The organism is Mesorhizobium sp. P2_A8, from assembly GCF_056404935.1.
The window spans coordinates 57672-115342 of sequence record NZ_JBFUDB010000015.1 but is presented as its reverse complement, the minus strand read 5'-3'; the positions used below and the strand labels follow the sequence as shown (position 1 = coordinate 115342).

The window sequence follows — 57671 nt, the reverse complement described above, 5'->3', positions numbered from 1 at the left end:
GACGTCGACAATTTCGTGCGGCCGGCCACGCTGCGCGAACTTGTGGCGCTCGACTTGCCAGTCGTCGCTCCCCTGCTTCGCTCCATCTCGCCCGGCCAATACTATTCGAACTACCACGCCGAGATCGATGCGAACGGCTATTATATGCCGTGCGATCAATATGGCTGGGTGCTCAACCGCCATGTGCGCGGCATTATCGAGATGCCGCTCGTCCACTGCACCTATCTTGTCCGCGCCGACGTGCTCATCGAACTGACATACGAGGACGCCACATCGCGGTTCGAGTACGTCATCTTTGCCGACAGCGCCAGGAAGGCCGGCATCGTGCAGTATATGGATAACCGACAAGTCTATGGCTACATCACCTTCGGCGACGGCCAATATCATGTGAGTGACGGGATCGAGCGCGCTCGAGCGCTGTTGCGCGGTGCGGGCGATACCCCCGCATTCACTGCCGCCACGCCCTCTGGCTCCGGGCCGATGCCAGTTCGACCCGTCGAGCCGCCGCAAATTCACCTCATAAACTTGGACAGCAGCGTTGAGCGCTGGCGCAAATATCAAGATAGGAATCCTCATCTGGCTGCCAATACAATTCGTGTATCGGCCGTCGATGGAGCATCCCTCGATAGGTCTGCCTTAAAAGCCTTGGTAGACGATGGAGTGATCGCCGAGGATTGCGAGTATCTGCCAGACGCATTGGGATGTGCTCTATCCCACATCAATTTGTGGAAGCTAGCGGTAGCCGAGAAGCGCCCAATTACCATTTTCGAGGACGACGTCTACTCGTCGTTCAACTTTCTTGAGGAGTCGACCCGCATTCTGTCCATCGCTCCAGAGAACTGGGATATGGTAAAGTGGGGATTCAATTTTGATCCTCTGTTCCTGTGGTTGAATTTCGATTTTTCCAAAGCCAAGCTGGAGTTCTACGACCGACAACACAAACAAATCCCTGCTCAATTTCAATCCGACGACTATTCGAGATCTCTTATACGGCTGACCCATTCCTTTGGTGCGATGGCCTATTCAGTAACTCCAAGGGGCGCTCAAGCACTTCTTGAACAATGCCTGCCCCTACGAAAGAGGCTTATTACGTTTCCTGAGACTGGAGTAGTCCTAGAGGATGAGGGCATCGATTGCGCAATGTCCGCGGCGTATGACTCCATGAAAGCGTTCGTTTGTATGCCGCCACTGGTCATCCAGGATGACGAGCAAGATTCACATCGGCTGGCTGCAGACGGCTTGCGACCCGACTAAGACTCTGCCCCGCATCCGCGGGGAAACCTTTGTGCCGTTCTCATTAAATGCGTTTGAACGCTACGGAGGGTATCAAATCGATCAGCTTCAACCCTGGCAGTGTTTGCGATATCAGCCAGGGCAGCCGGGTTTCGATCGGTACAGATAGGACAGGCCATGCGAATAATCGCTTCAATGACCACCATTCCCTCGCGAATTGATCGAATTGGTCCTGCACTTGAAAGCGTGCTCGGCCAGACCATTCCGGTGGAGCATATAGAATTGAATGTTCCATATGTATGTGTGCGTACGAATGAACCATACACTCTGCCGACATGGCTCACGGAAATGGAACGGGTAAAGATTTTTCGAACGGACGACTACGGTCCGATCACAAAGATTGCCCCCACACTGCTACGACACCAGGACGACAATGAAACGTATCTATGGTCGGTAGACGACGACTTTGCGTATCCTGCAAATCAGCTGGAAATGTTATGCCGTGGACATCGTGCTTCGGAGCATCGCATACTTGCGAGGCACGGCGGCGACTTTAACACAGATGGCAGTATCACTTTCAAATTCGGGCAAACTCAAGTATCAATGTTCGAGGGATTTGGTACAGTTCTGTATCCTCCAGCGTGCATCGGAGACGACTTCTTAGAATACCTACAGGCGAGCTCGAAAGACGTGGACTGCCGGCAAAGCGACGATGTGGTTCTATCTCTCTATTTTTCGTCTCGCCAGCTTCCTATTTTCATATGGAATTCGCCTTCCGAAACTGAACCTTTTTACCCCACGGGTTCGCTTCCTCACTCCTCAGAGAGGGATGCGCTCCATTTGCAAGGCGGGGGAAATATGGAGCGGTATAAGCGCGTACTGAGCGTCTTGAGGTCACCTGGATTCACCAAGTCTCAGCCCAATACTACATTGGATATCATCACCAAGGAGCAGTTCGAAACACTGCCTTGGATATATACGGCTCACAACACGGTGCTGTACGTGGAAGTCGACACAGGTGAGCTGCGTCATGGCCCGATCGACAGTAATTCTACAAATGTCAGATTTCTGACCGATGGCAAGCAGGGGCAGATGATATTCGGTGGTGAAGATCACCGCCTTCCAATTGCTTTTCAGTCAGATTGCTCGCTGGTCTCCAAGGAGTCCAAGACGTCGGCGCCCACCAGCTTGGAAATCTTCCCGATGCACTGGGTTTGGGTTGGTTTTCATGTTGGCAACACGTTCCTTTGCGCCGAGCTTGATGGGCGCATAACTCTCTCCAGACCCCATTGCCTCGGCCACGAAAGTTTTTCGCTCTCGGAGCCTCCTCGCTCACAAGAGATTTTTCAGGCCTTGGGCCTGCTCAAGCCATACGATGTAGAACCATTCCTCAAGACGAGGGTCGGATGCAAAAGTGATGGAGGATATGTAATTCTCGATGACTTGGATCCAATAGAAATTGTCTACAGCTTCGGCATCGGAAACCAGGTTTCATTTGATCTTGAAATGGCGAACATGGGAAAGGATATCTTCATGTTCGACCATACCGTTGACGGACCTCCTCTTGAGCACCCGAACTTCCATTTCTACAAGCAAGGGTTGGCAGCAGATAACAACGAAGCGGCATCCTTGTACACGTTAGCATATCAGCTCAACAGGCTCGGTCATGAGGGGCGGCCTGATCTACTTCTGAAGATCGATATCGAAGGTGCTGAGTTCGAGGTGTTTTCGGCAATGCCGAACGCGATCCTTCGGCAATTCCGGCAAATTACCATGGAACTTCACTGGTTGGGCAGACTGAGTGATCCGACTTATCGAGCTGGTTTCGTGGCGGCACTATCGAAAATCAACAGTGAGTTCACATTATTTCATGTGCATTCAAACAATAATGAGCCTCTGAGAATTGTCGATGGGCACGTAGTCGCGCCCGTGATGGAGCTGTCGTATGTGAGATCTGACCTGATCGAGCGCGCGCCGTCGACGACCGTATATCCCACTGAATTCGACTTTCCGAACTGGACGCCCAGGCCTGACCACACACTTTGGTTCTATCCATTCCTACCAATGCTTGAGGAGTCTGCTGAAGCCCTTGAGAGGTCGATAGCGACATCGAACCGGATGTTTCCGGCCAGCGGTCACACTTAGCAAGACAGTTGGCCGCCGCGGCCCTTGTGCTAGTTTCACCGGCAGCGCCACAGATGGAAACCGATCTGATATCGTCGGCGAAGCAATAGGAACAGACGGTCAGGCGACGAGATTTTGTAACATGGCTTGCGGGTTCATCCGCTTGTTATTTTACGCCTGCTGGATTGACCTAGTCAGGTGGTTGGAAAACGAGTTCCACGCCGATGACACCGGCCCGTATCAACGCTCGCCGACGTTGAATTCGTTGTAATTTGTCGCATAGTGCCCTATTGCAGCAGTAAGCGTGCTTGACGACTTTTCCGTCTTCCAATCAATGCGGCTGGCATCGAGATTGAGCACGTCGCCGGCGTCGATGAGGTGCATTAGATGACGCAAAGCACGCCCGATGATTCCCGCGAAGCCTTCGCGCGCATTTACCAAAGCAACGAGTGGGGCTCCGCGGAATCGCGCTCCGGACTCGGTTCAGCGTACGCGACGACACATCGCGTGCGAACCGTATTGCCGATGCTTTTGCGCGCACTGGATGTGAAGTCCATGCTCGACGCGCCCTGCGGCGACTTCAACTGGATGCGCTTCGTCGACTTGGGCAAAACGCACTACATCGGTTGCGATATCGTTCCGGACGTGATCGAAACGAATCGCATGCGATACGCGGATCGCGAATTCCGGGTGCTCGATCTGGCTGCCGAACCACTGCCGAACGTCGACCTCATTTTTTCACGCGACTGTCTGCAGCATCTGACCGAGCCCGATATCTGGCGCGCGCTGCGCAACTTCAAGAAGTGCGGCGCGCGCTGGCTGTTCACCTCAAGCCATTCGACCTCGGCACAGGACATTGCGTCGGAAACAGGCGGATTCGGATTTCTCAACTTGCAGCAACCGCCATTCTCGTTACCGCTGCCACTCCTGGTCATGCCAGAGGAACACTACGCATCGAAGGCGATGTGCCTGTGGGACATGACGCAAATCGGCGCATGAGAAAACCCAATGCCATTACCAATTCAAATGCTCGTCGCCGCTGCGAAGGCAACATGGCAACTCACACACCACCTTGAGCGTTGTTCGATGGTTGTGGGGTTGCGCTACGCCCCAGGAGAAAGTTCCCGATGACGCTCCGGCCGTACCTCGATATGTATGTTTGGACCAAGGCGCATCAGCTGACGAACAGGCGACAGTTTGGCATGCTGGCTGCCGTCTCGTTGACCACTGGCTTGGCTAGTCTGTTGAGTCACTCGCGGAAAGGCTACGCTGCCATGTCTCCCAAATCTGCCAAGGCCCGCCCATCGCCAACCCTCTTCACCGCGCCCATCGAGCTTGCCGGCGACTGGGGCAGCATGCTCGAGGGCGCGGCTGATCAGGTCGTCGAGCGGATGCGGCATGCATGCCTTGACGGCGTCCGCCTGCTCTCCGACCGCCAGCCGACGCAGCTGCGTGTCGACCAGCACACTTCCGGCACGCCGGCCGTCTGGCTGCATCCGGACGGCAGCAGCATGGCCTGGATCATTGTCGATATCGGTGAGCGCGACTGGTCGAAGCTCTCCTACCAGTTCGGCCACGAACTCGGCCATGTGTTTGCCAACAGCTGGCAGCCGGATGCCAAGCCGGCGCCGCCCTGCCAGTGGCTCGAGGAAGCGATGGTTGAAGCATTCTCGCTGCGTGGCCTCGGACGCCTGGCGAAGGACTGGAAGGCGAACCCGCCGTTCGCCGGCGACAACGCTTTCGGCGATGCCATTGCCAAGTATCGCGAGAATATCATCCGAGGCTATACCGCGCTCGCCGACAGTCAGGGACTCACGCGCGACGCCGCGGCGTGGTTCGGCGACCATCGCGGCGAGATCGAGACGCCCGCGCTCAATCCATTCGCTCAGGCGATGTCGCTGACCATCCTCGCCGAATACGACCGCGCGCCGGACTGCGTCGAGGCGCTGGGAGCACTCAACCGCTGGCCCGGCCGCACCGGTCTGCCGATCGACGAGTATCTCGGGCTATGGGAAAAGAGCTGTGCCGAATTGCAAGCCTCACCGCAACTGCCGCAGCGCTTGCGCGACCTGTTACACGTTCCGCAACCAGCCAAGTGAAGAGCGCAGCACACGGATCAGGCTGACTAGCACGCCCGCATGGGCCCGGCTTCGACATTGAACCAGCCTGCAATGGTCTGAGGAACCTTCCAAAGCTTAGCTGGAAGCGCGATCTCTGGACCGTCGGTGCGCTCAACGTGGTGTTGATCTCATCAGCTTTGTTTCGCTGGGCGAGTTCCGATCGCCAACATTCAGCGAGGTGACCTCGGCACCTATTTCCACGACTATGCCAGACACCTCGTCGTCGAGGATCGTTGGTGCTGGGCTCAACGCCGCCGGGCCGCGGCGATCCAGTCGAGCCGCGCGGCGGGTATGAGGCCGTAGTTGTAGAAATTTATGCCATCGACACCGGACGACAGCGCCGGCTTCACCTTGGCCGCAAGGATGTCGGGACCGGCCATTTCCGGATAGAACAGCCGGTAGCCGGCACCGAGGAATTTCTCAGCCCCAAGCGCGTCGCGGCCGGCCGCCATCAGGCTGGCGACGCCGCCGGCCTGCATGTCGTAGGCACACAAGATCGCCCCGTCGCAGACCTTGCCAAGCGCTGCGAGATCACAGCCGCCAAGCCAACCGTCTTTCAGATCGATGATGACGACAGATGTCCTCGGGTCGGCCGCCTCGCGCAGTTCGGCGACCAGGCTGGTCACCGGCTCGAATCGCCACTTGAGATAGGCATGAAGCTCCGGCCATGGTGCAAAGGCGTCAAGGCCACTGGCCGGGAAATCGGGAAAGCGTCGCTCGGGCACGGCGCGCTCGCAAGTTTCTGCAATCCATTGTCTGACGAGCTTGCGCGCGGGCTCGCCATCAACTCCCGAGCTGGCCGTGCGAGCCAGGCAGGACGGGCAGAAGCACAGCGACAGCAGAAAATCGTCTTCGGGCGTCAGCCCGACGCCGTCCTTCTCGTGATGGTATTCATGGGCGAAGCCCATGAAGGACGGGCTTTCGAGTTCGATCCTGTCCGGCCTGTAGCTGTACGAGATATCGGCAACCAGCGCGCGGACATAGGCGCGCGCATCCGGATGCGATGGGCACAAATTATAGTAGTTGGCATCGCCGAAGGCGTTGCGGGTGACGGCCTCCGGATGAAGCATGCCGAGGCGGGTGTTGTGCAGGCAGACGGTCCAGCAGGAAACGCCGAGCCCGCCAGCCTCGCGCCTGCGGACGAGATCGCCAAGCACGTCGCCGCCTTCGGTGATCACATCAGCTAGCTTCGGCTGGATAGCGAGCCCGGCCCAACGCGATAGCGTCGGCTTGAAATAGATCGTCCCGTCCTCCGGGAAATAGGCCTTGCGGCGCGGGCTGCGCGGCTGCAGGAATCGGCCGGCGTGGTATGAGGTCGCGAGACTGATCATGTTGAGCCCGACGCGCTCGACAAGATCGCGCTCGACCGCCTCCAGGCCCAAATCCTGGATATCCCAGGGGTAGGTCCACATGGACAGTTGTTGCATGGAATATCCTCAGTCTTGATACCGACGCATGGCCGGAGATGGCATTATTGTCAGCCCTCGATCGGCTCGGCGACCTGCATGAGGCAGTCGCCCGCCTCGCACATCGTGTGCAGCCGGCGCGACAGCACGATGCCGCTTTCGGCGAAATGCAGCGCTTCTTCCGTAACATCAAGCCGTTCGAGGTCGTGATACCAGCCGGCCAATTGTCCAGCGTTGACGCTGTCGCCCAGCGTGACCGCAGGCTCGAACCAGCCGCGCCTTGTGGCATAGAGACCCTGGCTGTGCCGCGACAGCGAAAGCAACTGTGTCGGCGCCGGAGATTTTGACGCCGGCCCGAGAACCGGCGCGTCGACCACGCCAAGTGCTGTCATCAGACTGTCGAGCGCACGAGCCGTGATCGCCATCGTATCGACCGTGGCGGTGCCGCCGCCACCGAACTCGCCGCTGACGCCGATAGCGCCGGCACGCCGCGCCGCACCCATGGAAGTCGGCGAGGTCTGACCATTGTCGGCCACGAACCCGTAAGGCATGCCGAACGTCCGCATCAACTCCAACCCGCGACTGTGGCGGTCGGGATCGATGTTGCGCTCGACAAGTGCGGTCGGCAGATGTTCCATTGAGGTGCCGCCCGAATGGATGTCGAAGACGACGTCATGGCGAGGGAACAGGTCCCTCTCCAGAAAATCCGCCAGCCGGCTTGTCGGCGTACCCGAGGGGTCGCCCGGGAAAGCGCGGTTGAGATTGCCGCCATCGAGCGGCGAGCAGCGTTTGGCGGCCATCACCGCCGGTACATTGGCCATCGGCAGGATGGTGATGCGGCCTTTGATCTGCCTGGGGTCGAGCCGGCGCATCAGCTTGGCCAGCGACAGTTCGCCCTCATATTCGTCGCCGTGGTTCCCGGCCATCAGCAGCAGCGATGGGCCCTCGCCGTTGCGGATGAGGCAGATCGGCACCTTGACCTGGAAGTAGGGCGAGCGGTCGATCGAGACCGGAATGCTTAGATGGCTGAGCATCTTGCCGTCCCGGTCGAAATCGAGCGTATGACTAAGGCCTGTGTGCATGGCTTAGACCGCCGCGACCGCGGTGATTTCGATGCGCAGATCGGGATCTGCGAGGCGCGCTTCGACGCAGGCGCGCGCCGGCAGGCGCTGTGGATCCACCCAGGCATCGTAGACGCTGTTCATGGCCTCGAAATCGCCGATCTGCGGCAGGAAGATGTTGACCGCCACAAGCTTGGACTTGCTGCTGCCGACTTCGACCAGCAGCGCCTCGACCTTGGCCAGCACGTCGCTGGTCTGGCTCTCGATGCCGGCCTTGCGGTCATTGGCCACCTGGCCCGCTATATGGACGAGGCCGCCATAGACGACTGCCTGTGACATACGTGAGCCGGACTGGAAGTACTTGATCATATCGGATCCTTTCGAGGTTCTCTTCCTGGTGGCCGAAGCAACATCTGGTCAGCCAAAATAGGTGGGAAAGGCGTGGCGGACGTACCCCGCCACATCGACGCCAAAGATCACGCGGTAACGATCGAGGCAGGTGCAGGGGTGCGAAATGCCGAACTCGACGACGTCGCCGACAGCGATATCGTCGCTTTCTGCAACAGACAGGAAGGCATGCTGGTCGTTGAGTTTGACCACCTTGGCGCGCACGGCCGGCGCAGGCAGCGGCTTGCCAGCGCGGAAGGTCGTTAGCGGCGTTGGAAAGCCCTGATCGAACGACACGTCGCGCATGCCCATGCCGCAGATGACGAGGCCGGGCTCCGGCCGCGACAGCACTTCGGCCCACAGGCGCAACGCCGGATGGAACGAATGTCGTGCCGACGCTTCGACACCGCCTACGGCAAAACCCCGGCGGGCATCGAGCGCGCCAAGCGAACGGTCGTAGGTGCCATGATCATGGAAGAAGATGGCGCCGCTGCGCAGCACCAGCGTCGCGTTGCCGTCGCGCGAAATGTCGGGTGACAGCGCGGCGACAACCTTGTCGAAGAAGACCGAACCGCCGGCCGTGACGACCAGCGGCGCCTCGCCGCCAAGGCGCGCGCGCAGCCGCAGGAACATGTCCGACATCATCGCCAGCAGCTCTGATATCACCGCGTCGGTGCGGCCGGGCTCGGGTTGCGCCGCAGCACCTTCATAGGTCGCGACGCCGGCGATCAGCAGCCGCCCATCGGCCGCCGCGATCGCATCGGCGATGGCCTCGGCTTGCGCGGTGGTGCGGGCGCCCGCCCTGCCCGCGCCCAGTTCTACCAGTACGCGCAAGGGAGCGAGCGCCGCATTGGCACGCCAGGCTCCGGCCAGTGCATTGACGGCATCGACCGAGTCGGCAAACACGAAAAGCTCGGCATTCGGCCAGGCACCAGCGAGCGTTGCCAGGCGGCTTGCACCGCCGCTGCCGCCAACCTCGTTGGCGATGATCAAGCGGGAAAGACCGGCCTTGAGCATCACCGTGGCCTGCCGAATATCGGCGACCGTCGTGCCCCAGGCTCCGGCCTCGACCAGCGAGCGGGCGAGGTCGGGCGCCATCGGCGTCTTGGCATGCGGCGCGACGGCAACGCCCTGTTCGCGCGCGTAGCGCAGGAACAGGTCACGGTTGGCGGCGAAGGCCGCCTCGTCAAGGGTCAACACCGGCAACGACATGCGTCCACCGGCTGGATGCCAGCGCTCGGCTGCGACAAGGCTGCTGTCCAGCCCGATTGTGCCGGGAGGCACGCCGCGGATGCGGTCGTCGAGCCGAAAATTTTCGCGCACGCCAAGCGGCGGGACTGGTGAGTTTTCAGTCATCCGATGCTAACCCTTTCGCCGTCGCAGAACCAGGCCGGAATTGATACTGATGGCCGGTCACAGCATGAGAGGCACGCGTGCCAGAACCCTACTCCGGACCGATCATCGACGCCCACCATCATCTTTGGGATCTCGGCCTCGGCCGGCATCCCTGGCTCGCCGCCACGGCCGGCGAGCGCGGCGGACTGGGCGAGCTTGGTCCGCTGAGGCGTAACTATCTGCCCGAGGATTATGCGCGCGACGCCGTCAGGCACAATGTCGTTGCCACCGTGCATGTCGAAGCCGGCTGGGCGAGCAATGACAGCGTCGGCGAGACGCGATGGTTGGAGACACTCGACAAGTCGCAAGGCGTGGCGGCCCGCTATGTCGTCCACGTGCCACTGGCAAGTCCCGGGGCGGCTGCACTGATCGAGGCGCAAGCCGCCTTCGATCGCGCCGTTGGCGTGCGCGACATATTGAGCTGGGACCCTGATCCCGCCAGGCGTTTCGCCGCCCGCGACGGCATCATGGACGAGCCGGCATGGCGCGCCGGCCTTGCCTTGCTTCGCCATCACCGGCTCGCCTTCGACATGATGGTGTTCCCGCGCCAGTTCGGCGATGCCACCCGCCTTGCGGCGGCCTTTCCGAGCCAGCAATTCGTCCTCAACCATTGCGGCAGCCCGATCCACCGCGATGCGGACGGAATGCGGCTCTGGCGCGAGGGGCTGCGCGCCCTGGCGCAACACCAGAACGTCGCCATCAAGATTTCGGACCTGGTTGCCTATGATCATCACTGGACGCTCGACAGCCTGCGGCCGGTCGTCCTGCATTGCATCGACTGCTTCGGCAGCGACCGCGCCATGTTTGGCAGCGACTTCCCGGTCGCCGGCCTGCATGCGTCGTTCGATGACATATACGACAGTTTCAAAACCATTGCGGGGAACTTTTCCGCGGACGAGCAGACGGCGCTGTTCTTCGGCAACGCCAGAAGCATCTACCGGCTGGACGATGTATCATCGGCGCGCCTGCTCCCGGCCTGAGAGAAGCAGCAGACCCAGGATCAGCGAGCCGAACAGGATGCTGCGCCAGCCGGGCGACGCATTGACGACGGTGATCAGCGCAGTGATGGTGACCAGAAGGACGGCGCCTGGAATGGTACCGGCATAGGTGCCGAGCCCGCCGAGGATCGAGGTGCCGCCAAGCACCACGGCGGCAATCGAGGCGAGCAGGTACGGATCGCCGATCCCGACATAACCCTGTCCGTTCATGCCGAGGACCAGCACGCCCGCAAGCCCCGAACAGAAACCGCTGATGCCGTAGACGGCGAGCGTCGTGGACGTGACCGGGACCCCGGACAGGGCAGCGGCGAGCGGATTGGCGCCCATGGCGAAGATCCGGGCACCGAGCGACGTGGCATGCATCGTGGTCAGCACGATCACGGATACAGCCACCCACAAAAGCACGCCGGCCGGAATACCGGCCGGCCGCGCATTGCCGAGCCAGTGGACCAGCGGGTTCTCGGCAGTCACCGCGCTGCCGCCGGCGATAATGATCAGCAGGCCCTGCAAGAAGGTCGCCATGGCCAGAGTCATGATCATCGGGTGGACGCGCAGCAGGGCCACCCCCAGCCCGTTGACCAGACCGATTGCCGTCGTCAACAAGAGAACGGCGAGGATGGCGGTGAGGCCGGTTGCATCCGCCTGCCATGACAGCAGCGGCAGGCTGACGGCGCTGACCGTAACGATCGCCGCGACCGAAAGGTCGATGCCGCCGGCGATCACCACGAAGGTCTGGCCCGCGGCAACCAGGCCGATGACGGCGCCGAGCTCGATCAGGTAGCGCAGATGGCCGTAGGCGCCGAAGCCGCGTGACGCGAAGCTCGCCACGATCCAGACTGCGGCAACGATGGCAACGGTGAGGAATGGCCGGCTGCGCAGGACCGTCAAGGCACGTTTGCCGCCCGCGCTTTCTTTCCATGCTGTCATTGCTGCACCTTGCGGAATTGCGGGATGGCGACCGCCCCGATGATGATGAGGCCCTGGGCGACATACTGGGCGACCGGCGTGAAGCCGAGGAAGAACATGACGCTGATCATCAGGCTGAGCAGCAGGCTGCCGGCAAGCGCGCCGCGCATCGTGCCCTGGCCGCCGAGGAAGCCGATGCCGCCGAGCACCGCGGCGGCAATCGAGTTCAGCGTGAAGGCTGTGCCGATCACCGGGTCGCCCGAACCGGTCTGCGCGGCGACGAACAGGCCGGCACCGGTGGAAAGCAGACCGCTGATTGCGTAGGCAGCGATGCGCGCGCCATCGACGGGCACTCCGGAGCGATAGGCGCCGACCGGATTCTCGCCTGCGGCATAGAGGCTCAAGCCAAGCGGCGTGGCGAGGTAGATCTTCCACAGGGCAACGATGAGCACCAGGAGCACGAATGCCGCAGGCGTGTCGCCGGCAAGCAGGTCGGACAGCCACGCGGGAATGGCGCCGCCAGGCCTCGGCAGGATGAGCAGTGCCGCGCCGCCGATAATGAAGGACCCGGCGAGCGTCACCACGATCGCCGGCAGGCGAAGCCTCACCACGATGAAGCCGGTCGCAGCACCAATGCCGAGGCCGGTCAGCGCCACTACGGCGGTACCGCCGGCGACGCCCAGTGGCCCGGCCATCGTCGTCGCGGCGATGACCGCGCCCAGGCTGACGGTGGCGCCGATGGCCAGGCTGATGCCGCCGGTGAGCATCAGGATCGCCTGCGCCATGGCGACCAGCGCCAGCGGAAACCAGCTCTGGGTGAATTTGGCGAAGCCGGATGCCGTGAAGAGGCCTGGGAAAAGGACGCCATAGGCGACGAGAAACACCAGGACGACGGCGAACAGGCTGCGCACGCCGACATTGCGGCGCAATTGCACCGGCCAGTAGAGCACGCCTGCCTGCGTTGCGGAAAGAGGTGTGTTCATGCCGCGACCTTCTGCTGTTCCGCGCCCATCGCGGCCGAAACGATGGTTTCTTCGCTTAGTGCCCCACGCTCGAGCAAGGCGACGATGCGGCCTTCGCGAACCACGGCGACGCGGTCGCAGAGATGCACCAGTTCGGGCGTATCGGAACTGAGAAGCAAGACCGCCTTGCCGGCGGCGGCGAAGTTGCGAAGCATCATGTAGATTTCACGTTTGGTTTCGACATCGACGCCGCGTGTCGGATCGTTGAGGAGAAGCACGAGCGGGTCGTGCGGCATCCATTTCGCCAGCGCCACTTTCTGTTGGTTGCCTCCCGAGAGGGCCTGCGCCACCCGGGCGAGATCGCCCTTGATACCGAGCTGGGCGGCAAGGCCTCTTGCCGTCTCGCGCTCGGCGCGGCGGCTGCGGAGCTTTAGCGCCGGCAGCCTGGCGAAGGCGGGCAGCATCATGTTGGTGATGATGGGATGGATCAGGTGCAGGCCTTCACGCTTGCGGTCGGCCGGCACATAGGCGAGGCCAGCCGTGTTGGCTTTCGGCACGCCGCCCGGCAGGCCGGCGGCGCCATTGACGGTCGCCGATGCCGTCCGTGCCGGAATGGCGCCGTAGAGGCCGAGCAGCAGATCTTCCTGCCCTTGCCCGACCAGGCCGCCGATCCCGAGCACCTCGCCCGTCTTGATATCCAGATCGACGCCGCGCATCAGGCCGGCCGAAAAATTTCGAACAGAGATGGCGTTGGTGGGTGATGCCGAAGGCTGCCATTGGGGAAAAAGGTCACCGGGGTCGCGGCCGACCATCAGCCGAACCAGCCCGGCGGCATCGGTTCCTACCAGGCTGCGGTCGGCCGTGCAGGTGCCGTCCTTCAGCACGGTGACATGCTGGCACAGCGTCATGACTTCGTTCAGCCGGTGCGAGATGTAGAGAATGGCGATGCCCTCGCCCCGCAGCCGCTCCAGCAGATCGGTCAGGATTTTTGTTTCAGTTGCCGACAACGACGATGTCGGCTCGTCGAGAATGAGCACGCGCGGGTTGCGGTAGAGCGCCTTGGCGATCTCCACCATCTGCCGGCGGCCGAGCGAAAGATGTCCGACCGGGGTCGACAGCGGCTCGTGCAGCCCGACAAGATCGCACGCCGCCCGCGCCCGCGCGGCAAGCTCGTTGTAGTCGATCAGGCCGAACCGCTTGGGATAGGCGCCGAGGCCGATGTTTTCGGCGATGGAGAGACTGGCCGTCAGGCTGAGTTCCTGCTGGACGACGGCAATCCCGGCCTGCCGCGCATGGGCAGGGGTCATGCGCGAAACCGCGCGTCCATCGACCTCGATGGTGCCGCCGTCCGGGCGCAAGGCGCCAGACAAGAGGTTGATCAGCGTCGACTTTCCCGCGCCGTTCTCGCCGAGCAGCGCATGCACGCGGCCCGGCTGGAGAGCGATGGAAACGTCGCGCAGGACGGGGTTGCCGAAGAAGGACTTCGACACCCCCCGCGCCGCGAGGAGCGGAGCCATGGTTGTCAATGCTACAACCCTTCAGGCTTATTTCTGAGCCAGCAACTTCTTGAACAGCTCTTCATCGTAAGGCGAATAGATGTAACCGTCAGCCGGGAAATCCTTGGCCCGGGCGAGGTATTCGTCGATGTTGGAATTGTCGATTACCGGTAGCGGGATCTTGACGAAAGCCGGCACGTCCTTGCCTTCCAGCGCCTGGACGGCGGTGTAGGTGGCGAAGGCGCCGAGCCAGTTCGGCTGCATGGTAGCCCAGCTCTTCAGGCCCTTTTCCTTCCACAGTTCGAGGAACTGACGGGCGTTCTCGCCAGTGATCGGCACCTGGTTGCGGCCCTGCTTGTCGAGGGCGAGTACGGCACCGGCAGACAGGGCGCCGCCAAGCGACAGGATGCCGTCGATCTCGGGGTTGGCGAAGAGCAGGCTGGTGACGGCTTCCTGGGCCGGCGCGACGTTGTAGGGCGTGTTGGTCTCGGCAAGGACCGTCACGTCGGGATGGGACTTGAGCTCGGCGTCGGCGCCTTTGCGCCTGTCATCGCTGACCGAAACGCCGGCAGGGCCGTTGAGGATGAGGATCTTGCCCTTGCCGCCGATGGCGTCGATCAGGAACTTGGCCGCCTGGTCGCCCCACTGGGAGGAATCGGTGTTGACCTTGGCGGTGACCTTGTCGGTATCGACGAGGCTGTCGAAGTTGATGATGGCGATGCCCTTGGCGCAGGCGTCGGCCAGCACGCGTGCCGGCGCGGTCGACGAACCGGCAATCAGGATGATGGCGTCGACGTCGGAGTCGATCATCGACTGGATCTGCTGGATCTGGACATTGGCGTCGCCCTGAGCGTCGGTCACGACGAGCTTGTCGACCAGCCCTTGCTTCTTCAGGGTTTCGACTTCGGCTTCGATCGTACCTTGCGTCTGCTTCATCCAGGTCGGCACGGAATAGATATTGGCCCAGCCGATCGTGTACGGCGCCTTGCGGTCGCCCTTGATGCAGTTTGCGGCGGCGCTGGCCTGAGAACCGGCGCCCAGGCTCAGCATGAGACCGAGGCAAAGGGCGCTGGCGGATGTAAAGAACGACGATTTCATCATGACTGTTCCCTTCTGAGGTTGTGGCCTCGACGTGCGGCATCGGGACGAAGAAACCCACCGGTTGCCGAGCCTCGGAAACCGTCTGTTCTCGTCGGGACTTTCTGCGTCAGGCTCGTTAGTTTGTCTGGTATTTCAGACAATGTGTCTGTATATCGGACAAAATGGATGCTAGACCGCGCCTTGACATCTTTCAAGCGTCTTGAGACGAGGACCGAACTGATTTTTGGATGGATGCGGCTGACATGAGCGACGGCGATACTGATGTGATCGAAAAGGAAGCCGGCGCAGAACCGCGCAATGGCGAACGCCGCCGCGGCATCGATCGCGTCATCACGCTGCTTGAAGCCCTGTTGCGCCACCGTGCGCCGATGCGCGTCGGCGACATGGCCAAAATGATTGGCGCGCCGCGTTCAACCACCTACGAAATCGTCAACAGCCTACTTGAAGCCGAAATGCTCGAGAACGTCGGCACGGAAGGCTACGTCTATTTCGGGCGGGCGATGCATCTGTTCGGCTGGGCCTACTCGCATCACAACGCCCACTACCGGCGCATCATCGAAACCCTGGACAGGCTGGCCGCGGAGACCGGCGAAACCGTCCAGCTATGCGGTCTGCGCGGCAACAAATACGTCGTCCTCGATTGCCGCGACTCGCCCGGCCCGTTCCGGATTTCAAGCGATGTTGGCGTCGAGGTCCCGATCCCGTGGACGGCGTCCGGGCGGCTGCTGCTCGGCCATATGAGCGAGCAGGAACTGAAGAACTTCATTCCGCCCGGCGACTACAAGCTTCCCGACGGCCGCATCATTTCACCCGCCGAGTTCTTTGCCGATGTCGCCCTGGCGCATCGGCAGGGTTTCAGCGAGACCGCCGCCCTGGCCGACCGCTTCACCTGGTGCATGGCAGCGCCCATCCAAGATGGCCACGGCGCCATCAACAGGACCTTGTGCTTCGTGCTGCCTGTCGACACGCCGGAGCCGCGGCGCAACGAACTGCTTGCGCTTCTGCGCGAGCGCGCCCGAGGGTTGTCGCTCGCAGGAGGCTGAAGATCGATCGTCAGGCGTCTGATTCCGCCAAAGCCGGCAGACGCTAGGCGAGCAAGCGCGCCAGGTTGGACGCGCGGCGTCGGAAAGGGCCGCAATCCGATTAGGATAGACCATGAGGTTTGCAACCGCTCCCAAGTTTGTGCTATCTTATCGCACGATAGCGCCAAGGAGATGCGGACTTGTCGCGCCTATGGAGTTGGTTCTCACGTTCCAAAGTGCTGGAAGAGAACGGGGAACAGCTTTCCTCGAACTATCTTTCTTCTGCGAGCGAATTACGTCTCGCTGATTTTTTGGCGAGCACGACTGACTTAGTGTCTTTCTATGACAGCAACTTTCGCCTGACACACTACGCGGCAAAGTTGAAAAGTGTCCACGGCCGCGCGGTGAAAGCCGGCGCCAGGGTCTGGGACGTCTATCCTGGCTTTCTTGATTCCAAGCTTCGCCATGAGCTTGATCGTGTGCTCAGCGGCGGCGCTCAGAGAAGCGTCGACCTGCCCCCGTCGGGCGGCGAGGCGCCCAGGTCCGCATTCGTATTCCGCGCGGCGGATGGGATCGGAATCAGCGAATCCATAGCAGCGGATTACACTGGACGGTCCGCTGCGGAGGAGGCAGAGCGTGTGACACTTCTGCATCGGGCGACGCACGACGTGTTGACCGGCCTGCAGAACCGGCGGCGGTTTAGCGAGGATCTGCAACAGGTTTTGTCAAAAGTCGACGGATCAAAGGAAAAGGCCGCCCTCCTGCAGATCGACCTCGATGACTTCAAAGCTGTGAATGACACCCTCGGCCATGGGGCCGGCGATACCTTGCTCCAACTCGCGGCAAACCGGATCCGGGACGCGCTGCAAGACGGTGAATCCGCGTACCGGTATGCCGGAGACGAGTTCGCCGTCATCCAGTCGGGAAAGCAACAGCCTGCTGATGCCGCGCTCCTCGCCGGGTCGTTGATCGACGCACTCAAGGCGCCGTTCATCATCAACGGCATCCCCGTCTTCGTCGGCGCGAGCATTGGTGTCGCATTCGGACCGGAGCACGGGACGGAGAGCGAGCAGTTGATGAAGGCCGCGGACATCGCTCTCTACGCGGCCAAGAGAGATGGGCGCGGCTGCGCCCGAATTTTTAACCGTTCGATGGCGCTCCTGCTGGAACAGCGCGAGAATCTAAGGCGCAGCTTGCGAACGGCGCTGGAAAGGGGCGAACTCTATCTCGAATATCAGCCGCTCGTTCGCCCACACTCGTCAGTGGTGGGCTTCGAAGCACTTGTGCGGTGGCGTCACCCCGAAATCGGAATCATTCCTCCGAGCGTGTTCATCCCGATCGCTGAAGCTGACGGCCTTATGGACGAGATTGGACGGTGGGTACTTGAGGAAGCCTGCCGCCAGGCCACGACGTGGCCTTCCGCCCTAACAGTCGCCGTGAATCTGTCGCCGGTGCAGTTCCTGAGCGGCTCGCTCACGGACACGGTTGCCCAGATCGTCGATAGCGTGGGAATCCGAGCCGAGCGGCTCGAGCTCGAGATAACTGAGACCGTCCTTCTCGAGCAGACCACCGACAACCTCGATACGCTCAATACTCTGAACGTCTTGGGGATAAGGATCTCACTCGACGACTTCGGTACCCACTACTCGTCATTGGGTTATCTGAAGAACTTCCCCTTCGATAGTTTAAAGATAGACCAGTACTTCATTGATGAGCTGGAGACAGATTGGAAAAGTCAGACGATCGTGCAATCCATCATCGGCTTGGCACACGGTCTGGGAATAAGCGTCACCGCCGAGGGAGTCGAGACGCGGGGACAGGCACAGTGGCTGATCGAGCACGACTGCGATCGTCTCCAGGGCCATTTTCTTGGGCGGCCGATGGGGGGCGAGGCGACGCTTGATTTCATCAGGCGGACGCCGCTGGAACCGGTCCTGGCGTGGGAGGACGAGATCGGACGGTCCAGCCTCCAGAACCAAGGCCGCGACGTTGGCGCGAGACTGGGTTCGAGCGGCGACTAAGGCGGACGTGTTTTGTAAGACCCGGTCCGTGCAAAATGGAAGTAAGCGAGGAAAAGCCCATGAATGTTGCTTCGCAGAGTGTCGTTGCCGAAGCGGCCTTCGAGCCCATGATCCAGATCGATATGGAAATCAAAGCATTCCTCTCGGCTTGGTTCCATTGCGATCACATAGCGACTTACTTGGCGCGCGTGATCAGCCACAACCGAACTGACTCGGTGCTGCATTCAAATCTCTTCTCTTCGGCGCTCAATGAATTGCTGGAGGTTACCTTCCGTACGCGACATCCCGCCGGCGGCTTCGTGTGCAGGGTGTCTCGTCATGGCAAGACGGATAGGGTTGAATTGATATTCCCCTGCACGCCCGACGAGCGACAATTTTACAAGGACGCCTTATTGCGGGTCGGAGCCCCCGAGGCTCGGGAGCGATACCGCAACTCGCTTTCCGAGGACCTCGCGCCGAGCCCGGAAGTGGTGCTCTTTGAACTGGCTATCGATTATAACGCCACACTGCGGCTCGGCAAAGAAGCCAACGCTGGTGCTATTACGCTTGTGGTGGACCTCCCCATCGAGGGCCAGGCAAATTGACCCCGTACGGCTTGTTCCCGCGTTTCAAAGCGCAATACGACATGAACAATCAGGAGTTCTCCATCTCGGGGGTGGTTCGGCCTCAGGCGATCGACGAGCTTGCGCCCAGCATCGCCCTGCTGAAGGAGTCCATCGGCCGAGTACGCGGCGTTCTCTACATAAACATCAGGCGCCTCACGCAAATGAACAACACTGCGTTCCACGCCTTCGCGCGGGTGATCATCGACTCCTGTCGCGCTCGACCTGACCTCAAATTCGTGATCATCACGTCAAGTGTCGTCGGATGGACGACTCGCAAGTTCGGTCGCTTGTGCGGAATTGGACCGAACATTAGGGTCGAGGAATATGACAGCGAGTTCTATCCGGGTCAGAGCTTCCTAGAAGAAGGCGAATTCATTCCGATCCTCCGCACGCAGACGAGGATAACTTGGCGCCACGAACGCGCGATCTTGCCGCGGCACGGTATGCAGCCCGGCATCACGATGGCCGACATCTGTTGCGGAATCGGCGATTTCGCCGCACTCGTGCAAAAGGAGTTCCAGCCGTCGCGGATCGTCGCCCTGGACCACTCCAGATCAAGTCTCGCCTATGCGCGAAGCGTGGCCGCGGATTTCGATATCCGAGGGATTGAATACATCTATGGCGATGCGTCAGAAATGCTGCTTGAGGACGATCAGTTCGACCTCGTCACGTGCCGACACTCGCTCCAGATCTTCAATCGGCCGGAGCTCATTCTCAAGGAACTTTATCGGATATGCAAACCGGGTGGGCGCGTCTACATCACCAACGAGAAGAACTCGCACTGCCTCGGGGAGCCGCGCGGTGAAAGTATTCAGTGGACCTACAACGAGGTCGCAAAACTGTTCAAGTATTTCGATATGGACGTCGAGCTTGGACCCAAGAGCCGACGGTATCTGACGGAAGCGGGATTCGCAGACGTACGTGTAGAGTCTTTCACTGTTACCAACCTCGACGGCGATCCGCAGGACTTCGCGGATGTCATTGCGGCTTGGGAGAACGTCTACGCGGGACAGATGGCGGTCAAACGCGGCGACACTCCAGAGTTCATCAGGCGGTTCCGTCAGGGCTTCAGAGATCATGTTTTCGCGGCACTCCATCCGAAGGGCTATGCGGGTTGGCCGATCTGGGTCGCATCTGGACGAAAGCAACCATGAACACCGGTGATGAGCGGACACCACGCTTCGGCCTACGCTCCTTTCGGGCGAAATTCATGCTGGTCGTGGGTGGCGCAGTTCTGTTTGACCTCCTGGTAAGCGGCGGCCTGGCACTTTGGAACGTTCAAAGGTTGTCGCGGGATGCCACGTCAGAGGTCGGCGAAGGTCTGACAAACGCGAACCAGGAATACATCCGCTCTTATGCCGATTCGACAGCGTCACGGGTGGACCTTCTGCTGGACCGCGTGCATGCAGACGTCAAGGTGCTAGCCGGCGTCCTGCAGGCCCAGATCGACGATCCAACGAGACAGAAGCAAGTCGGAGAGACCTTGGCGCATGAGGCGCCTGGCTCCGTGACGACGATTTACGACGCCAAAGGCGGATGGGCGCAGAACCTTCGTGGGGGGCCGTCCGTTGTGAGCGTGTGGGGCTACCTGCTCGGCGCTGACCACCGTCCTCTTCCCGCCGTCGAGCGGGAAATTGACAACAGCGCTGTACTGGATCTCGTTGCGCCGAGCCTCCTGGCCAGCGGGTCGTCCAAGCTGCAGATGTACTATATCGGCCCAAAGGAGCGACCAATCTTCAGGACGGCACCCTATAGTGATCAGGCCCAGACCTTCGATCGGCTCTATCCCGGCCACAACAAGGCAGACTTCTGGGAGTTTTTCTTTCCCGGGATCTACGCGTCCTGGCGGCAATGGACCAGGGATCCGGCCTCGCGTCCGATTGCCGACGATATCACCCAGACCGCGCCCTACACCGATGCGATCACCGGCAAGCTCATCGTCAGCTTCTTCCACCCGCTGTGGACGCGGGATCGGACCGACATCGCCGGTATTGCGGGAGCCGACATTACCCTTGATCAACTCGCCGAGATCGTCGAGAGCGTGAAGATAGCGCAAACCGGCTTCGGCTTCCTGACGATGTCGAACGGCAACGTGGTGGCGATCAAACCGGCCGGCGAGACGATTATTGGCCTGATTTCATCGAACGACAAGGTTGCCCAAGGCGTCACCGGTCTCGAACGATCCCTGCGGAAAAGTACGCAACGGGCAATCGCCTCGTTGCCTCTCGGACAGGACAATGACGGCGTCATTCAGCATATCGCCATCGACCAACACGGCGAGAGCGTTCCTTACATTGTTGTTCTCAAGACACTGCATCCGACGAATCTGTGGAGTTCGGGACCAATAGAACGCGAAGCAATGTCGGTCGGAATCGTTGTTCCGGAACGAGAGATCTATGCGTCACTGTTCGCGGCCCAGGAGAGCATTTCTCGCGCAACCAACCGTATCCTGCTGTACCAGATAGGCGCGATCATCGTTTCGCTTCTAATCGTCTTGGCTGTCGTCTTCCGGATTTCAAAGCGGATCACCGCCGGCCTCAGTGCGCTTGCCGGCGCCGCAAGGCGCCTTCAGGCGAAAGACTATTCGGTCCGGGTGAACATTCCGACGCGCGATGAAGTTGGAGAGGCGGGCGCCGCGTTCAACGGGATGGCAGAACAAATCAGCTTTCACACCGAAAACCTTGAGCAACTCGTCGACGAACGCACCAGGGAGCTTGAAGACGCGAGCCAGGAGATCTCCGCACTCAATGACAAACTTCAAAGCGAGAACGTTCGCCTCGGCGCCGAACTCGCGGTTGCGCGCCAGATCCAGTTGATGGTTTTGCCGAGGGCTCGCGAGCTCGAAGCAATCCCTGGCCTTGAGATCGCAGCCTATATGCGGCCGGCCGACGAGGTCGGCGGCGACTACTACGATGTCCTGCAAGACGGGCCCCGTGTCAAAATCGGGATCGGTGACGTGACCGGCCACGGCCTTGAGAGCGGCGTCCTAATGTTGATGGTCCAATCCGTTGCGCGCGCGCTGCAAGAGACCGGTGAGGACAATCCACGCCAGTTCCTGGATCGGCTAAACCGTGCGATTTACAAGAACATAGAACGGACGAACACTGACAAGCATCTCTCGCTGGCCTTCCTCGACTATGAAGATGAACATGTGACTTTGTCAGGCCAGCATGAGGAGGTCCTCGTCATTCGCGCGGACGGGCAAGTCGAGCGCATCGATACGCTCGATCTGGGCTTACCGGTCGGTCTCGAACTCGACATCTTGCCGTTTATCGAGACGCACGACATTCCGTTCAGCAGCGGCGACGTGATCGTGCTCCACACCGACGGCGTCACCGAGGCGGAAGACCTGGAAGGAAGGCTGTTCGGTCTTGATCGCCTTTGCGAAAGCGTGCGCCAACATTACGGCGGTTGCGCCGAGAAGCTGAAAGCCGGAATTGTCGAAGATCTCATGGTCCATATTGGAACCCAGAAGATCCATGACGATATCACCCTTATCGTCATGAGGCATCGGTAGGAAATGGCTACGCTTTTCGGACCAGCCGACCTTGCAATCGGCATGAGAGAGAGTATCAGTCGGGTGCGTTTGTTCGATGGTCCACTCGACCTGAGTTGGCATCATTGTGCTACCACCTCGGACTTCATCGCCGACCTTTTCGCGTTGCGATTTCAGTCTTCTCGCAACGATTACAGGGAAGTACGACACTGCATCGGTTATTTGGTTAATGAACTCATTGAAAACGCTGTCAAGTTTCGTGTGCCGGGCGAGATCATGATCGAATCGTCGATTGATTCGGGGAATTTCAAGGTCAAGGTTTCGAACGTCGTCGACGGCGAGACAGCCGTGGAGTTTCAGAATCTCCTTTCGGAGATCACCGTAGGCGATCCGGGCGAGCTCTTGATCCGGTGGATCGAAGCGAATGCGGCAGACCCTGAGACGACCCGCTCCGGTCTTGGGTTGCTAACGTTGATGAGCGATTATGGTGCACGTCTGGCCTGGACCTTCAGCCCGACCGACGAAAGTGATCGTATTTGGCTGGAAACATATGCTTCAATTCCGGTCCCGCAAACTCATAGCTAAGTGAAATGAAGTCTCAACATGGAAATAGCAACAGAACACTATCGCGTGTGGACTGAGGAGAGCGATATTTATTTCGATGGCGTCATGCGATTGGCCAGCGTCGAAGCCTATGCACCCATTTTATCTTTGATGATCGACGTTCTTTCATCGACACCTGCTTCCGTCACGCTCAATTTAACAGACCTTGAGTTTCTCAACTCGTCCGGCATCAACCTCCTGGCGAAATTCACAATAGAAGCCCGCAAGCATTCCAATGTCCAACTAATTGTGCGCGGAACTTCCGAAATACCGTGGCAGTCGAAATCGCTGCCAAATCTCAAGAAATTGCATCCCGCCGTGGAGCTTTTTTTGACCTGACAGTTGGCTGCGAAGGCAACAAAGCAGGTCGCCGAAGTCAGGGCATGGCTCAGACAACGCCGGCATGATTGCAAGACCGGGATGAGACAAGCGCGTCAGTGCGCGGTTCCCGCGAGCTTTTGCCGACGAGACCTGACCGCCTCCAACAGTTCGCATTCGCTGGTGTGAGCATTTCGAAACATGGCCACAACCATCACCGCCAAAATTTCGGTGTCCGGGTCCAAAGGGTCGAGCTGTTCATCCGCGCAGACCTGATCGAACACGCGTTCGCAGATATCCAGATCGTGAGGACTGAGGCAGGTGCGATTGAAGCGCCGACGCAGCATCTGCGCGAACCTTTCAGGGCCCGCCGCCCGTGCTTTGCGGCGGGCTTTTTACTGAGGAACTACCGAGGCCATGGAATGCTAAGTGATAATATCGCGCTGGGTCTATTGTAGTCCGCTTACTCTGTTCCTGATGATTGCACTGCTAATAGTCCCAAAATTTGCGCACACTCGCGAGCTTTATACTGTCCAGCGATCATCAATTGGTAGTAATCTTGCCGTTTATGTTCCGGGATGCGAAAGCCGCGCCGAAACTCGGCCGCTTCCTTCGGGGTTCGAGTGCAGCCGAGTTTACTGGCGCTGACCTTTAAACTCGCCAGTGAGCAACCTATCTTGGCCGCAATATCCTTCAATGGTTCGTTGTTAACGTATCCATCAAGAATTATCTTGCGACGAGATTCGCTGTTGAGCTTTGCGTTCATTTCGGAGGTCTCCTCAACTACGCTTTCACAATGCGAGATTCTATAAGCACCAAGCTGAAGAGTGTCGTTATCTTCGCATCCAGAAACTTATCGCGGAATGCATTTCTTGCTGTAATTCAGCGTGATCGCCAGATCTGTCGACTCCAGTTCCATTGCCGTCAACAAGGGTTGCGGCTGCCTGTTCACCGAACGGCTTGATTCAATTGGGCAGTAGATAACAGTCTCGAAGCCTTGCCAGATGCCTGAGATACACCACATGATTGCGAGGGGCATGGGCATACCGGAATCGGATATGGCACCACGCGATGGACGCTAAAAGGCAACACAAGGCCCCTGCGAGGCAGTCGCCCGACGGTGATCGACGTCGTTGGCCGCGCGACGGTCAACCTCACAATGAGGCTGCTCCGCCGCTCGTGCCGGCGCTCGAACCTTTGTCCTTTTCAACGCTCGAACTGCCACCAGAGGATCAATTCGCCGCCTGGCAGGCGCATATGGCCCCGCTTGTCGAGGTCAAGTTGCCAGATGACAAATCGCCAGACGATGGCTTTCCCGCCGACCACACGGTTTGGAACCTCGGTGGCATGCTGATCGCTCAACAGCGCGCAGCGGCACATAGTTATGTGCGTTCTGCCGCGAAGCTTCGGTCCAGTTCGATCGACCATTGGAATATCGTCTTGCCACATACTGGCCAGTCATGGACGGAGGTCGATCGCCGTGTTGCAGAAAGCCAGCCGGGCAAGTTGGAGATCAGATCGCTTGGCTACCCGTTTCGCGGGAGGGCAACGGAATCTGAAAGTATCCTTCTCTATTTGCCGCGTGATTTGTTCGCTGATGCGACGGCAACCCTCGACGCAAAGAACAATTCAATTCTGTCCGGCAACTTTGCCAACCTGATGGTCGGCTACGTCAATAGCATAGAAGCAAGACTGGGCAGCCTGACCGGCGACGATCTGCCCCGCATCGTACACGCAACACGCAGCATGATCATCGCCTGCCTCGGGCCTCCGGCGGAACATGCTGCCGCAGCAGAGCAATTGGCGAGTGTCGCACTGATGGAGCGAGCACGTCGATACGTGCACCACAATCTGGATGCGGCTCGTCTGACACCGGATTCAATGTGCCGGGCGCTTGGCGTCTCGCGCTCTCGTCTCTATCAGCTGTTCGAACCAAGCGGTGGTGTTCTCCACTACATACAGAGTCGCCGACTCCTGGCAGCCCATATTGCGCTTAGCGATCCGGGGGACAGCCGGCGAATTGTTGAAATTGCTGAGGCTTTCGGGTTCAGTTCAGCGGCCAACTTTAGCCGAGCATTCAGCAAGGAATTTGGTTACAGCCCCCGCGAAGGCCGCAGCACGGTGGTGTTTCCGCGCCCCGCCCACTCCGTTTCGCCTGCTGAACACGCGAAGGCCCCTTCCTTTGAAGGTTGGCTCAAAGCGCTGGGAAGCTGAGTACGGGATCGGCGGGTCGTTGAGTCGGGCAGTGCCGCCACTCGCGCGTCGGGACTGCATGGGCCGGCGGCAACCTGAAATGGCTTAGGCCAGTTGGGGACACGAGAGCGCCGCGCCGACAGCGAGAAATGTACGCCAGGAGAAGTATCTGGATGCGAAGGTAACGACATTCCGGCCTCGTGCGTAGATGTTCACGATGGTCTGGCGGGGGCTCGGCACAGGCGGCAGGCGTCCAAATAGCGCGGCGTCGAGCTGCCTGTGCCGATCACGCCTCCCGCTACGCGGTCAAAGGTGTTCGTCTTGAGTAAGCGTGCCAAGGTCAGCGGCGGCCGGCTGGAGTTCATTCCGCCGCAGATCCCGACTATGGTGGAGCAACCGCCCGAAGATGCGGGATGGGTTCACGAGGTCAAGTTCGACGGCTACCGGACGCAGATCATCATCGATCAAGGCGGCGTGCGTCTTTACGGCAAGAACGGCCATGACTGGACGACAAAATACTGGCCCATCGCGCTGGCAGTCGAACTGCCATGCAGAGCTGCCATCCTCGACGGCGAGGTCATTGTAACCGACGATCGGGGCGCTGCCGATTTTCCTGCGTTGGAAGCCGCGATCTGGAACGAGCCGAGCCGGCTGGTGTTCGTCGCGTTCGACATCCTCCATCTCGACGGTCGCAATCTTGCCCCTTTGCCCCTGCTGCAGCGCAAGCAGGCGCTGTGGCAGCTGATTGAGCCTGGCGTCGGCAAGATCCAGTACAGCGAGCATTTCGAGGGCGATGCGCTAGCGATCTTCCGCGCCATCGAGAAGATGGGGCTTGAGGGCATTATCTCGAAGCGCGCCGACAGCCGCTACAGGAGCGGACCGTCAACAACATGGCTGAAGGCCAAATATTTCGAGGAAGCCGATTTCGATTTGCTGGGCGTCGTTTGCGAGCCTGGTACGGCTCCAATGGCCCTGATGGCCACGCTTGACGGCGAAAGACGGTATGTCGGCAGCGCTGTCATCGACTTGAACCCGTCAATTCGTGACCGGCTGTGGCAGCGGGTCGAAAAGATGGCCGGCCCGCCGCCGAAGGGCGTCAAGAAACCTGGGGCGCAATGGGTGGAGCCGGGGCTTGTTGGCCGTGTCCGCTATCTCAAGGGCGAAGGCCCCCTTCGCCATGCGACGCTGAACGATGTGCGGGAAGACTAATCGTGCGGCGGGCCGCAGTAGTGCCCGCCACGAGACTGGTAAACGCTGATACCCGCCTTGGCGTCAAATCGCGATCCTGCCGCTTCCCGTATGATTTCAGCAACCAATCACAATTGCGGAAACCGGCAAGCTCTCAGGTTCCCAGGTGGAGCTCGGAGCGCCGTCGCTTGTGCCGGAGGCAGAAACAGACCCCGTTATCTCTCACGTCAATTTCATGAAATATATTTCACTATATGAATTTTATTGACTATCGGCGAGGAGCCTGTAATCTCCGGATCGTCGGCTTTCGGGAGGAAGTCCGACGTCAATCAAACCACATAGCGACGCGCCGTGGGCGCCCGCGACGTCATTGAGGATGGCTTCGGCCAAGGGAGGAAACTTGCGCAAATTTCTGAGCACGCTCGCAATCGCGGCGGCTGCGTCGACCTGTTTGGGTTCGGCTCAGGCGCTTGCCGAAACCCCCAACCCGTTTAAATGCGAGCCGGGTGAAAAATATGTCATGAACGTCATGGTCTCGGGCGTCGAATACTGGTTCCCGGTCTATGAAATGTTCAAGCAGGCCGGCCAGCAGTTCGGTTGCGAGACCGCCTATACCGGTACGCCCGAATACGACGTCAACAAGCAGATCGCTACCTTCGACCAGGCGCTGGCCCAGAAGCCGGCCGGCATACTGGTGCATCCGATGAACTCCGATCCGTTTATCGAGCCTATCAATCGCGCCATCGAACAAGGCACCGCGGTGGTGACCTTCGCCGCCGACTCGCCCAATTCTAAGCGTGTCTCCTACATCACCTCCGACAACAATGCCGAGGGCACCTATGCCGCCGACGCCGTTGCCAAGGCGATGGATGGCAAGGGCGAATATGCCGTGCTGGAGAACCCCGGCCAGGACAACCACGACAAGCGCGTCAACGCTTTCGTCGCGCGCATGGAAGCCAAATGGCCTGACATGAAACTTGTCGGCCGCGCCGCCTCGAACCAGGATCCGACCAAGGCGTATCAGGCCGTTCTGAGCCTGGCCCAGGCGCATCCCGACCTCGGCGCCGTGTTCATGCCGGAAGCCAATTCGGCCATCGGTGCTGCCCAGGCTGCCAAGGAAGGCGGCGGCAAGATCCGAGTGATGCTCGCCGACGTCAACGCCAAGATCCTCGACATGATCAAGGCCGGCGAGATCTTCGGATCGGTCAATCCCAACCAGGGCATGCAAGGCTATATGGGCTTCATGCTGTTGTGGCTGGCCAAGCATCCCGACCTGATCGACCCGATGAACGATGCCAAGCGTTCGGGCTTCAACCCGATGAGCGTCCCCTTCGTCGACAATGGGTTCTCCATCGTCTCCAAGGACAATGCCGACGACTTCTACTGGGACAAGTATCTCAAGCGTCGCGGCACCAAGGGCATCGAGGAATAAATCTCGTCCTCTCTTCGCGACCTCCGAAGGTCGCACCAAACCGGAAGGAGGCTTCGGCCTCCTTCCTCCCCGCAAGCGCCCATCGCAGGAGCATGGCGTGATCCAGGCGCCCATTCTTGAAATCCGCGGCCTCTCCAAGGCGTTTGGCCCGGTCAAGGCGTTGAGCGACGTACAGTTCGAGCTGAGGCGCGGCGAAATCCATGCGCTGTGTGGCGAGAACGGCGCCGGCAAGTCGACGCTGATGAACATGATCGCGGGCGTGCTGCAGCCCGACGAGGGCGACATCCTGATCGACGGCCAGGCAGTCTCGATCCACTCGCCCGCGACCGCCCAACGTCTGGGCGTTGCGCTTGTCCATCAGGAGATCGCGCTTTGTCAGGACGCGACCGTCGCCGAAAACATCTACATGGCCGCGATAAACAGCCGGCGCGCGCCGTTGATGAATTTCCAGAAGCTCTACGCCGATGCCCAGAAGGTCATGAACCTGCTCGCGCCGATTCCGGTGCGCACCAGGGTCGCAGACCTCTCCATTTCCAATCAGCAGCTCGTCGAGATCGCCAAGGCGCTGACGCTCGACTGCAAGGTGCTCATGCTCGATGAGCCGACCGCGGCGCTGACCGAAGGCGAGGCGAAGCGCCTGTTCTCGATCGTGCGCGGGCTCAGGGAGCGCGGCATTTCGGTTGTCTATATCAGCCACCGCATGGCCGAAATCTTCTCGCTGTGCGATCGCGTTACGGTCTTCCGCGACGGCTGCTACGTGGCGACCGACCCGATCGCCGCCGTCTCGCCGGACGACATCGTGCGCAAGATGGTGGGCCGCGAAATCACCCAACTCTACCCCGACAAGCTGGCACCGAAAGAGCCGGGACACCTGATCCTGTCGGTCGAGGGACTTTCCGACGACCGCCGTTTCGCCGATGTCGATCTGCAGCTTCGCGCCGGTGAAATTCTCGGCATAGGCGGCCTGATCGGCGCCGGCCGCAGCGAGATCGCGCAAACGATCTGCGGCCTGAGGCCAATGACGTCAGGAACCGTCGCGCTTGACGGAAAGCAGTTGCGGCTGCGCGGCTACGGCGATGCGGTCAAGGCTGGGCTGCTCTACCTCTCGGAGGACCGCAAAGGCTCCGGTGTCTTCCTCGATTTGCCGATTGCAGCAAACATCTCCGCGCTCGACCTCGGCAGGGTGACCGGACCGCTCGGCCTGCTCGACCGCAAGGCCGAGGATCGTCAGGCGCGAGAACTGACCGGCAGGCTTGGCGTGCGCATGGCTGGCATCGAGGCTGCCGTCTCGACGCTGAGCGGCGGCAACCAGCAGAAGGTCGCCATCGCCAAGCAGCTGTCCATCGATCCCAAGGTCATCATCATGGATGAGCCAACGCGTGGCATCGATGTCGGCGCCAAGGTCGAGATCCACCGCTTGCTGCGCCAGCTTGCCGGCAGCGGCGTCGGCGTCGTCGTCATCTCGTCGGAATTGCCGGAACTGATCGGCCTCTGCGACCGCGTCATGGTGGTGCGCGAAGGCAGGATCGCCGGAGAACTCGCTGCCAGCGAGCTCGGCGAGGAGGCCATCATCATGCTCGCCTCGGGCGTCCAGGACAGTTCAAACCAAAGGCAGGCCGAGAATGTCATCTAGGGAATCAGGAGAAGTGCTCGTGAATGCCGAGATCGGGGCCGCCGGCGACGTGCGGCGTATCAATTTTGCTCAGCTCGCATCGATGCGCGAGGCCGGGCTGATCGTCATCATCCTGGCGCTGTGCATTGCCATGAGCTTTGCCTCGCCGCACTTCCTGACATGGGGCAATTTCCGCGCCATGCTGATGAGTTTTTCCATCGAGGGTATCGTCGTCGTCGGCATGACCATCCTGCTCATCGTCGGCGGCATCGACCTTTCGGTCGGCTCGGTCGTGTGTTTCTCCATGGTGGTCTCCGGTGCGCTGTTCCTCGCAGGGCTCGACCCGTGGACGGCAAGCCTGATCGGCATGGGCGTCAGCGCGCTGATCGGCGCGGCGATGGGCTTCTTCGTCACGGTGATAGGGCTCAATCACTTCATCACGTCGCTTGCGGCCATGGTCATCGTGCGCGGCATGTGCCTGGTGGTCACCAAAGGCACGCCGCTGTCGTTGTTCACCCTGCCGCCGGCTTTCAAGGCCATCGGCCAGGGCAGTTTCAACAACATCCCTTATGTCATTCTGATCTTCGTCGTCGTGGTGGCGATCTTCGACTTCCTGCTGCGCCGCGCCACGGCTTTCCGAAAGGTGTTCTACACCGGCTCCAACGAGAAGGCCGCGCAGTTTTCCGGCATCAGGACCAAGCAGGTAAAATTCTGGGTCACGGTGCTGTGCTCAACCCTCGCCGGGCTGGCTGGCGTCATCTACATGGCGCGCTTTGGCGCGGCAACACCGACCTTCGGCGCCGGCATGGAACTCAACATCATCGCCGCGGCCGTCATCGGCGGCGCCTCGCTCAATGGCGGCTCGGGCACCATCTTCGGGGCGATCCTCGGCATGGCACTGCTCTCGGTGGTGACGAGCTCGCTCATCCTGCTCGATATCTCCGTCTATTGGCAGGATATGATCAAGGGATGCATCCTGCTCGCAGCCGTATCGATCGATCACTTCCTGCACCGCAAGAAGTCCTGAACTCCAAGGCACCGAGCAAGACCATGGCCCCTCCCAACACCCGCGACGACATTGCCGCTGTCCGCCAGATGCACCAGGCGCTTGTCCTGCATTATGTCGAAGGCAAGACCCAGGCCGAGATTGCCAGGGAGCTCGGCATCTCGCACGCCACCGTCAACCGGCTGATCAAGCGCGGCCACCAGCTCGGTCTCGTCGAGATCAAGATCAAATCGCCGATCGACCATCTGGTCGACCTGGAGGCGCGGCTCGTGGCGCTCGGCGGTATCGAGCGGGCGGTCGTCGTGCCGTCGGTCTCCGACAATCCTCACACTGCCCTGCAGCGGGTCGGCGAGGCGGCGGCGCGGTTGCTGCTCGACACCATCAAGGACGGCGACACCATCTCGATCACCGGAGGCAAGGGCGTCAGCGCACTGGTCGCCGGTCTCAAACCGGGTCGCCGCTACGATGTCGAAATCATCCCCGCGACCGGCCTGGTGCAAGGCAAGCACTACACCGACGTCAATCACGTCGCCTCGCTTATGGCCGACAAGCTCGGCGGCCGCGCCTATCAGATCCATGCGCCGCTGTTTGCCGATACCGCACAGCAGCGCGAAATGCTGATGGGCGTCAGCTCCGTCGCCGACGTGTTTCGCAAGGCGCGCGAGGCCGATGTCGCGGTGGTGGGTGTCGGCTCCATCCTGACCGACGATTCGAGCTACTACGATCTGCATCCGTCCTCGAATGCCGACCGCCAGGCGATCGAAGAATCCGGTGCGACAGGTGAATTGCTTGCTCATCTCATCGATCGCCAGGGCAGGCTTTGCAACTACTCGCTCAACCGTTCGCTGGTCTCGTTGACGCTTGACGAGTTCGCGACGATCCCGCGCTCGATCGGCATCGCAAGCGGACCCAGCAAGGTCGCGCCGATCCTGAGCGCGATGCGCGGAAACCATCTCGACACCATCGTCACGGACGAGGCCACCGGGCTCCAGATCCTCGAGTTGGCCCAACAGGAGGCAGCATGAATTCTCGACAGATCCAGCGACAGATCGGCAAGTCCGGCATATCGGCGTCGGCCGTAGGCCTGGGCACCTGGGCGATTGGCGGATGGATGTGGGGCGGCACCGACGAGCGTGAGTCGGTGCGGGCGATCGAAGCCTCGATCGACGCCGGCCTCAGCCTGATCGACACCGCGCCGGCCTACGGCCTTGGCCGCAGCGAGGCGATCGTCGGCGCCGCCATCAAGGGCAAACGCGACAAAGTCGTGATCGCAACCAAATGCGGACTGAACTGGCATTCCGGCAAGGGTGGCTATTTCTTCGACCAGAACGGCAAGCCGGTGCATCGTTATCTCGGCGCCGACGGCATCGCCTATGAGGTCGAGCAGAGCCTGCGCCGTCTCGGCACCGATCATATCGATCTCTACATCACCCATTGGCAGGATCCGACCACCCCCATCGCCGACACGGTGGCGGTACTGGAAAAGCTCAAGGCAGCCGGCAAGATCCGGGCTATTGGCGCCAGCAATGTCAGCGCCGAGGATCTAGGCCACTATATCGACGCCGGCCAGCTCGATGCGATCCAGGAACGCTATTCAATGATCGATCGCGAGATCGAAGGCAGCCTGCTGCCGGACACCCGCCGGCACGATATCGCCACCCTCAGCTACTCGTCGCTGGCTCTGGGCCTGCTCACCGGCAGGATCGATCCTGAACGCACATTCGGTGGCGACGACCAGCGCAAGGACAATCCGCGCTTCTCGATGGCCAACCGGCAGAAGGTGGCGCTGCTCAAGCAGGCCATCGCCCCGATTGCCGAACGCCGCCAGGCATCAATGGCGCAGATCGTCATCGCCTGGACGCTTGCGCAGCCCGGCATCACTTTTGCCCTGTGTGGCGCGCGCACCCCCGAACAGGCGCTCGACAATGCGCGAGCCGGCGAGGTGACGCTCGAGGCAGGCGAGATTGCGGCAATCGATGCTGCCGCAGCCGCGCATCTCACCGCAATGGATGCCTGAGCAAAAAAGGCAACAGCCCCGATGACCCGTAGCCATACAATCGCCGGTCTGCGCGACCGGCCGGACATTGCCGTGCTCGTCATCGGAGGCGGCATCAACGGCATCAGCGTCTTTCGCGAACTGGCCTTGCAGGGCGTCGATGTCGTGCTGGCGGAAAAGGGCGATTATTGCAGCGGTGCGAGTGCCGCTTTGTCGCGCATGGTGCATGGCGGCCTGCGCTACCTCGAAAACGGCGAATTCAAACTGGTGCGCGAGTCGCTCATCGAGCGCGACCGGCTGCTGAAGAACGCGCCGCACTATGTCGCGCCGCTACCAACGACGGTGCCGATATTCGATACCTTCTCGGGCATCGCCAATGGTGCCGTCCGCTTCCTTGGGCTGACACGGCGGCCAAGCCGGCGAGGCGCGCTGGTGATCAAGGCCGGGCTCACCATGTACGACTTGTTCGCCAAGGCCAGGCGCCTGATGCCGACGCACCGGTTCAGGGGACGAGCCGAGACCCTGAAGGCATGGCCGGCGATCAATCCATCGATCCGCAACTCCGCCACCTACTATGACGCATGGGTCAGCCGACCCGAGCGCCTTGGCCTGGAGATGCTGCTCGACGCCATATCAGCAGGATGGTCTGGATGTGCGCTGAACTATGCAGCAGTCAATTCGACAGAGGCAGGCCTCACCCTCACCGACATCTTGACAGGCGAGACGCTGCCTATCCGCCCACGGCTGATCATCAACGCCACCGGCGGCTGGATCGACCTGACCAACAAGGCCATCGGTGCGGTCGCGCCACGCATGATGGGCGGCACCAAGGGTTCGCACCTCATCGTTGACAATGCCGAGCTTTACGACGCGCTTGGCGGACACATGGTCTATTACGAAAACGAGGATGGACGCATTTGCATCCTGTTTCCTTATCTCGGCAAGGTGCTGGTCGGCTCGACCGACATCCGCATCGACGATCCCGACCAGGTGCGCTGTGAGGACGACGAGCGAAGTTACATCCTCCAGTCGCTCGCCTTCGTCTTCCCCTCGATCGCCGTTGCCGACAAAGAGATCGTCTTCCGCTTCGCCGGCGTACGCCCCCTGCCCGCCAGCGACGACAGCTTCACGGGGCGTATCCCACGTGATCATTTCTGCGAATTCGTCGAAGCGGGCGGCCATCTGCCAGCGATGCTGTGCATGATCGGCGGCAAGTGGACGACTTTCCGCTCCTTCGGCGAAATGGCGGCCGACATGGCGCTGGAACGCCTTGGCCTCACGCGCAGCTCAGGCACGGAAAACCTTGCCATCGGCGGCGGTCGCGACTTCCCCGCCGATCCGCAAAAATGGTGCGCCGAGCTGGCGGCGAAGCATGGTCTCACGATCGAACGCGCGCATACTTTGCTTCAGCGGTACGGCACATCGGCCGAGGATTTCGCAACGAACCTCGCCTCTGACCCGATGCTGGCGCAGTCGGATTACTCCGCTGGCGAAATCCACCTGATTGTCGAGCGCGAACAGGTCGAGTGCCTGGCCGATTTGTTCCTGCGCCGCACCACCATTGCCATCTCGGGCGGCCTCAACCTCGATCTCGTCGACGCTGTGCTCGACATCCTCGCCGCCAGCAAAGGCTGGGACGCAGCACAAGCCGCCATCGAGCGTTCTGCCTTCCTCGCCTTGCTCGCCCACAAGCACGGCATCGACCTTTCAACCCTCTCCCAGACGAACGACAAAAGGAGCGCCCTATGCGCGTGAACAACAAAGTCCGCATGAACCGGCTGTTCGGCGGTGGCCGCTGCCTCGACGTCGCCATCGATCACGGCGTCTGCAACGAACCGAGCTTTCTTGCCGGGCTCGAAGACATGGCTGGCGTCGTCGCTCAACTGGTCAAGGCCGGCCCCGACGCCATCCAGATGAACTACGGCCAGGCCGACCTTCTGCAATCCGTGCCAGGCAAGGACAAGCCGGCACTGGTCATGCGCATCGACATGGGGAACCCCTACAACAGGACACGTCACCGGGCGATGTGGGCGGTGCTGCAGAACGAAGCCGAGCCCTTGCTCGGCGCCATGGAAATGGATGCGGCCTGCGTCGTGGTCAATCTGTTCATGCTGCCTGACGAGCCGGACCTGTTCCGGCAATGCGTGCAGAACATCGCCCGGGTCCGCGCCGATTGCGAGAAATATGGCCTGCCGCTGATGATCGAGCCGCTGGCCATGCTGCCGGTCGCTGAACATGGAGGCTACATGGTCGACGGCGACGCCGAAAGGATCGTTACCTTGACCCGGCTGGCACGTGAGATGGGGGCCGATATCATCAAGGCTGATCCGACAACCGATCCCAACGACTTCCACCGCGTCGTCGAGGCCGCGCGCTGCCCGGTGCTGGTGCGTGGCGGCGGCAAGGAGGATCTGCGTGCGGTGTTCGACAAGTCAGCTGCCTTGATGGCGCAAGGCGCGTTCGGCATGGTCTATGGCCGCAACATCTATCAGCATGACAATCCGAGCGCTGTCGTGCGCGGGCTGATGGCGATCATTCATGACGATGCCGATGGTGCCGTCGCCTGGGACCTGTACAAGCAGGCATAGGTCGCAGCATCGGGAGGAGCCAATGGGTAAGTACATTCTCGGCCTCGATGCCGGCAACACCGTCATCAAGGCCATTCTCTTCGACCTGTCGGGACGCGAGCTGGCGCTTGCTGTCCGCGACGGCCATTCGTGCATGCCAAAGCCCGGACATGTCGAGCGCGACCTCGACGAACTGTGGCTCAATGCGGTTTCGGTCATCGGCCAGTGCATCGCCCAGGCGGGCATCGACGCCGGCGAGATCGTCGCCATCGGCTGTGCTGGCCACGGCAACGGGCTCTATGCGCTCGATCGCCAGGGCGAACCGCTGATCGGCATCCAGTCGCTCGACACGCGCGCCGTCGGCATCGTTGCCGAATGGGCCGAGCGGAATGTCGGCGACCGCACCTACACTCACTGCCTGCAACGGCCGTGGGCGGCGCAGACACCGACGCTGCTTGCCTGGCTCAAGCGCTTTTCGCCGGCGCTGTTCGCCCGGATCGGCACGGTTTTCCTGTGCAAGGATTTCATCGTCAATCGCCTGACGGATGCGCGCAGCAGCGACACCTCGGACATGTCGGGCTGCGGGCTGCTGCAAATGCGTGACCGGCGCTACGAGCCGGACCTGCTTGCCGCCTACGGGCTCGATGACTTTATGGACCTGCTGCCACCGGTGTTGGAATCGGCCGATATCGCGGGGTATGTCAGCGACAAGGTGGCGGCCGTGACAGGACTGAGCGTCGGCACGCCCGTGGTGGCCGGGCTGTTCGATGTCGTCGCCAGCGCGGTCGGCTCTGGCGTTACCAAAACGGGTGCTGTCTCAGTCATTGCCGGAACCTGGAGCATCAACCAGGTCATCACCGACGAGCCGATCCGAGACCCTTCGATCTTCATGCTGTCGACTTTCGATCGCAAGCGATATCTGGCGATCGAATCCAGCGCGACCTCGGCCGCCAATCTCGAGTGGATCGTTCGCGAATTCCTCGAGCACGGCGGCGACGCCGAGAAGTCGCCTTTCGAATTGTGCAGTGAGCTCGTCGCCACCGTCGATCCCGAAGATGACGTCCCGATCTACCATCCTTTCCTCTACGGCTCGCAGCAGAATGGCCACGCGCGCGCCGGCTTCTACGGCATCGCCGGCTGGCATGGCCGGGCGCATCTGTTGCGTGCGCTGTTCGAGGGCGTCGCCTTCGAGCACAGGCGCCATGTCGAGACATTGCACAAAGCGGGCGCCGATTTCGACCATGTGGTGCTTTCGGGCGGCGGTTCGCGCAGCAGCGTCTGGCCGCAGATCTTCGCCGATGTGCTCGGCGTGCCGGTCACCGTCGCGCGCAGCCGCGAGACCGGAGCCCTGGGAGCGGCGATCGCGGCGGGCACCGGGATCGGCATCTTCGCTGACTACAGCGCCGGCGCCGCAGCCATGACGGCGGCTGCACGGCACTTTGTGCCGAATGCAGCGGTTGCCGGCGCATACGGGCGGCGCTATCGCTTGTACGGCGAGATCAACCAGGCGATGACCCCGATGTGGGAGCGCATCGCCGGACAGCAGGCACGCACGTGACCGAAGCTTCACCGTCTCCGTTCGGCAACTACGACTATGTCATCGTCGGTGCCGGCTCGGCCGGCTGCGTGCTGGCCAACCGGCTCTCCGCCGATCCGCGCAACAAGGTGTTGCTACTCGAGGCCGGCGGCAGCGACCGCTACCACTGGGTCGATATCCCGATCGGCTACCTCTTCTGCATGGGCAACCCACGCACCGACTGGATGATGAAGACCGAGCCAGATGCCGGTCTGAACGGCCGCAGCCTCAACTATCCGCGCGGCAAGGTGCTTGGAGGCTGTTCGTCGATCAACGGCATGATCTACATGCGCGGCCAGGCCGCCGACTACGATGGCTGGCGCCAAGCAGGCAATGTCGGCTGGGCGTGGGACGACGTTCTGCCCTACTTCCTGAAATCGGAAGACTATCACGGCGGCAAGGGCGCCATGCACGGCAGCGGCGGCGAATGGCGGGTCGAGCGGCAACGCCTGTCATGGCCGATCCTTGATGCATTCCGGGACGCGGCCGAGGAACTCGGAATTCCCCGCACCGACGACTTCAACACCGGCACCAATGAAGGCTCGGGCTATTTCGAGGTCAACCAGAGGAAGGGCGTGCGCTGGAACACATCGAAAGCGTTCTTGCGCGGCATTGCGGCGCGCAAGAACCTGCGCATTGTACTTGGCGCGGAGACGGAACGCCTTGAGTTCGAAGGCCGGAGCGTCACCGGGCTTTTGTTCCGCCACGACCGCCACCTGCATCGTGTCCGTGCCGGACAAACGATCCTTGCTGCCGGGGCCATCAACTCGCCGAAGATCCTCGAACTCTCCGGGGTTGGCCGGCCGGACCTGCTCTCGGGCATTGGCGTGGATATCCGCCATGGCTTACCGGGCGTTGGCGAAAACCTGCAGGACCATCTGCAGATCCGCACAGTCTTCAAGGTCTCAAACGCCGCCACGCTCAACCAGCGCTACCACAATCTGCTCAGCCGCGCATCGATGGGGCTTGAATACGCACTCAGGCGCAGCGGGCCGTTGTCGATGGCGCCAAGCCAACTCGGCATCTTTGCCAGGAGCGACCCGCGTCTGGCAACACCTGATCTTGAGTACCATGTGCAGCCGCTGAGTACCGACCGGCTGGGAGAGCCGCTGCATCGCTTTCCGGCGGTCACCGTGTCGGTCTGCAATCTGCGTCCGGAAAGCCGCGGTACGGTGCATGTGGGATCGTCGGATCCGCGTGAGGCAACGAAGATCCGGCCGAACTATCTCTCCACCGAGGGGGATCGCAGCGTCGCCGTCGCTTCACTGCGCCATGTCCGCAGCCTGATGAAGGCTCGGGCGGTGGCGCATTTTGCGCCGGAAGAGATGCTGCCCGGCGCGCAATATGACAGCGACGAAGACCTCATCCGCAAGGCCGGCGACATCGGCACGACCATCTTCCATCCCGTCGGTACCTGCAAGATGGGCTCCGACACCTTGGCCGTTGTCGACGATCGCCTGCGCGTGCATGGCATTGACGGCTTGCGTGTGGTCGATGCTTCGGTGATGCCGACTATCGTCTCGGGCAACACCAACTCGCCGGTCATCATGATCGCCGAAAAGGCGGCGGAGATGATCCTGCTGGACCCACGCCAATGATGCTCGGGCGACGTGCCGCGTCCAGAACACGTCGTGTCATCCCGCCCCTGCGGCGCTCGGAAATCACCGCGAGCCTGCGGATGTGCCTGCTGGCTGCCCTGCCGCCCCCGATTGGCGAACAGTTACTGTACGCAGATCTGTTGGCTGGCCTCCCGCGGTCGCGCCTTATTTCTTGCTCGGCGCCTGGGGAAAACGAAAGATCTTCGAGAAGAAATTCGGCCCGCCGCCAAACCCGCTGCCTGTCGATCTCCATGCTACGTCCCTCATGGACAGTATCGGTCAAGCGATCCGGACTGGCGCCATCAAAATCCCCTATTGAGTGACGCGGCGCTTAAAAGAGTATCCCAGCCACTGGCGCGGAAAGCCGCGCTGTGCCCGGCAGGTCTCATAGCTTTCCTACTCCGTTGTGCTGGCTTTTTTTCTGCGCCGATTGGTGTGCGACTGCGCGACGGCCATTTTCAACTCGGGTGTGATCTCCTCCAATGGCGCATTCTCTGCCCCATGTGGGTTCTGTAGCCCCTGGACATGGACGGTCGGGAATGGCAGTTCGATGCCCTGCTCCTTGAAGACTTGGCGCAGGCGTACATAGAATTTGCGTTTCATGCCGAAGGCGCCTCCCGGTCTGGTTGTCGCCTTGACCCTCAACACGATGCCGTACTCGCCGAACTCCTGTACCCCCTGCATCTTGATTGGGTCGAGCACCCAGTTCTTGAACTCGGGATCTTCCGCCAGTTCGAGGCCGATCCGCTTGATCAGCTTGCGCGCGAAGTCGATATCGGTGTCATAGCCAACGGTGATGTTGAATTTGTCGATAACCCAGTCACGGCTCTGGTTCTGGACCGCCCCGAGTTCACCGAACGGTATTGTGAACAGCGGGCCACGGTGGTGGCGCAACTTCACAGAGCGCAGCGAAAAGCTTTCCACGGTACCCTTGTAATTGCCCGAGGAAATATATTCGCCGACACGAAACGCATCATCGAGCAGAAAAAACACGCCTGAAATGACGTCCTTGACGACGGTTTGTGCGCCAAAGCCCACCGCGACGCCGACGACGCCAGCGCCGGCGATCAGTGGGCCGATCTGGATACCCATAGAGGCGAGCATCATCAGCACCGCCATCACGACGATCAATGCGAGCAGCATGTTCTGGAGGATCGGCAAGAGCGTGTGCAGCCGCGCCTGCTGCGAATCGAGGATCGGGACGTCCTCGTCGCTGGTCACAGGGTGCGGCATTTCGATGCCCAGCTTTCGTTCGATCAAAGCCTTTATGATCGACCAGCCGAAATCGGCTGCGAGGGCAATGACCACGACATTGATCAAACCGCGCAATATGAACGCCGTCGTCGTATCGCTGTCCCGCATCGATTGCATGTTCAGACCCCAGACACGCGCGAGAAAGTAAGCCGCCGCCAGGATCAAAATCATCCGGATTCCGCGATCGACGACAGCGATCGTCACTGCCGGGATCGTAGGCCGGCCGACATCTTCCGAACCAGGCCGCAGGACGAAATTAACCCCGCGCCGCGTCAGCAAGATTGCCAAAGGCAGGAAGAATGCGGCGAAGGTAAACCAGAAGTAGGTATAGAGGCCGGCGATGCGCTGTAGGAACAGAACGACGAAATAAGCCGTCAATAGCCATGTCGCTTCCGTGTGACCGCTTTGGCGCGTACCGGCTCGCTGCGATCCTGGCCGACGCCAAATGGCAAGCAGCACGACCAACAGCAGCACGAAATCGGCGCCCAGTGACAGGACCATCATTCCGTCCTGATCGATGCCGAGACCGGGCAAGAGGATAAAAGCGGCGCCGAAGAAGGCGAAGACGCCGACGATCCAGGGTAGCCAATAAGACCAATGGTCAGCCGTTTCGTTGGTGATCGGCAAAGCGCGAACCTCGACGGCGTTCTCGACCTTCATGAAAGAAGGGACGAGCATGGCCATGACGTACATGCGCACACCCCGTGTGACGACTGCCGCCATCAGAAATGTCAGTACAATCTCGCGGATAAGCATTGGCCAGTCGAACAACATGAACGCGCCGGCGCTGCCCAGTGCGAATGAGACGATCAGCATGCTGGAATAAAGCGCGCGACCACCAATCTTCTTGGCTCGCCCGATTGGCGTATCCTTCGATTGCGCGATAATCCAAAGGCGAAATGAACGAGTGAGCCTGTACGTTGCCCAAGTGAGCGCCAGGCCGGCAGCGATGAACATCGCAGTCAGGATCAATACGCCGGCAGCCCCCTTGCTGGACATATCGTCCATGGTCTCTGCCCGAACGCGCGCAAACTGGCCAGGCAGCAGGGGCAAAGTTCGCACGATTCTTTCGATATGATGCCTGATCCGATCGAGCGTCGAGGATGCCATCGTATTCATCTGGCCTGGTGCGGCCACGGCGCCGGACGATGCGTCGGTCGGCGAAGCTCCTGCCTCGGCAGGCGCACCCGTTGATCCGGCGTCCTGATTTCGTTGTTCGGCCACCCAGGCCTTCACGGACGGATCGTCGAGAAGCTCGAACAGCTGTTTGACCCTCTCAGGCGGGACGGTCGCCGGCGCCTGCGCCTGTGCCTGACCGGCCAACAGGAGGGCGATCCCAAAGACGAGCGGCCTGGCAATCAGGACAAACATCGCCGTCAGATCTCCGAGACATCGTGGCGGGCGCGCCAGGTTCCTGGCTCCCAAACGTCGAATCATGAGTGGCATCGTGCTGTTAACCTTCCGGTCAAATCGGCAAGCAACGACATCTAGTCCGTTGTTGCCCTACCTTGAAGAAAGCGATGTTGCGGTGCAAGACGTCATCGTTGCGAGCCAGAGCGTTGCGCCGGTACTTGGCGGTGTTTAGCCGCCGGGAGTCAGGGCATTCTGACTGCGGTCCAAGCCTCCAGCCGTTCTATGAACTGGGCGTCCGTGATGCTGGGCGTAGAGCGCCCGGCACCAGGATCCCAGGCTCATATACTACGAGGGGCATGAGCCCTTGCGCCATTCAGCCTGTCTTCAAGTCTTTTTTGCCTGCGTCCAATTCGCCCCGATCTTGACAGAGCGGTGCTGCCATCCGATGCCGTCATTCGTCTTTGACATTCGCCAACTCTTGCCGAAGAAAACGAAAGCTCGATGGTCCAGGACGATGCTACCGTAGGCGGTGTGGTACCGATGTTCGATGCCGAGCAAACCATCGGCGCGACGCTTGCCAGCATCCGCGGGCAGGACCGTCTCCTTTGGCGGGGAATCGCCGGCTATGTTTCGGGACCATTGTTCTACCTTCGAACCAGGCGCGGGTAAGACGGCGTGGCGCACAATCCCTTGGTTTCAATCGTGGTTCCCGCGCACAACGCAGAGGCAACGCTGGAGCGCGCACTCGATTGCCTTCTCGATCAGGAAATAGTGGATTGGGAGGCGATCATCGTCGACGACGCCTCCACGGACCGCACCCCCGCGATCATCGCCGGTTATGTGGAGCACGATGCCCGATTTCGGACGTTGAGCTCTTGCGCGTGTAGCGCCGCCGGCGCGCGCAATAGCGGGATTTCGACAGCCCGCGGCCGCTGGCTCATGTTTCTGGATGCCGACGATTGGGTGGATGCCAGCTTCCTTGCGAAAATGCTGGCCGCGCTGAAAACCGCTCCAGATGCAGTGGCCGCCTATTGCGGTTCTCGGCGCGTGATGCCCGATGGCGAACTCACCCCGTCGAGCATCTCAACGGAGGTCGCGATCCAGCCCTTCGAAACATTCGCCCGCCAGTGTGCCATTCGCACTCACGCGCTGCTAGTCGACCGGGAGACAATTGTCGAGTTGGGCGGTTTCGATGTGTCGCTGCGCACCTGCGAGGACTGGGATCTGTGGCAGCGCCTCGCACGTCTAGGCAAACGTTGGGTGATGGCCGACGAGCCGCTCGCTTTCTATCGGATCAGCCCCAACTCGCTCTCCCGCAATTCGACGCAGATGCTGATAGATGCGGAAATCGTGATCGCCCGCGGCTTTTCTCCTGATCCGAGGGTCAAACACCCAGCATCGGCACACGCCAATGGAGCGATCGAGGCGAACGGCCGCACCGCTTCAGAAGCACTCGCGTGGTTCGCGTTGTGGAACGCTGCGTCGGATTGCGGCTGCGGCTCGCGCCCGATCAATCCGCAGTCCCTGCGCGCACTCCCGGCAGGGCGCAAGTGGGCGGGTGAGATCGCCAAGGTGGCCTTCGATGGCCTTATGGTAGGAAGCCTATCGGTGCCGGCGCAATTGGCTGCCAGGTGGGACAGGTTCGGCGGCTCCCTCACCGAGTTGATCATCGAACTCGCCAAGGTCTGGGACAATCCCGCGGCGGGTCGCCGCGTCCAGTATCACCTTGAGCAAATGCTTCTCGACGTCGACGATCTTGCCGCGCCGCGCAGGCTGGCGCGGACACTTGGAATTCGCGTCGACGCTCGAAATCCGACCGCGACCGAAGTTCCGGAAGGAATCGATCAAATTTATGCCTATCTGATGATGGATGGCCAGATCGAGGCTCTCGTGCAGTTCGGCGTACTTGGGAAAGTGACAAGGCGTCATTGGATTGAATTGACCCTGGATTTCGTGCCCCCTGAGCGGCTTGCACCGCAAAAGGCCGCCGGTGCCGACAAGTCAAACATGTTTGCAGCCGAGGCATTGTCGTCCATAGCGGGACGCCGGTCTGATCGGGACAGCCACTTCGGCAAACTCGCAAGATTAGCCGCCGAAGCGCGGTGGCTGGTTCGGTCGAGCGCCGAACCTGCAGAGCCTCTTGGAGCGCCACGCCGTGCACGGGCCGCGGGTGGGCACGATAATGATCGCACGTCGTTCTGGAATCGCCATTTCGCGACCGAGGATCCCTGGAACTACGGTGCGCCCTATGAGCAGGAAAAATATGAGCGGCAGCTCGAAATTCTGCCTCCCGGTCCCATCGGACGGGCGCTTGAGCTGGCCTGCGCGGAGGGCCACTTCACGCGGCAGCTGGCGCCGCGTGTGGGCCATTTGACCGCAACTGACATCTCCGCCGTAGCCATCGGGCGGGCGCGGGAGCGATGCAGCGATCAGCCGAATGTTGAGTTCGGCGTACTGGATTTCTCTGCGGACACGCTGCCGGGTGAGATGGATCTGATCGTCTGTTCGGAAGTGCTCTACTACCTGGATGATCTCGCCGAGTTGCGGCGCATCGCCAAAAAACTCCTTGACGCGTTGGCGCCTGGCGGCAGCTTCATCAGCGCACACGCATTCGTGCTGCGTGACAATGTTGAAAGGACGGGCTTCGACTGGAACACTTTCGGTGCACAAGTGATCTCAGAGACGCTGGCAGGGACCGAAGGCCTCGTCCTCGAGCAATCGATCCAGACCGAGCTCTATCGCATAGACCGCTTCCGCCGCCTGTCACCAGCCGACGTGGCGACGGAACCGATGATAGATCATGTGCCAATCCGCGCGCCCGTCGAAATTGGGGTCGCGCGAAATATCGTCTGGGGCGGGGCGCGGGCCTTGCGCCGCGACGTCGCCCGTAGCGAGCGGCGGCAGCGTATCCCTGTCCTCATGTATCACAGCGTCTCCGATGATGGTCCGGCCGCGCTCGCCCGTTTTCGGCTCACCCCGGCCGCATTCGGCAGCCAGATGGCATGGCTGCGCGCCAATGGCTTTCATGCGATTAATTCAGAGCAGCTGGAATGGTTCGTCGCCAACCGTCGCCCTTTCGTTGGCCGCCCAGTGCTCATCACCTTCGATGACGGCTTCCAGAACTTTGCCGACCATGCCTGGCCGACATTGCGCGCGAACGACCTGACCGCGGAAGTGTTCCTGGTGACGGACCTGGTCGGTGAAAGTGCAAGGTGGGACGCCGTCAGCGGTCCGCCGACGCAGCTTATGGACGCCGGGACCGTCCGACGCCTCTCCGGCGAAGGCGCGTTCTTCGGAAGCCATCTGGCGACGCATTGCGCGATCGATGGTCTGTCGAGCTCTGACCTGGCCGCCGAGCTTCTGCGCTCTCGTATGTTCATCGAACGGTGGACCGGTCGGCCAACCACGGCGTTCGCGGCACCCTTCTCCGTCACCGACCGACGGCTTGGCCGGCTGGCCAAGGAGTGCGGCTATCGAATCGGCTTCGGCCGCAAACACGGGCCGGCGGACCTCGATTGCGATCCCATCGACCTTCCGCGCATCGAGATTCGCGGGGATCGCTCGCTCGATCACTTTGTTGCCATTGTCGAGGCCGTGCTCGAGTGAACGGTGAAACTTGTGTCATTATTCCCGCTCACAATGCGCACGTTACAATCGACGAGACGCTCCGCAGCGTGCGCGCGCTCGAGATTATTGTTGTTGACCATGGCTCACGCGGCCAGACTGCCGCGATCGCCCGATGTCACGCGGAGATCGATACGCGCGCGCGGCTGATCGAGCGGGCAAACGCCGGTGTGGCCGCCTGGGCACACGTCGCTTCGCGATTACCCATGTCGACGGTGCCGCTCCCCAATGACGGCATTCTGACGGTTGGAAGGCGTGCTGTCGCAGTGACCCCACGATAAAGGAGCCATCCACAAAGGACATCGCAAGTCTATTGGGCGACTTGGGACACGGCTGACATCAGCTCCTGCGGGTTTACCGCCCCAAACATGTATCGCCCACCCTCCGGAACCTCCGTGAAGCTCCAGCGGACGATGCCCTGCCGGTCCAGGAGGAACTGACCAACCAATTGTCCGTGTCCGGTTGCCATCATCTGCTCGTCGGCTTCGGTCATTTCGTAGTGGTCCCTCTTGTCGAGGATTTCGCCGGCCGCTAAAGGATCCATAGGACCGGGCAACTCGCCTGGTATGTCGACCCGCATATCCTTTACCGCCGCCATCGAGACCTTGTACGGCCAGTTCGTCTCGTTTTGGGTGAATTCGAGATTGGGCAGTCCAAAAGCACGATGTGAAGCGCGTTCAGGGTCGGAGGCCGCAAGCAGATTCGGCATCGGGTGGTAGCGGAAATAGAGACGCGCCCGTTCGATCGGTGTGTTGACCACGGTCAGGCTCTCCACGCCCCTTTCGCGCAGCTCCGGATCAAGCCGCGCCTGGGCGGCGATATGGCGCCGGCAAAACGCACAATGCAGACCTCGAAACAGGCCGACCAGAACCGGTTTTTGTCCGCGAAAGTCGTCAAGCGCGATCTTGCCTTCCTGGGTAATGGCGTCGAGTACCAAGTTCGGCGCACGGTCGCCCGGTTGAAGCGGTACCAAGTCACTATGCGCGGACATTGCCAACCTCCCCACCCGGCTAGTCGAGAAAAGGCAGCACCACAAGCGCTTCCGGGTCGAGCCCGTGCTGGGCGCAAATACCCTGCGCCAGGGAAAAGTAGCGTTCGGCCTCGGCCAGATTGTCGAGGTCCAGATTAAGCGTTGCAAGACCATCATAGCACGGAAACAGCAGTTGGGGTTCGCCTGTTTCGCGGGCTACGTCCAGTGCTTCGTGGAACAAGCCAACCGCCAGTTCCGGACGGCCGTTGCACTGATGGATTTGCCCAAGCACGATCAACGGCACCGGCAGGTGCTCGCGCTGGTCGAGCGCCCGGTCGATCTCGATGGCCTTCTCGGCAGCAGGCACGCCCTCCGTTGGACAGCGATCCGTGAAAGTACAACAAGCGACCGCCAGATTGGCGAGAAGGCGCGCCTGGAAACCCAGATCACCAATATGGCGCGCCACTTCAAGACCGCGCCGACAGACCTCCATCGCCCGTGCCGGATCGATGGTCGTGTAAAGCACGCCAAGATTGGTGTAGCCGCGGCAGGCGGCGCCCAGTAGACCGGCGACTTCGGCCAATTCAATGCTACGCTCAACCTCACGCACGGCTTCACGGTTTCGCCCAAGGCGAGCCAGCGCGACAGCCTTGGTGTTAAGTGCCTCGGCGGTCACAAGAGTGGCATCACGCCCTACCTCGGAGACATGCTCCGTTGTCAGAGTGCGTACGCAATCCAGCGCCGCGTCTGCCCATTTTGCCGCGAGAGCGTGGTCTCCGCTCCGGAACGCCTGTCGGCCACGTTCTTGCCAGAGATGCGCCTGCTCGATCGGGGCATCCGCTCCATCGAGGAGCGCTGCCGCTTCAGCATAGCGGGATTCTGCGTTGTCCCGCTTGCCGACATCCCAAAGCAGCCGACCGATCTTACGCAAAACTCGCGCCGAAGCGACACGATCGGCTGACTCGCGGTATGCCTGCAACACCGTCTCGTAGTGGTGGTGCGCGATCTCGCGGCGGCCTACCGGGCCGCTCAAATCGGCAATGCGCTCTGCAATTGCCAGTTTGAGCGGCGTTTGCCCGATCGCGTCCAACGCAGTCAGTGCTCGCTCGTAGAAACGAAGGGCGTCGTCGTTGGCGTATATCATGCGAGCGCGATCGCCCGCCGCCTGCAGGTAATGCGCGCCCCTCTCCCGCTCGGCGCTCTGTGCGAAATGATGACCGAGCACGGTCAAATCCTCGAGCCGTTCCGGCTTGTCGCCGCACAGTTGCTCCAAGGCAGCACCGACCCGCCCATGGATGTCGGTTCGGCGTTGCAGGAGCAGATTCTGGTAGATCACATCCTGCAGCAATGTTTGCGTAAAGCGGTAGCTTTGCGACGAGACCGAGCCTGATCCGGCAACTTCCTCGATGATTTCCGCATCGCAAAGCAGTTCGCAGCCGGCTTCTAGCCGGCCGGGGTCGGATGTCACGGTTTTCAGAACTGTGGCATCGAAGCGCGGGCCGATTACCGCGGCTTCCTGGGCCAACCGGCGCACCTCTTGGGGCAGCCGGTCGACGCGAGCAAGCAACATTGCCTGGATAGTGGCAGGAATGCCGGTTGCGACTTCGCCTGCCACAGTCCGCCATCGCTGGCCCTCGCGCATCAGTACACCGCGATCGATAAGGCCGCGAACGATCTCCTCTACAAAAAGGGGGTTGCCGCCCGCGCGCTCGAGGATCTGGTCGGGAAGCCTTCCTGCGGAGTTTACCCAGCTCTCGCCGAAAAGCGCCGCCAGCAGGCTGCGTCCGTCGTCACTGTTGAGCGGCGAAAGCCTGAGCGCTGTGTGACTGACCCGACTTGAGTCGAGCTGGTCGTTGTCCGGCGCCGGACGATGCGTGACCAGCAACATCAACCGCGTGCGTTCCAACCTGTCCATCACGAAACGCAGTGCCTCGAGCGACACGGCGTCGGCCCAGTGCAGGTCTTCAACGACAATCAACAGCGGCGACAACGCAAGCCGCCGTTCGATGATTGTGCGGACTGCGTAGAGAATTTGCCGCCGCAGTTGCTCGGGCTCGACATGCTGCAAGGTGGCATCGGGGTCGCCAAGGCCAAGCACATGGTAGAGCAAAGGCATCAGCCGCGTCGCTTCCTCGCCCTGGAGACCGAGATCGGTAAGCAAGCCTGCGAGCTTGCCCCGCATTTCGTCCCCAGTGTCGTTCTGCATCATCCCGGCTGCGCTGCGCACCACAGCGCCCAAGGCACCAAATGATCGTTCGCCCAGCGGTGAGCAGGTGGCCTGCCGCACGGCGAGGTTGCGAAAACGATCCTCGTCGCCGACGCGGGCGACGAACTCCTTCACCAGTCGCGATTTCCCGATACCGGCTTCTCCAACGAGGCGGACAAGTTGGGCCGAGCCGCCGCACGCCTGGTCAAGGCTCGCCAGCATTCTATGCAGCTCCGCATCACGGCCTATCATCGGAGCGCTGAGGCCGAGCGCCTCGAGCCCACGCGCCGCACGCGGCGCCGCAAGCGGTGCATCCAGCCGATGGACGAGCACACTGCCGGCCTTGCCGCGAAGCACGACATCACCCAGCGGCTCGTAGGAGAAGGCATGCCGGGTCAGCCTGTGAGTGAGCTCGCCCACCAGCACCTCACCCGGGGCTGCCAGCGATTGCAGGCGTTGCGCCGTATTCACGGTGTCGCCGGTCACCGAATAGGATTTGGCGGTGCCGATGCCCAATCCGCCAGTTACGACCGGGCCGGTGTTTATGCCGATGTGGAGCAACAGGGGCGAGCCGGAGTGGGGGGCGCTTTCGCCGAGCCGCGCCGTCCGGGCGATCATGTCAAGAGCGGCGCGAAGCGCACGTTCCGGATCGTCCTCATGTGCGACCGGCGCACCGAACAGAGCGAGCAGTGCATCGCCGATGAATTTGTCGACGAACCCGCCGAAGTTTCGCACGGCCGCCGTCAATTCCTTGAACAGTTCGTTCTGCAGCGCTTGCATGACCTCGGGGTCGAGCTGCTCGCTGAGTGTCGTGAAGCCGCAAAGGTCGGCAAACAGGACCGTTACCGTCCGGCGATCGGCGTCGGAGACGGGATGCCGCCCATCGTCGGTTTCGACGTTCGCAAGCAGCGACGGCGTTCGAGAAGGCGGTACGATGGTCCGGCTCGGTGTCGGAGCAGGCCGTTCGACGGCTTTTGCCGGCGCACCGACGCTTGCCCCACATTTCGGACAGAACTCGAAATCAGGTGCGCAGGGGTAGCCGCAACTGGCGCATGGCACGGGCTGGCGCTTGCCACACCTTGGACAGAAAGCGTATCCGCTCTCAACCTCGAAACCGCAGCCCGAGCAGTCCATCGAACAAGACCTCACTAGGGGCCGTGACCGCGTGATCTCCCTACGCGCGTCACGACCAGGGTATTCACAAGGATGAACCGTTAGCCGTCGACCAGCAAGCGGCTGCGTAAACGGGTATCGGGCGATCAGTGTGAGTCCTATCGTTCGGGCGGCTGCGTGGCCGTCGTTTGCGAAAGTTCCCTCGTACCCTCCGCCTTCCTGCTATCGTAGGGACGAGGAGACGGACCGATGAGCGAGAATCGTAAGCTGGCCGCAATCCTGGCTGCAGATGTGGTCGGATACAGCCGGCTCGCGAGTGCCGACGAAGATCGTACTTTGGCGAGGTTGCGGGCACTGCGCAGCGACCTGATCGATCCGATCATCGCCGTGCACAACGGGCGGGTGATCAAGCGCACCGGGGATGGGGCGCTGGTTGAGTTCCGCAGTGTGGTGGATGCCGTGCGCTGCGCCGTTGAGGTTCAGAATGGTATGGTTGAGCGCAATGCCGGCGTGGCGCAGGACCGCCGCATCGAGTTCAGGATCGGCATCCATCTGGGCGATGTGGTCGAAGAAAGCGACGGCGACCTGATGGGCGACGGCGTCAACATTGCCTCGCGTTTGGAGGGCGTCGCGGCGCCCGGCGCCATCTGCCTGTCCGAAGACGCCTATCGCCAGGTCAAGGCAAGGCTCGACCTCTCGGTCAGCGATCTGGGCAGCACGCAGCTCAAGAACATCGCCGAGCCGATCCGGGTCTATTCGCTGCAAGTCGGCAGCGCCGGAACCAGGGCGACCGCGACCCCGGAAACCGCGAGCCGGCCGGCGACGGCAGCGCCGCCGAAGCTGTCAATCGCCGTCCTGCCATTCGCCAACATGAGCGGTGACGTTGAACAGGACTACTTCGCCGACGGCATCTCCGAGGACATCATCACGGCGCTGTCCAAACTGTCGCAGCTCTTCGTCATCGCGCGCAATTCGTCGTTTACCTTCAAGGGCCAGAACGTCCATGTGCAGGAGGTGGGCACCAAGCTCGGCGTGCGGCATGTACTTGAGGGCAGCGTACGCAAGTCGGGGAACAGGGTGCGCATCACCGCGCAGCTCATCGATGCAACCTCGGGCGGCCATCTTTGGGCGGAGCGGTTCGATCGCGAGTTGACCGACATATTCGCCGTGCAAGACGACGTGACGCAGCAGATCGTCGCTGCGCTGGCGCTCAATCTGACTGAGGGTGACCGTCAGCGGCTGGCGCCCGAGCACCCGCGCCACGCGGAGGCGTATGACTGTTTCCTGCGGGGCCGGGAGCTGTGGCATCGGCTGACGAAGGAGACCAACGTCGCAGCCCGCGACCTCCTGCAACGTGCCATCGACCTGGACCCGAAGTTTGCCTCCGCCCACGCTTTCCTCGCCCTCACGCACGGACTCGATTACCTGAACAGGTGGAGTGCCTCGCCGCCGGAATCGATGGCGCAAGCGGAAGAGGTCGCAACGCGAGCGGTAACGCTGGATGACAGCGATCCCTGGGCGCACTGGGCGCTGGCTATAGCCAAGCTGTACACACGACGGCACGATGGGGCCATCGGCGAGGCCGAGCACGCGATCGCCCTCAATCCGAACTTCGCCGAGGGGCACGTGATCCTCGGCGAGGCGCTGTACTATTCGGGCAGACCCGAGGAGGCCCTCGAGAGTTTCGCCCGGGGGAAGATCTTGAATCCGTACTTTCCGGATGTGCTTCTGCATTTCCAGGCTTTGGCCGCGTTTCAACTGGGAAGGTACGACGAGGCCGTTGGCCTCTTGATGCAACGGCTGGCTCGCAACGCTGTCACTGATGTCTCGCGCGCTCTTCTGGCCGCCTGCTACGGCCAACTGGGCCGTTTCGCCGAGGCCCGCGCGGCATGGCAGGAGGTGCTTCGCGTCAATCCCGACTATTCGCTGGAATACCGTCGCAAAGTGTTGCCCTACAAGAACCCTGCCGATTTCGAACTCGTGGTGGACGGGCTCCGCAAGGCCGGTGTCGTGCAATGACAGGTGAGGCGATGTCAGATAGATCGCCGTCGCTTGCGGTTGCGCACTAGGAAATTCACCTGAGATAAGGCCTGAAGAGAGGCTCAGGTCGCCTTGATCCCTGCCCGGCCGATCTTGCGCCATCGGGCGTTTTCGCGAACCAGCTTCAAGTCGTCGGTCGTCTCGGCAAGTGTCCGCAATCGGTATTGCCGGAGCAGGTCCGGGAAGAGCGCCCCTTCCGGCAGGCCGGCAAGCTGCTCGCGGACCGAGATCTTTTCATCGATCACCCGCATGCCCCAGGCATTTTCCCGAACCTGCAGCTCCGCGGCCAGATCGAGCTCGTCCGGCGCGTTTTCGTCCAGCGCAGCCAGCAGGATCGAGTGGAAAAGCGCGACATAGCCAATCTGTCTCAGGCCGCCCACAACCCGCACGCGCGGCAGTATGGCAAGGACGAGGAACATCAGGAACAGGTTCGGCAGCAGCACGCCGTCCAGCAGCGCCTGCCTCAGATGCGGCCGCTCGAACGGGATGGAAAGACCATGTGGCCTGTCAGGCTCGATCAGGTGCCCGTTCTCGAGGATGAGCTTGCGCACGCGCTCCTCGCGGATGCCCCAGAAATAGGCCGTGCTATTGGGCAGGAATCTGCCAAACGGGCCCGATGCGGCTTCTTGCAAGGCACGGTCGAGACGCTGACGCCTTGCGGGCTCGACGAGCAGCCTGGAAAGAAGGCTGCCGTCATCTTCCAGATGCCGCGCCATGGCAGCCGCGGCGAGCCGATCATCGATGAAAACCGGCCGGGCCATGCCGGAACGATCCCAATCGGCGACGAGGTCCTCGTTGAGGGCGGTCAGCGCATCGGCGGCGGTTACAAACACCTTGTCCTGGCTGGCAAGCAGTGTGCCCAGCCAGCGGCTGGCATCCGTTTCATCGCCCACCGATGCGAGCGCGCGCGTGTTCAGGGAGACGGGACCGGCCACGCAGGCGCTTTTGCGGCACAGTTTGTGGCGCCCCATGCCAAACAAATTGACCTTGTCGTCGCCGACATCGAGCCATCCCGGCCCCTCCCGGCCGATTGTCTCCAAGGTCATCGTCGTTCCCATGAAGCCGACGAAGGCCGACAGCCCGCTTTCGACCGCGCCGAGCCAGGCAAGCATAAGGGCATCGAACGTGATCCGGTCCATCAGCAGCAGGCAGTGCAGGCCGGACTGAATCACCGGTCTGTGCTCGAACTCTTCGAGGGCCTTGCCGATCTCTTCCGGCTGCATGATCGCACCAAGGCGCTGATGCAGGACGTCGCGCAGGATCGAACGGGCAGCGATCGCCGGACCCGATGCAGGCCTTGCCACCGGCCGCCACAGATGGCGCGCGTAATCGGAAACCGGTGCATTCCAGTTCTGCTCGATATCACGCACGACTTCCGGGCAGAGCTGCGACAGCACAGCCAGAATTTCCGCCGGAGGCGTAGGGGTTTGGTCGAAGACGGCGGTCATTGGTCTCGTCTAGCCGCTCGCGGTGTAAACGCCAAGGGAGACCTCAGAACCGCAGCCGGGCCATGCTCAGGAGGTCGTGGTACTGCCCGTCGGTAAAACCGGCCTTGACATGCCGGCCTTCGACCTCGAAGCCGTGGCTTGTGTAGAGACGGACGGCCGGTTCGTTGTCGGCATAGACGGTCAATTCGACCCGCTTCAGGGCGCGCCAGTTGTCGGCCACGTCAAGCAGCGCGCCAAGTATGGCAGAGCCGATGCCCTTGCCGACAAAGGCATCATCAAGGCCGATATTGATCTCGCCGCTATGCGAACGGCGCGGCGAACTCTGCACGACCAGGCTGCCATGGCCGACGACCTTGCCGTCCAGCTCCGCAACGATCCAGGTGGTTTCCTGGCCGGACTTGGCGATGCGCCGCTCGACCTGCTCCACCATCTCGAAGGGCATCCTGAGCGTGCCCCAGCGAAAGCCCGGCATGTTGAAGATGGCGCAAAGCGCCTCCGCATCACTTGGCCGGACGGCGCGGAGCTGCGGCTGGATTTTCTCAGAGGATGGCGAGGTCGTGCTGGTCATGGCGTTCCCGGCGAAGGCAATCGGCCCGGCACGATGCACCGGTCGTCCCCTGAAAATCCAGCCGTCTCTGCAACCTATGATGCCGATTGCGCGCTGAAATACCGCGAGGCGGCATAGAGTTTGAAGACACCGCTGATGCCGATCCAGCAGAAAAGGGCGAGCCAGTACAATGTCTCGGTCGCCGTCCAGTCGATCCGGTGCACCGCAGCGTCGGTGATGACGAGGCCAAGGACGGCAAGCAGGCCAACCAGAAACTGCGCCAAGCCAAGCACCAGCAGTTCCTCGCGTGGCGCGCTTCTCCAGACGAGATATGTGCCGCCCGCACCGGCGAGGAAGATGGCGCTGTAGACTTGGGCGTGGAAGGCATCCACCGGCCATGGCCAGATGCCGCTGAATGTCAGGGGAAACAGCAACAGGCCGACGCCATAGAGCCCGAGGATCGCCGTTTCCACCGGAAGGTAGCCGCGCCATGCGGGGTTTAAGGTCACGCCTCTTGCCGAAGGACGGGCCCTGGCCCGCCACAGGAACAGCCCCGATATCGCGACCGAAGCGAGATAGACCAAAAACCAGAGCCAGGGCGCTTTGCGCTCGAAGTTGAAATAGCCGAGATTGAGGAACGAGGCCACCGACACGATGACGGTGAAGATGAAGGCCATTACGAGCACGAGTCTGCCGGGCGACCATCGATTCCACAACAGCAGCGCCGCCATCACGACCATTTCGGCCGTGTAGAAGCCGCCGAGGAAGCGGGCATTGAACGGCGTGACGGCCCAAGGCCAGCGCGGCTTGACCAGGACGGGCGCGAAAAACAGGCCGGCGCCGACGATCAGGACGAGGATGACCACCGCAGAGAAAAGGCGCAGGGCCGCCGGAAATGGCGGGTTGTCGGATGTCGGCATGGGAGAGAGCCCCAAGGATGAATTCCCCATAGACCATCATAGTGCCGGTTAGCGCGAATGGAAATTGGACTGTCACCAGGCTTGTCTATTCGAATGGCCGTACGGTCCGTTTCGAAGTAAAATGGCGACTCGGACCAAAGAGCGGTCCGGACAGCCCGCCTCGGGCGCGCATTTTCCGGAGCCTGCACGATGAACGAAGCTCAGGATCTGTTCTCGCTTCTGCGGCAATCGACCGATGTCGATCCACAGGCAGTCGACGCGATCGAGCGAACCATCGCGGAGGGCCAGGACCGTGAACTTTGCCGCATCAATGCGCCAGCCTTCGCCGGCAAGCATGGCCTCGACGAGGAACGCACCATAGGCGCCTTTCTCCACGCTGCGCGGGTGGGTATCTTCGACATTTCCTGGAATGTCCTGTGCCCCGGCTGTGGCGGCGTGCTCGACACCAACGCCACGCTGAAAACCCTGCAGAAGGACGAATACACCTGCGCGCTGTGCTCCGAGGGCTATTCGCCGACCCTCGACGAGATGGTCGAGGTGACATTCACCGTCAGCCCCCGCGTGCGCAGGATTGCCGCCCACAATCCACACGAACTGCCGTTGGTGGAATATTTCCGGCAGATCTACTGGGGGTCCGGCGTCGATCTGCCGGAAGAGGATTTCGCCAAAAAGATAGAGGCGTTCTCGTTGGAGGATATCGAGCTTGCGCCCGGTGAAAAGGCGTTTCTGCTCATACAGCTTCCGTCCGAATTCATCATCGTATTCGAGCCGGTCACCCATTCAGCGCAGTTCATCGACGCGAAGGGCGAACCAACAAAGGAACGCCGAAGCCTGTCTTTGGTCTTCGACCGCGACCATGTCCAGAGCCAGACGCTGGAGATGCAACCGGGCCCGATGCGCATTTCGCTGGAAAACAGGACCGACACCCGCGTGCTGCCGACGGTCTTCATCGCCGGCAAGGCATTGCATGATTTGCTGGGCAAACGCCGGCCCTTCCTGACCGCCAAGCGCCTGCTCACCAACCATACGTTCCGCGATCTCTATCGCACGGATACGCTCGACATCAACCAGCGCCTGAAGATCACCAGCCTGACCTTCCTGTTCACCGACCTGCGCGGATCGACCGCGCTTTACGAGCGGGTGGGCGACCTTTCAGCCTTCGATCTCGTGCACGCGCATTTCCAGGTTCTGCACGAGATCGTCGCGGCAGAGGCAGGCGCGGTGGTGAAGACGATCGGTGATGCGGTGATGGCGACCTTCGCGACGCCTGATCGTGCGATTGCTGCGGCCCTCAGGATGCGCGATGCGATGCGTGCGCTCAACGACAAGAGCGGACGCGAGGATCTGCTGCTCAAGATCGGAGTCCATGCCGGCCCCTGCATCGCCGTGTCTATGAACGAGCGACAAGACTATTTCGGCCAGACGGTCAACATTGCTTCGCGGGTCCAGAACCTTGCCAACGCGCAGGCGATCTTCGCCACTCGTGCGGTGGTCGACGACAAGCTCACCGCCGATCTATTGCACAGGAACGCGCTGACGCCCGTGCCCCACGAGGTCTCGTTGCGCGGCATTGAGCGGGAGATAGCAGTCTATACGATCCCCTGAAGACCTGACCCCTGAAGATTTGGGGCGTCTCGGCCCCTCACACGCGCCTACAGATAAAATAACGATCGGCGGGCACCGAAGGCGGCAGCGGGAGGCGTTGCAACTGCGGATGATCGAGCGGCGTGCCGCTGACCGCAATGCCGCCGACGCGAAGCAGGCGCGCCGTCAGATCGGGAAGCCAGGTAGAGGTCACTGCATCGCGATCTTCATAGCCGGTGCCGATGTCGGCGTGAACAAGAGCGGCATCGATGCCAATGAACCTGCTCGCTGTCTCGCGTATTTCGCCGAGCACGAGGTTTTCAGCTTCGGGAATTGAGCTGGCGTGTGCGGCAAGTGCGCGGTCGAACGCCACGATCCGGCGTCCGGGCAGGCGCTCGCGCAGATGGTGGAACGTGCGGCCATTGCCGAGGCCGAGCTCGACCACGGGCCCCTCCATCTTCGCCACCTCGGTGCAGACATGATCGAGAATGTCGCGCTGTGCGGTCATCCTGCGGATGAAACTGTCGAGGCGAGTCATATGCGATTGTACGTCCTGAACCAGTCCGCACATAGAGGCGAACAATGAACATTGCAATAACCGAACAGGCTGCCGACAAGGATGGCGCGCGGCGGAATAGCGATCTCACTTGTAGGGGTCTGCGGCATCCCGCAAGCCGTCGCCGAGGAAGTTGAACGCCATGATGACGAGAATGACGGGGAGCATCGGCAAGAGCAGCCATGGATAGAACGCGATCACGTTGACGCTGCGCGCCTCGGTGAGCAGGATGCCCCAACTGGTTATCGGCGCCCTCAGGCCGAGCCCGAGGAAGCTCAGCGCCGTCTCGCCCAGGATCATGCTGGGGATGGAGAGCGTCGCCGTCGCGATCAGATGCGACATGAAGCCGGGAATGAGATGCCGCCCGATGATGCGGCTGCTCCTGGCGCCCATCAATTGCGCGGCCAGAACGTAATCCTCCTCGCGCAAGGCTAGAAGCTTTGAACGCACGGCCCGCGCCAGTCCGGTCCAGTCGAGCAGCCCGAGGATGACGGTGATGCCGAAATAGATCAGCGCCGGACTCCAGGTTATCGGCATGATAGCCGCCAGAGCCAGCCATAGCGGAATGCTGGGGATCGATTGCAGAACTTCGATTATCCGTTGAACGATCAGGTCGAAGATACCGCCGTGATAGCCGGCCAGTCCGCCGATGACAATGCCGAGCAGGAAGCTGAAACTGATGCCGACGAGGCCGATTGTCAGTGAAATGCGTGCGCCATAGATAATGCGCGAGAGCACATCGCGCCCCAACCTGTCAGTGCCGGCCAGAAAGAGCTGGCCGTTTTCGGCAGGGCAGACAAAATGCCTGTTACCTTCGATCAGGCCCCAGAACCGGTAACTGTCGCCCTTGCAGAAGAAATGGATCCGCTGAATATCATCCTGTTTCTCGATGTAGTTCCGCTTGAGCGTGTCCATATCCAGCGTCATCTGGCGGCCATAGACGAACGGCCCGACGAACTGGCCGTCGTGGAACAGGTGCACCCGCTGCGGCGGCGCATAGATGTAGTCCATGTTGCGCGTGTGCAGATTGTAGGGCGCCAGGAACTCGCAGATCAGTATCCCGAAATAAAGCGCTGCCAGGAATATGCCGGATACAAGGGCAAGCCGGTGCTTCCGGAATTTCCACCACATCAGCCGCAATTGCGACGCCTGATAGACTTTCGCCTGCTCCGGCGTCATCGCCTCGACCGACTGCAGGTCAATGGGCGCGCTGGAAACGTAGTGTTGCAGTGGAGCACCCGGAGCGGGCAGCGGCGAATTCGTGTTCATTTGGTGCTGCCGCCTTGCAAACGAATTCGTGGATCAAGCAACGCCAGCGCCAGGTCGGAAATCAGGACACCGATCACCGTCAAGAAGGCGAGGAACATCAGGAACGACCCTGCCAGATACATGTCCTGGCTTTGCAGCGCCTTGATCAGCATCGGCCCGGTCGTCTCCAAAGACAGCACGATCGCCGTGATTTCGGCGCCGGAGATGATGGCCGGCAGGATAGAGCCGATGTCGGAAATGAAGAAATTGAGTGCCATGCGCATCGGATATTTGACCAGCGCCTTGAAGGGATGAAGGCCCTTGGCGCGCGCGGTCACGACATATTGCTTGTGTAGCTCGTCGAGCAGATTGGCGCGCAGCCGCCG

At 61.3% G+C, this 57671-nt stretch carries 47 protein-coding genes (2 of these 47 cut by a window edge); 27 read left to right on the top strand and 20 right to left on the bottom strand.

Features of this window, described 5'->3' with window-relative positions; translation table 11 throughout:
- Together AC1D10_RS33995 and AC1D10_RS33990 are read left to right on the top strand one after the other, a co-directional pair.
- Window positions 1–1254, top strand: the 3' portion of a protein-coding gene (locus tag AC1D10_RS33995) for a glycosyltransferase family 25 protein (protein WP_477279479.1). It extends 1551 nt beyond the left edge of the window; 1254 of the gene's 2805 nt are visible here — the last part of the coding sequence; its start codon lies beyond the left edge, outside the window; the stop codon is at window positions 1252–1254.
- Window positions 1255–1428: 174 nt separating this feature from the next.
- Window positions 1429–3378, top strand: a complete 1950-nt coding sequence (locus tag AC1D10_RS33990) for an FkbM family methyltransferase (RefSeq protein ID WP_477279477.1) — start codon at window positions 1429–1431, stop codon at window positions 3376–3378.
- Window positions 3379–3597: 219 nt separating this feature from the next.
- On the opposite strand, the gene AC1D10_RS33985 is transcribed toward AC1D10_RS33990, so the two are convergent.
- Entirely contained in the window at window positions 3598–3741 is a 144-nt protein-coding gene (locus tag AC1D10_RS33985; RefSeq protein WP_477279475.1) for a hypothetical protein, read from the bottom strand.
- A gap of 3 nt (window positions 3742–3744) precedes the next feature.
- Between AC1D10_RS33985 and AC1D10_RS33980 the strand changes: the two genes are divergently transcribed.
- Together AC1D10_RS33980 and AC1D10_RS33975 are read left to right on the top strand one after the other, a co-directional pair.
- A complete protein-coding gene (locus AC1D10_RS33980) occupies window positions 3745–4356 on the top strand; it encodes a class I SAM-dependent methyltransferase (RefSeq protein WP_477279473.1) in 612 nt (203 codons plus the stop codon).
- Window positions 4357–4484: 128 nt separating this feature from the next.
- Window positions 4485–5456: a hypothetical protein gene (locus AC1D10_RS33975; protein ID WP_477279471.1), complete on the top strand. Its 972-nt coding sequence runs from the start codon at window positions 4485–4487 to the stop codon at window positions 5454–5456.
- A gap of 266 nt (window positions 5457–5722) precedes the next feature.
- Here the strand turns inward: AC1D10_RS33975 and AC1D10_RS33970 are convergent, their stop codons facing one another.
- The 4 genes from AC1D10_RS33970 to AC1D10_RS33955 are packed head-to-tail and all read right to left on the bottom strand — an operon-like array spanning window position 5723 to window position 9687.
- The gene (locus AC1D10_RS33970) at window positions 5723–6904 is read right to left on the bottom strand and encodes a hypothetical protein (protein ID WP_477279469.1); all 1182 of its coding nucleotides are present in this window, start codon (window positions 6902–6904) and stop codon (window positions 5723–5725) included.
- Window positions 6905–6954: 50 nt separating this feature from the next.
- The gene (locus AC1D10_RS33965; RefSeq protein ID WP_477279467.1) at window positions 6955–7965 is read right to left on the bottom strand and encodes a succinylglutamate desuccinylase/aspartoacylase family protein; all 1011 of its coding nucleotides are present in this window, start codon (window positions 7963–7965) and stop codon (window positions 6955–6957) included.
- A 3-nt stretch (window positions 7966–7968) separates the two neighbouring features.
- Window positions 7969–8313, bottom strand: a complete 345-nt coding sequence (locus AC1D10_RS33960) for a RidA family protein (protein WP_477279465.1) — start codon at window positions 8311–8313, stop codon at window positions 7969–7971.
- Window positions 8314–8361: 48 nt separating this feature from the next.
- Window positions 8362–9687 carry an alanine racemase gene (locus AC1D10_RS33955; protein WP_477279463.1) on the bottom strand — a complete coding sequence of 442 codons (1326 nt, stop codon included), beginning with the start codon at window positions 9685–9687 and terminating at the stop codon, window positions 8362–8364.
- 77 nt (window positions 9688–9764) lie between these two features.
- On the opposite strand from AC1D10_RS33955, the gene AC1D10_RS33950 reads away from it, so the two are divergent.
- On the top strand, window positions 9765–10706 hold the full coding sequence (locus AC1D10_RS33950; protein ID WP_477279461.1) for an amidohydrolase family protein: 942 nt from the start codon (window positions 9765–9767) through the stop codon (window positions 10704–10706).
- On the opposite strand, the gene AC1D10_RS33945 is transcribed toward AC1D10_RS33950, so the two are convergent.
- From AC1D10_RS33945 to AC1D10_RS33930, 4 genes are read right to left on the bottom strand one after another with little or no spacing between them, the layout of a single operon-like run.
- Entirely contained in the window at window positions 10680–11651 is a 972-nt protein-coding gene (locus AC1D10_RS33945; RefSeq protein WP_477279459.1) for an ABC transporter permease, read from the bottom strand. The two genes, AC1D10_RS33950 and AC1D10_RS33945, sit on opposite strands and share 27 nt — an antisense overlap.
- Window positions 11648–12613: an ABC transporter permease gene (locus AC1D10_RS33940; protein WP_477279457.1), complete on the bottom strand. Its 966-nt coding sequence runs from the start codon at window positions 12611–12613 to the stop codon at window positions 11648–11650. Before AC1D10_RS33940 ends, AC1D10_RS33945 begins: the two co-directional genes overlap by 4 nt.
- Window positions 12610–14109, bottom strand: a complete 1500-nt coding sequence (locus AC1D10_RS33935; RefSeq protein ID WP_477279455.1) for a sugar ABC transporter ATP-binding protein — start codon at window positions 14107–14109, stop codon at window positions 12610–12612. The genes AC1D10_RS33940 and AC1D10_RS33935 overlap by 4 nt, the downstream gene beginning before the upstream one ends.
- Before the next feature lie 27 nt (window positions 14110–14136).
- Window positions 14137–15138 carry a substrate-binding domain-containing protein gene (locus tag AC1D10_RS33930; RefSeq protein ID WP_477279493.1) on the bottom strand — a complete coding sequence of 334 codons (1002 nt, stop codon included), beginning with the start codon at window positions 15136–15138 and terminating at the stop codon, window positions 14137–14139.
- 293 nt (window positions 15139–15431) lie between these two features.
- Between AC1D10_RS33930 and AC1D10_RS33925 the strand changes: the two genes are divergently transcribed.
- From AC1D10_RS33925 to AC1D10_RS33895, 7 genes are all read left to right on the top strand, one after another.
- On the top strand, window positions 15432–16232 hold the full coding sequence (locus AC1D10_RS33925; protein ID WP_477279453.1) for an IclR family transcriptional regulator: 801 nt from the start codon (window positions 15432–15434) through the stop codon (window positions 16230–16232).
- A gap of 290 nt (window positions 16233–16522) precedes the next feature.
- Window positions 16523–18232 (top strand): putative bifunctional diguanylate cyclase/phosphodiesterase, encoded by a 1710-nt coding sequence (locus AC1D10_RS33920; protein WP_477279491.1) that lies wholly within the window; start codon window positions 16523–16525, stop codon window positions 18230–18232.
- 59 nt (window positions 18233–18291) lie between these two features.
- Window positions 18292–18816: a ubiquinone biosynthesis methyltransferase UbiE gene (locus tag AC1D10_RS33915; protein ID WP_477279451.1), complete on the top strand. Its 525-nt coding sequence runs from the start codon at window positions 18292–18294 to the stop codon at window positions 18814–18816.
- A gap of 41 nt (window positions 18817–18857) precedes the next feature.
- Complete coding sequence (locus AC1D10_RS33910; protein WP_477279449.1) at window positions 18858–19991, top strand: methyltransferase domain-containing protein; 1134 nt, start codon at window positions 18858–18860, stop codon at window positions 19989–19991.
- Window positions 19988–22354, top strand: a complete 2367-nt coding sequence (locus AC1D10_RS33905; RefSeq protein WP_477279447.1) for a SpoIIE family protein phosphatase — start codon at window positions 19988–19990, stop codon at window positions 22352–22354. Before AC1D10_RS33910 ends, AC1D10_RS33905 begins: the two co-directional genes overlap by 4 nt.
- 3 nt (window positions 22355–22357) lie before the next feature.
- Window positions 22358–22918, top strand: coding sequence for a slr1658 superfamily regulator (locus tag AC1D10_RS33900; protein WP_477279445.1), 561 nt, complete (start codon window positions 22358–22360; stop codon window positions 22916–22918).
- Between the two features lie 18 nt (window positions 22919–22936).
- Entirely contained in the window at window positions 22937–23275 is a 339-nt protein-coding gene (locus AC1D10_RS33895) for a slr1659 superfamily regulator (protein WP_379092880.1), read from the top strand.
- Window positions 23276–23370: 95 nt separating this feature from the next.
- Here the strand turns inward: AC1D10_RS33895 and AC1D10_RS33890 are convergent, their stop codons facing one another.
- Entirely contained in the window at window positions 23371–23601 is a 231-nt protein-coding gene (locus AC1D10_RS33890; protein ID WP_477279442.1) for a hypothetical protein, read from the bottom strand.
- Between the two features lie 116 nt (window positions 23602–23717).
- Window positions 23718–24020 carry a hypothetical protein gene (locus AC1D10_RS33885; RefSeq protein WP_477279440.1) on the bottom strand — a complete coding sequence of 101 codons (303 nt, stop codon included), beginning with the start codon at window positions 24018–24020 and terminating at the stop codon, window positions 23718–23720.
- Window positions 24021–24325: 305 nt separating this feature from the next.
- Here AC1D10_RS33885 and AC1D10_RS33880 point away from each other — a divergent pair, with 305 nt between their 5' ends.
- The 11 genes from AC1D10_RS33880 to AC1D10_RS33830 all read left to right on the top strand — a co-directional run bounded on the left by AC1D10_RS33880 (window position 24326) and on the right by AC1D10_RS33830 (window position 38422).
- Window positions 24326–25468, top strand: a complete 1143-nt coding sequence (locus tag AC1D10_RS33880; RefSeq protein WP_477279438.1) for a helix-turn-helix domain-containing protein — start codon at window positions 24326–24328, stop codon at window positions 25466–25468.
- Window positions 25469–25768: 300 nt separating this feature from the next.
- Window positions 25769–26656: an ATP-dependent DNA ligase gene (locus AC1D10_RS33875; RefSeq protein WP_477279436.1), complete on the top strand. Its 888-nt coding sequence runs from the start codon at window positions 25769–25771 to the stop codon at window positions 26654–26656.
- A gap of 379 nt (window positions 26657–27035) precedes the next feature.
- Window positions 27036–28067, top strand: coding sequence for a substrate-binding domain-containing protein (locus tag AC1D10_RS33870; RefSeq protein WP_477279434.1), 1032 nt, complete (start codon window positions 27036–27038; stop codon window positions 28065–28067).
- A 97-nt stretch (window positions 28068–28164) separates the two neighbouring features.
- Window positions 28165–29700, top strand: a complete 1536-nt coding sequence (locus AC1D10_RS33865) for a sugar ABC transporter ATP-binding protein (protein WP_477279432.1) — start codon at window positions 28165–28167, stop codon at window positions 29698–29700.
- Window positions 29701–29782: 82 nt separating this feature from the next.
- Window positions 29783–30706 (top strand): ABC transporter permease, encoded by a 924-nt coding sequence (locus tag AC1D10_RS33860; RefSeq protein WP_477279489.1) that lies wholly within the window; start codon window positions 29783–29785, stop codon window positions 30704–30706.
- Between the two features lie 23 nt (window positions 30707–30729).
- Entirely contained in the window at window positions 30730–31710 is a 981-nt protein-coding gene (locus tag AC1D10_RS33855) for a sugar-binding transcriptional regulator (RefSeq protein WP_477279430.1), read from the top strand.
- Window positions 31707–32702, top strand: a complete 996-nt coding sequence (locus tag AC1D10_RS33850) for an aldo/keto reductase (protein ID WP_477279428.1) — start codon at window positions 31707–31709, stop codon at window positions 32700–32702. The genes AC1D10_RS33855 and AC1D10_RS33850 overlap by 4 nt, the downstream gene beginning before the upstream one ends.
- Before the next feature lie 21 nt (window positions 32703–32723).
- Window positions 32724–34436: a glycerol-3-phosphate dehydrogenase/oxidase gene (locus tag AC1D10_RS33845; protein WP_477279426.1), complete on the top strand. Its 1713-nt coding sequence runs from the start codon at window positions 32724–32726 to the stop codon at window positions 34434–34436.
- Window positions 34427–35269 carry a class I fructose-bisphosphate aldolase gene (locus AC1D10_RS33840; RefSeq protein WP_477279424.1) on the top strand — a complete coding sequence of 281 codons (843 nt, stop codon included), beginning with the start codon at window positions 34427–34429 and terminating at the stop codon, window positions 35267–35269. The genes AC1D10_RS33845 and AC1D10_RS33840 overlap by 10 nt, the downstream gene beginning before the upstream one ends.
- 22 nt (window positions 35270–35291) lie before the next feature.
- Window positions 35292–36806 (top strand): FGGY-family carbohydrate kinase, encoded by a 1515-nt coding sequence (locus AC1D10_RS33835; RefSeq protein WP_477279422.1) that lies wholly within the window; start codon window positions 35292–35294, stop codon window positions 36804–36806.
- The gene (locus AC1D10_RS33830; RefSeq protein WP_477279420.1) at window positions 36803–38422 is read left to right on the top strand and encodes a GMC family oxidoreductase; all 1620 of its coding nucleotides are present in this window, start codon (window positions 36803–36805) and stop codon (window positions 38420–38422) included. The genes AC1D10_RS33835 and AC1D10_RS33830 overlap by 4 nt, the downstream gene beginning before the upstream one ends.
- Window positions 38423–38818: 396 nt before the next feature.
- Here AC1D10_RS33830 and AC1D10_RS33825 read toward each other — a convergent pair whose 3' ends face one another.
- Window positions 38819–41047, bottom strand: coding sequence for a mechanosensitive ion channel family protein (locus tag AC1D10_RS33825; protein WP_477279418.1), 2229 nt, complete (start codon window positions 41045–41047; stop codon window positions 38819–38821).
- Between the two features lie 657 nt (window positions 41048–41704).
- On the opposite strand from AC1D10_RS33825, the gene AC1D10_RS33820 reads away from it, so the two are divergent.
- Together AC1D10_RS33820 and AC1D10_RS33815 are read left to right on the top strand one after the other, a co-directional pair.
- Window positions 41705–44635 carry a glycosyltransferase gene (locus AC1D10_RS33820; RefSeq protein WP_477279416.1) on the top strand — a complete coding sequence of 977 codons (2931 nt, stop codon included), beginning with the start codon at window positions 41705–41707 and terminating at the stop codon, window positions 44633–44635.
- A complete protein-coding gene (locus AC1D10_RS33815) occupies window positions 44632–44934 on the top strand; it encodes a glycosyltransferase family 2 protein (protein WP_477279414.1) in 303 nt (100 codons plus the stop codon). The genes AC1D10_RS33820 and AC1D10_RS33815 overlap by 4 nt, the downstream gene beginning before the upstream one ends.
- A gap of 29 nt (window positions 44935–44963) precedes the next feature.
- On the opposite strand, the gene AC1D10_RS33810 is transcribed toward AC1D10_RS33815, so the two are convergent.
- Together AC1D10_RS33810 and AC1D10_RS33805 are read right to left on the bottom strand one after the other, a co-directional pair.
- Window positions 44964–45644 carry a peroxiredoxin-like family protein gene (locus AC1D10_RS33810; protein ID WP_477279412.1) on the bottom strand — a complete coding sequence of 227 codons (681 nt, stop codon included), beginning with the start codon at window positions 45642–45644 and terminating at the stop codon, window positions 44964–44966.
- Window positions 45645–45663: 19 nt separating this feature from the next.
- Complete coding sequence (locus AC1D10_RS33805) at window positions 45664–48963, bottom strand: ATP-binding protein (protein ID WP_477279410.1); 3300 nt, start codon at window positions 48961–48963, stop codon at window positions 45664–45666.
- A 228-nt stretch (window positions 48964–49191) separates the two neighbouring features.
- Here AC1D10_RS33805 and AC1D10_RS33800 point away from each other — a divergent pair, with 228 nt between their 5' ends.
- Window positions 49192–50961 (top strand): adenylate/guanylate cyclase domain-containing protein, encoded by a 1770-nt coding sequence (locus AC1D10_RS33800; protein WP_477279408.1) that lies wholly within the window; start codon window positions 49192–49194, stop codon window positions 50959–50961.
- A gap of 83 nt (window positions 50962–51044) precedes the next feature.
- Here the strand turns inward: AC1D10_RS33800 and AC1D10_RS33795 are convergent, their stop codons facing one another.
- From AC1D10_RS33795 to AC1D10_RS33785, 3 genes are all read right to left on the bottom strand, one after another.
- Window positions 51045–52430, bottom strand: coding sequence for a hypothetical protein (locus AC1D10_RS33795; protein ID WP_477279406.1), 1386 nt, complete (start codon window positions 52428–52430; stop codon window positions 51045–51047).
- A 43-nt stretch (window positions 52431–52473) separates the two neighbouring features.
- Entirely contained in the window at window positions 52474–52998 is a 525-nt protein-coding gene (locus AC1D10_RS33790) for a GNAT family N-acetyltransferase (RefSeq protein WP_477279404.1), read from the bottom strand.
- Window positions 52999–53072: 74 nt separating this feature from the next.
- Complete coding sequence (locus AC1D10_RS33785) at window positions 53073–53897, bottom strand: hypothetical protein (RefSeq protein WP_477279402.1); 825 nt, start codon at window positions 53895–53897, stop codon at window positions 53073–53075.
- Between the two features lie 189 nt (window positions 53898–54086).
- Between AC1D10_RS33785 and AC1D10_RS33780 the strand changes: the two genes are divergently transcribed.
- Window positions 54087–55502 (top strand): DUF5939 domain-containing protein, encoded by a 1416-nt coding sequence (locus tag AC1D10_RS33780; RefSeq protein ID WP_477279401.1) that lies wholly within the window; start codon window positions 54087–54089, stop codon window positions 55500–55502.
- Window positions 55503–55539: 37 nt separating this feature from the next.
- Here AC1D10_RS33780 and AC1D10_RS33775 read toward each other — a convergent pair whose 3' ends face one another.
- The 3 genes from AC1D10_RS33775 to AC1D10_RS33765 form a co-directional block, all read right to left on the bottom strand.
- On the bottom strand, window positions 55540–56019 hold the full coding sequence (locus tag AC1D10_RS33775; protein WP_477279399.1) for a class I SAM-dependent methyltransferase: 480 nt from the start codon (window positions 56017–56019) through the stop codon (window positions 55540–55542).
- A 105-nt stretch (window positions 56020–56124) separates the two neighbouring features.
- Window positions 56125–57306, bottom strand: a complete 1182-nt coding sequence (locus AC1D10_RS33770) for an ABC transporter permease (protein WP_477279397.1) — start codon at window positions 57304–57306, stop codon at window positions 56125–56127.
- Window positions 57303–57671, bottom strand: the final stretch of a protein-coding gene (locus tag AC1D10_RS33765; protein ID WP_477279395.1) for an ABC transporter permease. Its footprint extends 630 nt past the window's final position; only the last 369 of its 999 coding nucleotides appear in the window; its start codon lies beyond the right edge, outside the window; its stop codon occupies window positions 57303–57305. The genes AC1D10_RS33770 and AC1D10_RS33765 overlap by 4 nt, the downstream gene beginning before the upstream one ends.

Bases quoted from the DNA above. Each gene is read 5' to 3' on its own strand.
- AC1D10_RS33990 (WP_477279477.1), top strand. From the start codon at position 1,429: ATGACCACCATTCCCTCGCGAATTGATCGAATTGGTCCTGCACTTGAA.
- AC1D10_RS33985 (WP_477279475.1), bottom strand. From the start codon at position 3,741: ATGCACCTCATCGACGCCGGCGACGTGCTCAATCTCGATGCCAGCCGC.
- AC1D10_RS33980 (WP_477279473.1), top strand. From the start codon at position 3,745: ATGACGCAAAGCACGCCCGATGATTCCCGCGAAGCCTTCGCGCGCATT.
- AC1D10_RS33975 (WP_477279471.1), top strand. From the start codon at position 4,485: ATGACGCTCCGGCCGTACCTCGATATGTATGTTTGGACCAAGGCGCAT.
- AC1D10_RS33970 (WP_477279469.1), bottom strand. From the start codon at position 6,904: ATGCAACAACTGTCCATGTGGACCTACCCCTGGGATATCCAGGATTTG.
- AC1D10_RS33965 (WP_477279467.1), bottom strand. From the start codon at position 7,965: ATGCACACAGGCCTTAGTCATACGCTCGATTTCGACCGGGACGGCAAG.
- AC1D10_RS33960 (WP_477279465.1), bottom strand. From the start codon at position 8,313: ATGATCAAGTACTTCCAGTCCGGCTCACGTATGTCACAGGCAGTCGTC.
- AC1D10_RS33955 (WP_477279463.1), bottom strand. From the start codon at position 9,687: ATGACTGAAAACTCACCAGTCCCGCCGCTTGGCGTGCGCGAAAATTTT.
- AC1D10_RS33945 (WP_477279459.1), bottom strand. From the start codon at position 11,651: ATGACAGCATGGAAAGAAAGCGCGGGCGGCAAACGTGCCTTGACGGTC.
- AC1D10_RS33940 (WP_477279457.1), bottom strand. From the start codon at position 12,613: ATGAACACACCTCTTTCCGCAACGCAGGCAGGCGTGCTCTACTGGCCG.
- AC1D10_RS33935 (WP_477279455.1), bottom strand. From the start codon at position 14,109: ATGGCTCCGCTCCTCGCGGCGCGGGGGGTGTCGAAGTCCTTCTTCGGC.
- AC1D10_RS33930 (WP_477279493.1), bottom strand. From the start codon at position 15,138: ATGCTGAGCCTGGGCGCCGGTTCTCAGGCCAGCGCCGCCGCAAACTGC.
- AC1D10_RS33925 (WP_477279453.1), top strand. From the start codon at position 15,432: ATGAGCGACGGCGATACTGATGTGATCGAAAAGGAAGCCGGCGCAGAA.
- AC1D10_RS33915 (WP_477279451.1), top strand. From the start codon at position 18,292: ATGAATGTTGCTTCGCAGAGTGTCGTTGCCGAAGCGGCCTTCGAGCCC.
- AC1D10_RS33910 (WP_477279449.1), top strand. From the start codon at position 18,858: ATGAACAATCAGGAGTTCTCCATCTCGGGGGTGGTTCGGCCTCAGGCG.
- AC1D10_RS33905 (WP_477279447.1), top strand. From the start codon at position 19,988: ATGAACACCGGTGATGAGCGGACACCACGCTTCGGCCTACGCTCCTTT.
- AC1D10_RS33900 (WP_477279445.1), top strand. From the start codon at position 22,358: ATGGCTACGCTTTTCGGACCAGCCGACCTTGCAATCGGCATGAGAGAG.
- AC1D10_RS33895 (WP_379092880.1), top strand. From the start codon at position 22,937: ATGGAAATAGCAACAGAACACTATCGCGTGTGGACTGAGGAGAGCGAT.
- AC1D10_RS33890 (WP_477279442.1), bottom strand. From the start codon at position 23,601: ATGCTGCGTCGGCGCTTCAATCGCACCTGCCTCAGTCCTCACGATCTG.
- AC1D10_RS33885 (WP_477279440.1), bottom strand. From the start codon at position 24,020: ATGAACGCAAAGCTCAACAGCGAATCTCGTCGCAAGATAATTCTTGAT.
- AC1D10_RS33880 (WP_477279438.1), top strand. From the start codon at position 24,326: ATGGACGCTAAAAGGCAACACAAGGCCCCTGCGAGGCAGTCGCCCGAC.
- AC1D10_RS33860 (WP_477279489.1), top strand. From the start codon at position 29,783: ATGCGCGAGGCCGGGCTGATCGTCATCATCCTGGCGCTGTGCATTGCC.
- AC1D10_RS33855 (WP_477279430.1), top strand. From the start codon at position 30,730: ATGGCCCCTCCCAACACCCGCGACGACATTGCCGCTGTCCGCCAGATG.
- AC1D10_RS33850 (WP_477279428.1), top strand. From the start codon at position 31,707: ATGAATTCTCGACAGATCCAGCGACAGATCGGCAAGTCCGGCATATCG.
- AC1D10_RS33845 (WP_477279426.1), top strand. From the start codon at position 32,724: ATGACCCGTAGCCATACAATCGCCGGTCTGCGCGACCGGCCGGACATT.
- AC1D10_RS33840 (WP_477279424.1), top strand. From the start codon at position 34,427: ATGCGCGTGAACAACAAAGTCCGCATGAACCGGCTGTTCGGCGGTGGC.
- AC1D10_RS33835 (WP_477279422.1), top strand. From the start codon at position 35,292: ATGGGTAAGTACATTCTCGGCCTCGATGCCGGCAACACCGTCATCAAG.
- AC1D10_RS33825 (WP_477279418.1), bottom strand. From the start codon at position 41,047: ATGTTTGTCCTGATTGCCAGGCCGCTCGTCTTTGGGATCGCCCTCCTG.
- AC1D10_RS33810 (WP_477279412.1), bottom strand. From the start codon at position 45,644: ATGTCCGCGCATAGTGACTTGGTACCGCTTCAACCGGGCGACCGTGCG.
- AC1D10_RS33805 (WP_477279410.1), bottom strand. From the start codon at position 48,963: ATGGACTGCTCGGGCTGCGGTTTCGAGGTTGAGAGCGGATACGCTTTC.
- AC1D10_RS33800 (WP_477279408.1), top strand. From the start codon at position 49,192: ATGAGCGAGAATCGTAAGCTGGCCGCAATCCTGGCTGCAGATGTGGTC.
- AC1D10_RS33795 (WP_477279406.1), bottom strand. From the start codon at position 52,430: ATGACCGCCGTCTTCGACCAAACCCCTACGCCTCCGGCGGAAATTCTG.
- AC1D10_RS33790 (WP_477279404.1), bottom strand. From the start codon at position 52,998: ATGACCAGCACGACCTCGCCATCCTCTGAGAAAATCCAGCCGCAGCTC.
- AC1D10_RS33785 (WP_477279402.1), bottom strand. From the start codon at position 53,897: ATGCCGACATCCGACAACCCGCCATTTCCGGCGGCCCTGCGCCTTTTC.
- AC1D10_RS33780 (WP_477279401.1), top strand. From the start codon at position 54,087: ATGAACGAAGCTCAGGATCTGTTCTCGCTTCTGCGGCAATCGACCGAT.
- AC1D10_RS33775 (WP_477279399.1), bottom strand. From the start codon at position 56,019: ATGACTCGCCTCGACAGTTTCATCCGCAGGATGACCGCACAGCGCGAC.
- AC1D10_RS33770 (WP_477279397.1), bottom strand. From the start codon at position 57,306: ATGAACACGAATTCGCCGCTGCCCGCTCCGGGTGCTCCACTGCAACAC.